The 57,671-nt window shown below is 73.1% G+C and carries 42 protein-coding genes (1 of these 42 running past the window's edge); 11 read left to right on the top strand and 31 right to left on the bottom strand.

The features are described from left to right. The 4 genes from FGW31_RS08820 to FGW31_RS08835 all read left to right on the top strand — a co-directional run. Window positions 1–976, top strand: a 976-nt coding sequence (locus FGW31_RS08820; RefSeq protein WP_142192825.1) for an ABC transporter permease, incomplete at its 5' end; no start/stop codon positions are given. Then, window positions 973–1,902, top strand: a complete 930-nt coding sequence (locus FGW31_RS08825) for an ABC transporter permease (protein WP_142192826.1) — start codon at window positions 973–975, stop codon at window positions 1,900–1,902. The genes FGW31_RS08820 and FGW31_RS08825, both read left to right, overlap by 4 nt. Continuing rightward, on the top strand, window positions 1,899–3,017 hold the full coding sequence (locus FGW31_RS08830; RefSeq protein WP_142192827.1) for an ABC transporter ATP-binding protein: 1,119 nt from the start codon (window positions 1,899–1,901) through the stop codon (window positions 3,015–3,017). The genes FGW31_RS08825 and FGW31_RS08830 overlap by 4 nt, the downstream gene beginning before the upstream one ends. Continuing rightward, window positions 3,014–4,003 carry an ABC transporter ATP-binding protein gene (locus FGW31_RS08835; protein ID WP_142192828.1) on the top strand — a complete coding sequence of 330 codons (990 nt, stop codon included), beginning with the start codon at window positions 3,014–3,016 and terminating at the stop codon, window positions 4,001–4,003. The genes FGW31_RS08830 and FGW31_RS08835 overlap by 4 nt, the downstream gene beginning before the upstream one ends. Before the next feature lie 158 nt (window positions 4,004–4,161). Here FGW31_RS08835 and FGW31_RS08840 read toward each other — a convergent pair whose 3' ends face one another. The 9 genes from FGW31_RS08840 to rimP form a co-directional block, all read right to left on the bottom strand. Then, complete coding sequence (locus tag FGW31_RS08840; RefSeq protein ID WP_142192829.1) at window positions 4,162–5,115, bottom strand: bifunctional riboflavin kinase/FAD synthetase; 954 nt, start codon at window positions 5,113–5,115, stop codon at window positions 4,162–4,164. A gap of 147 nt (window positions 5,116–5,262) precedes the next feature. Then, window positions 5,263–8,730, bottom strand: a complete 3,468-nt coding sequence (locus FGW31_RS08845) for a S1C family serine protease (RefSeq protein ID WP_233452452.1) — start codon at window positions 8,728–8,730, stop codon at window positions 5,263–5,265. 252 nt (window positions 8,731–8,982) lie between these two features. Next, a complete protein-coding gene (gene truB / locus FGW31_RS08850) occupies window positions 8,983–9,888 on the bottom strand; it encodes a tRNA pseudouridine(55) synthase TruB (protein ID WP_142192830.1) in 906 nt (301 codons plus the stop codon). Beyond that, window positions 9,885–10,334: a 30S ribosome-binding factor RbfA gene (gene rbfA / locus FGW31_RS08855; RefSeq protein WP_142192831.1), complete on the bottom strand. Its 450-nt coding sequence runs from the start codon at window positions 10,332–10,334 to the stop codon at window positions 9,885–9,887. Before rbfA ends, truB begins: the two co-directional genes overlap by 4 nt. A gap of 49 nt (window positions 10,335–10,383) precedes the next feature. Continuing rightward, the gene (locus tag FGW31_RS08860; RefSeq protein ID WP_073941243.1) at window positions 10,384–10,677 is read right to left on the bottom strand and encodes a DUF503 domain-containing protein; all 294 of its coding nucleotides are present in this window, start codon (window positions 10,675–10,677) and stop codon (window positions 10,384–10,386) included. Window positions 10,678–10,869: 192 nt separating this feature from the next. Further along, the gene (gene infB / locus FGW31_RS08865) at window positions 10,870–13,908 is read right to left on the bottom strand and encodes a translation initiation factor IF-2 (protein WP_142192832.1); all 3,039 of its coding nucleotides are present in this window, start codon (window positions 13,906–13,908) and stop codon (window positions 10,870–10,872) included. 186 nt (window positions 13,909–14,094) lie between these two features. Beyond that, on the bottom strand, window positions 14,095–14,376 hold the full coding sequence (locus tag FGW31_RS08870; RefSeq protein WP_142192833.1) for a YlxR family protein: 282 nt from the start codon (window positions 14,374–14,376) through the stop codon (window positions 14,095–14,097). 102 nt (window positions 14,377–14,478) lie between these two features. After that, window positions 14,479–15,477 carry a transcription termination factor NusA gene (gene nusA, locus FGW31_RS08875; protein ID WP_142192834.1) on the bottom strand — a complete coding sequence of 333 codons (999 nt, stop codon included), beginning with the start codon at window positions 15,475–15,477 and terminating at the stop codon, window positions 14,479–14,481. A 2-nt stretch (window positions 15,478–15,479) separates the two neighbouring features. Continuing rightward, window positions 15,480–16,001 (bottom strand): ribosome maturation factor RimP, encoded by a 522-nt coding sequence (rimP, locus tag FGW31_RS08880; protein WP_142192835.1) that lies wholly within the window; start codon window positions 15,999–16,001, stop codon window positions 15,480–15,482. A gap of 206 nt (window positions 16,002–16,207) precedes the next feature. Here rimP and FGW31_RS08885 point away from each other — a divergent pair, with 206 nt between their 5' ends. From FGW31_RS08885 to FGW31_RS08895, 3 genes are read left to right on the top strand one after another with little or no spacing between them, the layout of a single operon-like run. Beyond that, the gene (locus FGW31_RS08885) at window positions 16,208–16,762 is read left to right on the top strand and encodes a hypothetical protein (RefSeq protein ID WP_142192836.1); all 555 of its coding nucleotides are present in this window, start codon (window positions 16,208–16,210) and stop codon (window positions 16,760–16,762) included. Further along, window positions 16,759–17,223 carry a ferritin-like domain-containing protein gene (locus FGW31_RS08890; protein WP_142192837.1) on the top strand — a complete coding sequence of 155 codons (465 nt, stop codon included), beginning with the start codon at window positions 16,759–16,761 and terminating at the stop codon, window positions 17,221–17,223. The genes FGW31_RS08885 and FGW31_RS08890 overlap by 4 nt, the downstream gene beginning before the upstream one ends. Window positions 17,224–17,272: 49 nt before the next feature. After that, entirely contained in the window at window positions 17,273–18,178 is a 906-nt protein-coding gene (locus tag FGW31_RS08895) for an aminoglycoside phosphotransferase family protein (RefSeq protein ID WP_142192838.1), read from the top strand. Window positions 18,179–18,371: 193 nt separating this feature from the next. Here FGW31_RS08895 and FGW31_RS08900 read toward each other — a convergent pair whose 3' ends face one another. The 7 genes from FGW31_RS08900 to FGW31_RS08930 form a co-directional block, all read right to left on the bottom strand. Beyond that, window positions 18,372–20,072, bottom strand: a complete 1,701-nt coding sequence (locus FGW31_RS08900; RefSeq protein WP_142192839.1) for a proline--tRNA ligase — start codon at window positions 20,070–20,072, stop codon at window positions 18,372–18,374. 82 nt (window positions 20,073–20,154) lie between these two features. Beyond that, a complete protein-coding gene (locus tag FGW31_RS08905) occupies window positions 20,155–20,721 on the bottom strand; it encodes a GNAT family N-acetyltransferase (RefSeq protein WP_142192840.1) in 567 nt (188 codons plus the stop codon). A 27-nt stretch (window positions 20,722–20,748) separates the two neighbouring features. Further along, window positions 20,749–21,597 (bottom strand): GNAT family N-acetyltransferase, encoded by an 849-nt coding sequence (locus tag FGW31_RS08910; RefSeq protein ID WP_142192841.1) that lies wholly within the window; start codon window positions 21,595–21,597, stop codon window positions 20,749–20,751. A 197-nt stretch (window positions 21,598–21,794) separates the two neighbouring features. Beyond that, a complete protein-coding gene (gene ispG / locus FGW31_RS08915; protein WP_142192842.1) occupies window positions 21,795–22,952 on the bottom strand; it encodes a flavodoxin-dependent (E)-4-hydroxy-3-methylbut-2-enyl-diphosphate synthase in 1,158 nt (385 codons plus the stop codon). A gap of 183 nt (window positions 22,953–23,135) precedes the next feature. Beyond that, complete coding sequence (locus FGW31_RS08920; protein WP_182674871.1) at window positions 23,136–24,428, bottom strand: M50 family metallopeptidase; 1,293 nt, start codon at window positions 24,426–24,428, stop codon at window positions 23,136–23,138. An 8-nt stretch (window positions 24,429–24,436) separates the two neighbouring features. Further along, on the bottom strand, window positions 24,437–25,699 hold the full coding sequence (gene dxr / locus FGW31_RS08925; RefSeq protein WP_142192844.1) for a 1-deoxy-D-xylulose-5-phosphate reductoisomerase: 1,263 nt from the start codon (window positions 25,697–25,699) through the stop codon (window positions 24,437–24,439). A gap of 182 nt (window positions 25,700–25,881) precedes the next feature. After that, window positions 25,882–27,831: an acyl-CoA dehydrogenase family protein gene (locus FGW31_RS08930; protein WP_142192845.1), complete on the bottom strand. Its 1,950-nt coding sequence runs from the start codon at window positions 27,829–27,831 to the stop codon at window positions 25,882–25,884. 439 nt (window positions 27,832–28,270) lie between these two features. On the opposite strand from FGW31_RS08930, the gene FGW31_RS08935 reads away from it, so the two are divergent. Continuing rightward, window positions 28,271–29,320: a LacI family DNA-binding transcriptional regulator gene (locus FGW31_RS08935; protein WP_142192846.1), complete on the top strand. Its 1,050-nt coding sequence runs from the start codon at window positions 28,271–28,273 to the stop codon at window positions 29,318–29,320. 114 nt (window positions 29,321–29,434) lie between these two features. Here the strand turns inward: FGW31_RS08935 and FGW31_RS08940 are convergent, their stop codons facing one another. From FGW31_RS08940 to FGW31_RS08970, 7 genes are all read right to left on the bottom strand, one after another. Beyond that, window positions 29,435–30,148, bottom strand: coding sequence for a glycoside hydrolase family 12 protein (locus FGW31_RS08940; protein ID WP_142192847.1), 714 nt, complete (start codon window positions 30,146–30,148; stop codon window positions 29,435–29,437). A gap of 35 nt (window positions 30,149–30,183) precedes the next feature. Continuing rightward, window positions 30,184–32,460 carry a glycosyl hydrolase family 95 catalytic domain-containing protein gene (locus FGW31_RS08945; RefSeq protein ID WP_142192848.1) on the bottom strand — a complete coding sequence of 759 codons (2,277 nt, stop codon included), beginning with the start codon at window positions 32,458–32,460 and terminating at the stop codon, window positions 30,184–30,186. Further along, on the bottom strand, window positions 32,457–34,442 hold the full coding sequence (locus tag FGW31_RS08950) for a beta-galactosidase (protein WP_142192849.1): 1,986 nt from the start codon (window positions 34,440–34,442) through the stop codon (window positions 32,457–32,459). Before FGW31_RS08950 ends, FGW31_RS08945 begins: the two co-directional genes overlap by 4 nt. Next, window positions 34,442–36,643 carry a sialidase family protein gene (locus FGW31_RS08955; RefSeq protein ID WP_142192850.1) on the bottom strand — a complete coding sequence of 734 codons (2,202 nt, stop codon included), beginning with the start codon at window positions 36,641–36,643 and terminating at the stop codon, window positions 34,442–34,444. Before FGW31_RS08955 ends, FGW31_RS08950 begins: the two co-directional genes overlap by 1 nt. Before the next feature lie 370 nt (window positions 36,644–37,013). Further along, on the bottom strand, window positions 37,014–37,949 hold the full coding sequence (locus tag FGW31_RS08960; RefSeq protein WP_142192851.1) for a carbohydrate ABC transporter permease: 936 nt from the start codon (window positions 37,947–37,949) through the stop codon (window positions 37,014–37,016). Beyond that, a complete protein-coding gene (locus FGW31_RS08965; protein ID WP_142192852.1) occupies window positions 37,946–38,977 on the bottom strand; it encodes an ABC transporter permease in 1,032 nt (343 codons plus the stop codon). Before FGW31_RS08965 ends, FGW31_RS08960 begins: the two co-directional genes overlap by 4 nt. 27 nt (window positions 38,978–39,004) lie before the next feature. Then, window positions 39,005–40,699: an extracellular solute-binding protein gene (locus FGW31_RS08970; RefSeq protein ID WP_142192853.1), complete on the bottom strand. Its 1,695-nt coding sequence runs from the start codon at window positions 40,697–40,699 to the stop codon at window positions 39,005–39,007. A gap of 358 nt (window positions 40,700–41,057) precedes the next feature. On the opposite strand from FGW31_RS08970, the gene FGW31_RS08980 reads away from it, so the two are divergent. Continuing rightward, window positions 41,058–43,901, top strand: coding sequence for a glycoside hydrolase family 3 C-terminal domain-containing protein (locus FGW31_RS08980; RefSeq protein ID WP_142192854.1), 2,844 nt, complete (start codon window positions 41,058–41,060; stop codon window positions 43,899–43,901). A 93-nt stretch (window positions 43,902–43,994) separates the two neighbouring features. Here the strand turns inward: FGW31_RS08980 and FGW31_RS08985 are convergent, their stop codons facing one another. The 3 genes from FGW31_RS08985 to FGW31_RS09000 all read right to left on the bottom strand — a co-directional run bounded on the left by FGW31_RS08985 (window position 43,995) and on the right by FGW31_RS09000 (window position 49,884). Then, window positions 43,995–45,440, bottom strand: coding sequence for an aldehyde dehydrogenase family protein (locus FGW31_RS08985; RefSeq protein WP_142192855.1), 1,446 nt, complete (start codon window positions 45,438–45,440; stop codon window positions 43,995–43,997). A gap of 313 nt (window positions 45,441–45,753) precedes the next feature. After that, window positions 45,754–47,340: a PucR family transcriptional regulator gene (locus FGW31_RS08995; RefSeq protein WP_142192857.1), complete on the bottom strand. Its 1,587-nt coding sequence runs from the start codon at window positions 47,338–47,340 to the stop codon at window positions 45,754–45,756. 132 nt (window positions 47,341–47,472) lie between these two features. Further along, window positions 47,473–49,884, bottom strand: a complete 2,412-nt coding sequence (locus FGW31_RS09000) for an ATP/GTP-binding protein (protein WP_142192858.1) — start codon at window positions 49,882–49,884, stop codon at window positions 47,473–47,475. 262 nt (window positions 49,885–50,146) lie between these two features. Between FGW31_RS09000 and gabT the strand changes: the two genes are divergently transcribed. Then, window positions 50,147–51,481: a 4-aminobutyrate--2-oxoglutarate transaminase gene (gabT, locus tag FGW31_RS09005; protein ID WP_142192859.1), complete on the top strand. Its 1,335-nt coding sequence runs from the start codon at window positions 50,147–50,149 to the stop codon at window positions 51,479–51,481. Between the two features lie 461 nt (window positions 51,482–51,942). Beyond that, a complete protein-coding gene (locus tag FGW31_RS09010; protein WP_142192860.1) occupies window positions 51,943–52,581 on the top strand; it encodes a phosphatase PAP2 family protein in 639 nt (212 codons plus the stop codon). Here FGW31_RS09010 and FGW31_RS09015 read toward each other — a convergent pair. From FGW31_RS09015 to FGW31_RS09035, 5 genes are all read right to left on the bottom strand, one after another. Next, a complete protein-coding gene (locus FGW31_RS09015) occupies window positions 52,520–54,331 on the bottom strand; it encodes a chitinase (RefSeq protein WP_142192861.1) in 1,812 nt (603 codons plus the stop codon). The two genes, FGW31_RS09010 and FGW31_RS09015, sit on opposite strands and share 62 nt — an antisense overlap. A gap of 85 nt (window positions 54,332–54,416) precedes the next feature. Continuing rightward, window positions 54,417–55,835, bottom strand: coding sequence for an NAD(P)/FAD-dependent oxidoreductase (locus tag FGW31_RS09020; RefSeq protein ID WP_142192862.1), 1,419 nt, complete (start codon window positions 55,833–55,835; stop codon window positions 54,417–54,419). A 99-nt stretch (window positions 55,836–55,934) separates the two neighbouring features. Beyond that, complete coding sequence (locus tag FGW31_RS09025) at window positions 55,935–56,735, bottom strand: ABC transporter permease (RefSeq protein WP_142192863.1); 801 nt, start codon at window positions 56,733–56,735, stop codon at window positions 55,935–55,937. Then, on the bottom strand, window positions 56,736–57,662 hold the full coding sequence (locus FGW31_RS09030; RefSeq protein WP_142192864.1) for an ABC transporter permease: 927 nt from the start codon (window positions 57,660–57,662) through the stop codon (window positions 56,736–56,738). Next, window positions 57,659–57,671, bottom strand: the final stretch of a protein-coding gene (locus tag FGW31_RS09035) for an ABC transporter ATP-binding protein (RefSeq protein ID WP_142192865.1). Its footprint extends 1,181 nt past the window's final position; 13 of the gene's 1,194 nt are visible here — the last part of the coding sequence; its start codon lies off the right edge, out of view; the stop codon is at window positions 57,659–57,661. The genes FGW31_RS09030 and FGW31_RS09035 overlap by 4 nt, the downstream gene beginning before the upstream one ends.

Below are 57,671 nucleotides of genomic sequence, written 5' to 3' on the forward strand. Positions count from 1 at the left end.
CGCCGCGTATCCGCGGTACGTGGCGGGCAAGGCGGCCGGCGCGGCCGTGTCCCTGCTCGCCGTGCTCGTCACCGGTTTCTTCCTCTTCCGGCTGATCCCCGGCGACCCGGTGAAGTTCATGACCGGGGGACGGCAGGTGTCGGCCGCGCAACTCGCCGCCTACCGTGAGGAGTTCGGCCTCGACCTGCCGTTGTGGCGGCAGTTCACCGACTACTGCGGCAAGGCGCTCACCGGTGATCTGGGCACCTCGTACCAGTTCCGGACACCCGTGGTCGACAAGATCACCGAGGCGTTGCCGAACACGCTGCTGCTCACCGGCACCGCCTTCGTCCTCTACACGGCGCTCGGCATCGTCCTCGGCACCCGGTCCGCCTGGCGGCACGGCCGGCTCGGCGACCGGATCAACACCGGGCTCGCGCTGACGCTGCACTCGCTGCCGTCGTTCTGGCTGGGGCTGCTGCTGATCATCACGCTGTCGGTGGGCATCGGGCCGCTTCCGGGGCTGTTCCCGACCGGAGGCATGGAGTCGGGCGGCGAGGAGGGCTTCGCGTACGCCGTGGACGTGGCGCACCACCTCGTGCTGCCGGTGGTGACGCTGGTGGCGGTCGAGTACGGGCAGACGCTGCTGGTGACACGGTCGGCACTGCTGGACGAGATGGGCAGCGACTATCTGACCACCGCGCGGGCCAAGGGCCTGCGCGACGACCTGGTACGGCGCCGTCACGCCGTGCCGAACGCGCTGCTGCCGACCGTGACGCTGATCTTCATCCACCTCGGGCGGACGGTCGCCGGGGTGATCCTCGTGGAGACGGTGTTCTCCTGGCCGGGTCTGGGCGGGCTGTTCTACCAGGCGTTGAGCGTGCCCGATCTGCCGCTGGTGCAAGGGCTGTTCCTCGTGTTCGCGGCCGCCGTGATCGTGACGAACACGCTGGCCGACCTGATCTATCCGCTGTTCGATCCCCGGGTGGGCCGATGACGACGCAGAAGACGCCGGCCGCGGAGCCGGCGGCCGTACGGGCGCGCACGTCGGCGTGGCGGCGGCGCCGGGCCTCGGCCGCGCGTTTCTGGCGGCAGTACCGCACGCACCGGGCCGGTGTCGCCGCGCTGGCCGTGCTCGCGCTGTTCGCGCTGCTCGCCGTGTCGGCGCCGCTGCTGGTCGGCTCCGGCGTGGCCGACGTGACGGACGCGCCGGGCAGCCCCCTGGAGCGGCCCGGCGCCGAACTGCCGCTCGGTGCGGACCGGTTCGGGCGTGACCTGCTCGGTCTGGTGGTCTGGGGCGCGCGGGTGTCGCTGCTGGTGGGGCTGCTGGCCGCCGCGCTGTCGGTGGCGATCGGCACGGTGATCGGGGTGACGGCCGGGCACTTCCGCGGCTGGTACGCGACGGTGCTGATGCGCATCACCGACTGGTTCCTGGTGATGCCGACGCTGGTGCTGGCGATCGCGCTGGCCACGGTGATGTCGCGGTCGCTGCTCACGACCGTGGTGGCGATCGGGGTGACGACCTGGCCGACGACGGCCCGGCTGGTGCGGGCGCAGACCCTGGCCGTGGAGACCCGGCCGTACATCGAGCGCGCCCGGGCCCTCGGCGGCGGCCACTGTCACGTCATGACCCGGCACGTGCTGCCGAACGTGATGCCGCTGGTGCTGGCCCAGACGACGCTCATCATCTCCTCGGCGATCCTCGCGGAGGCGACGCTGGCCTTCCTGGGGCTGGGTGATCCGACGGTGGTGTCGTGGGGCGGACTGCTGCAGGACGCCCGGGATGCGGGTGCGGTGAGTGCCGGGCACTGGTGGTACCTGGTGCCGCCGGGCGTCGCCGTCGCGGTGGTGGCGCTGGCGTTCACCGTGTGCGGGCGGGCCGTGGAGTCGGTCCTCGACCCGCGGCTGGGGGTGGGGCGTTGACTCTGCTCGACGTCAGGGGCCTGACGGTGACGTACGCGGACGGTGCGGCCGCCGTGCGCGGAGTGGACCTGTCGCTGGAGGCGGGCGGCACGCTGGGGATCGCCGGGGAGTCGGGGTGCGGCAAGTCCACGCTGGCGCTGGCGCTGCTGCGGCTGCTGCCGCCGGGGACCCGGGTCGGCGGTGCGGTCCTGCTGGACGGTGAGGACGTGCTGTCCATGAAGTGGGGCCGGGTACGGGCGGTCCGCTGGGCCGGGGCGTCCATCGTGTTCCAGGGCGCGATGCACTCCCTCAACCCGGTGCGGCGCGTCGGCGACCAGATCGCCGAGCCGATCCTGCTGCACCGCAGGGCGGGTCCGGCCGGGGCACGCAGGCGGACCGGGGAGCTGCTGGAGCAGGTCGGTCTGCCGGCGGCCCGGGCGGCGGCCTATCCGCACGAGCTGTCCGGCGGGCAGCGCCAGCGCGTCATGATCGCCATGGCTCTGGCCTGCGACCCGCGGCTGATCGTCGCCGACGAGCCGACGACCGCGCTGGACGTGATGATCCAGGCGCAGATCCTACGGCTGATCGGGCAGTTGGTCGCGGACCAGGACGTCGGCCTCGTCATGATCAGCCACGATCTGGCGGTCCTCGCCGACACCTGCGACCGGCTCGCGGTGATGTACGCGGGCCGGGTCGTCGAGGAGGGCCCGGCCGGCCAGGTGTACGCGGCCGCCCGGCATCCCTACGCGCAGGCGCTGTCGGCGGCGTTCCCGCGGATCGGCGACCCGGCGTCGCGCTTCGCGCCGCGCGGGCTGCCGGGCGATCCGCCGGACCCGGCGGCGCTGCCGCCGGGCTGCGTCTTCCGCCCGCGGTGCCCGGTGGCGCTGGACATCTGCGCCGTTCAGGACCCGCCGTTGCGCGACACGGGAGACGACCGGAGCGCGGCCTGCGTGCGGATCACCACGCGGGTCACCACGCCGACCGCGGCCACGGACAGCGACACGGCCCGGGACACGGACCGCGAGACGGACCGCGAGACGGCCGCGGACACGACCACGGACACGCCCGGGGACGAGGCACCTGCCCCGGCGCCCGCACCGGGCCCTGCGGAGGAAGCGAGGCGTGACACCCCATGAACACCCCCTCCCCCCTCCTCAGCGCCCAGGGCGTGCACGTCACCTTCCCCGGCCGGCACGGCGCACCGGACGTCCGGGCGGTGGACGGCGTCGACCTGGACGTCCGTCCCGGCGAGATCGTCGCCCTGGTCGGCGAGTCGGGCTGCGGCAAGACGACGCTGGCCCGTGCCCTGGTCGGCCTGGTCGAGCCGACCGCCGGGCGGATCGCCTTCGACGGGCGGCCGCTGGAGTACTCCGGCCGCTCCCTGAAGGCGTACCGCAGGCGGGTGCAACTGGTGCTGCAGGATCCGACCGGTTCGCTCAACCCTCGTCACACGGTGTACGACGCGGTCGCCGAGGGCCTGCGGATCCACGGTCACGCCGGTGACGAGCGGGCCGCGGTCGCCGGGGCGCTGGCCCGGGCCGGACTGCGGCCCGCTGAGCGTTTCTTCTTGCGCCGTCCGCACGAGTTGTCCGGCGGGCAGCGGCAGCGCGTGGTGATCGCCGGTGCGCTGGTGCTGGAGCCCGAACTGCTCGTCGCCGACGAGCCGGTGGCCTCGCTGGACGCGTCGGTGCGCGGCGAGATCCTGGCCCTGCTGCTGCGACTGCGCGCCGAACTCGGGCTGTCCGCACTGGTGGTGACGCACGACCTCGGACTGGCCTGGAACATCGCCGACCGGGTGGCGGTGATGTACCTGGGCCGGATCGTGGAGACCGGCGAGGTCGAGCGGGTCCTGACGGCGCCGCGGCATCCGTACACCCGGGCCCTGCTGTCGGTGCTCCCCGAGGCTCCCGGCGATCCGGTGATCCTCGCGGGTGAGCCGCCGGACCCGTCGCGGATCCCGTCCGGCTGCCGGTTCCACGCCCGCTGCCAGATCCTGGCGGGCGGTGAGGCGGAGCGCGCGGGCGTCGCGGAGGCGTGCCGGGGCCGCGATCCGGGGATCCTCGACGGGAGCGGCACGGCGCAGGTGGCCTGCCACTGGGCGTCGCACTCGGGCGCGGACTGAACCGGGAGACCGAGGCCGGTCGGGCCACAGCCGCACGGACCGGTCGAGGCCCACAGACGGACCCGTCGAGGCCCGCAGACGGACCGGTCGGAGCCCACGAAGGAACCGGCCGGAGCCCGCCGGCCCCGCCGGCGGTCACCGCTGCACGAACGACCCGGCTACGGCTTCCCGGCCGCGGCCACCAGTTCCCTGCACCGCTCCACGTCCGCGGCCATCTGCTCCAGCAGCGCCTCGAGCGTGTCGTACCTGGCCTGGCCGCGTACGAAGGCGAGGAAGTCGACGGCGACGTGGAGGCCGTACAGGTCGAGGCCGACGCGGTCGATGGCGTACGCCTCGACCGTGCGCTCGGTGCCGTCGAACTGCGGGTTGGTGCCGACGGAGATCGCGGCGGGCATCGCCTCGCCCTGGGCGTGCAGCCAGCCGGCGTAGACGCCGTCGGCGGGGATCGCGGTGTGCGGGAGCGTCTCGACGTTGGCGGTGGGGAAGCCCAGGTCGCGGCCGCGCTGCGCGCCGCGGACGACGATGCCCTCGACGCGGTGCGGGCGGCCGAGGATCTCGGCGGCGCCCTCGACCTCGCCCTCGGCGACCAGCCGGCGGGTCAGCGTGGAGGAGAACGGCTCGCCGCCGCCGGCCTCGCCGGTCACGTACAGGTCGACGACCTCGACCTCGAAGTCGTAGACGCGGCCCTGCTCGGTGAGGAACTCGACGTTGCCCGCGGCCCGGTGTCCGAAGCGGAAGTTGGGGCCCTCGACGACCGCCTTGGCGTGCAGTTTGTCGACCAGGACCTTCACCACGAAGTCGGCGGCCGACAGCTTCGAGAACTCGGTGGTGAACGGCAGGATCAGCACCGCGTCGACGCCCAGCTCGGCCATCAGCTCGGCGCGCCGGTGGTGCGGGGCGAGCAGCGGCGGGTGGCTGCCGGGGCGGACGACCTCGCTGGGGTGCGGGTCGAAGGTGACGACGACGGCGGGGACGCCGAGGGCCCGGGCGCGGTCCACGGCATGCCGGATGATCAGCTGGTGCCCGCGGTGGACTCCGTCGTAGGAACCGATGGTGACGACGCTGCGCCCCCAGTCCTGGGGGATGTCCTCCAAGCCACGCCAGCGCTGCACTGTGCCTGCTCCTTGTCGAAACCTCGTCGTACCCGAGTCCGTGGACGTCCGTGTACTTCTCTGCGCAGCTCTAAGGGTGCCATGCCGTCCGGGGCCGGCCCGCATCGGCATGGGTGCTGCGGGCCGGTGCGCACCGGCCGGGCGGTGTCAGGCGGGGACGGTCGCGCCGGCGAGCCTCTCGATCGTCCGGCGGGTGTCCGGGCCGAGGAGCGGGCCCCAGGCGCGCGGTGCGTCGGCCAGCCAGCCGGCGAGGGCGGCGGCGAAGCCCGGAATGTGGCGGCCCAGGTCGGCCAGGCAGTGGTCGAGGCGGGCGGCGCCGTCCGGGGCGCGGGCGAGCAGCAGGCCGGTGCTGTGGACGAGGACGCGCAGTTCGGGGCCGGTGGTGCGGGCGGCGGCGCGCAGCACGGCGTCCAGCACGCCGGGGTCGGTCTCGCGGATGAGCAGCACGTCGAGCAGTTCGCGGCGCAGCGGACGGGAGGCGGGTGTGCCGGGGGCGGCGAGGACGCCGGCGAGGGCCAGCCGCAGCGGCTGCGGGCCGCCGTCCAGCAGGCCGGTGATCAGGCCCCGGAGTGCGGCGCGGGCGGCGGGACCCGCCTCGAGCCGCCGGTCGGCGTGGGCGGCCAGGTGCCCGGACAGTTCGGGGCGCCGCTCCACGGCGTCCCGCAGGAGCGCGGCGACACAACGGGCCAGGGCGGGCGTGGTGGCGTCGGCGAGCGTGCGCAGCGTCTCGACGGCGTCGTCCCGGGTCAGCCGGGTGCGGAACGCGTCGAGGACGGGCTCGGTGTGTGTGTCCAGGGCGGCGGTCAGCGCGCTCGGCGGGAGGAGCGGGTCACCCGCCGTGAAGCGCTCCAGGGCCCGCGCCAGGTGCCGGTCCCTGCTGTTCGGGTCGCGGACCAGGAGGGCGAGCGCGCCGCCGTGCAGGTCCCGGTCGGCGCTGCGGACGAGGACGGCGAGCGCCGCGTACCTGAGCAGGGTGCGGTCGGTGTCGTCGCGGGCGTACGGCGCGACCCGCAGGCCGTGGGTGATCGCGGCGGCCCGGCGGGCGGGGCGTACGTCCTGCGCCCACCGGTCGACGGCCCGGCTGAGGGCCGCGGGTTCCTCTTCGGCCAGCACGGTGAGCAGCTGGTCGGCCCGCCGGTGCGCGCTGTCGGCGAGCGCCTCCGTCAGCGCGTCCAGGGCGTGGTGGCGGTGGGTGTGCAGCAGTGCCTGCGCGGCGGTCGCCACGGTCGCGTGCGGTGTGGCGGGCAGCGGCCGTTCGTCCTCGAACCAGCGGACCAGGTACGGCAGTACGGCGGCGGGGTCGGCGGCGAGCAGACCGGCGGCGGCGTCGAGGAAGCGGGGCCCGCTCTCGCAGGGCGGGCCGTCGGCGTGGACCAGCCGGCGCAGCAGCGCGCACCGGGCCTCCAGCGGCAGCCGCAGCGCGGTCCAGAAGGCAGGCCCCAGTTCGGGCCGCACGGGCCGCCGCTGCTCCCGCCAGGCCACGACGCGGTCGGCCAGTAGGCGCAGCACGTCCGTGTACGGGGCGGCGTCGGGTACCCGGGTGAGGGTTGTGGTGAGCAGGCGGGCGGCCCACCAGGCGTCGGGGTCGGCGTCCAGGGCGTGCGTCAGGTCGGCCAGCCGGGAGGCGAGCCGGCCGGTGCCGTGCTGGCGGGCGAGGTGCAGCAGGGCCTGCACGACGGGGCCGGCGCGGTGGTGCGGCACGGGGTCGGTGTGCCGCGGGGCGCGGTGGTCGTGGACCAGTGCGCGCAGGGCGCCGTCGAGGTCGAGGTGGATGCCCTGGAGCCAGTCGGCGAGTTCCTCGTGCGCGAACCGGTAGCCGGTGCCGGCGGGGACGAAGAGGCCCTCGGCGAGCACGGCCGGGGCCCAGCCGGGGCCGCCGCCGAGCCGGTCCGGCGCGGTCTGCCACCCGAACACCTCGGCGAAGGCCTCCGCGTCGAGTCCGCCCTGTCCGGTGCCGATGCTGCGCCGGGCGGTCTCGTGGACCTGCCCGGCGACCCTGGCGGCGAGCCGGCGCACGGCGCTGCCGCGCAGTCCGTTCCGTTCGGCGAGGCGGGTGGCGATCCTCAGGCACGTCAGGTCTAGGTGGGCGGTGAGGACCTGGTCGCGGTCGACGGGGACGTCGGGGTCGGGGCTGCCGGGCGCGGTGGTGTCGGAGACGGTGTCGTGCGGCGGGCCGGTGAGGGCGGCCCGGACCTCGGCGTACAGGCGGAGGGTGAGCGGGTGCCGGGCGTCGGCGTCGGCCAGGGCGCCCTCCGGGATGCCGTGGCGGGCGCGGGCCTGGCGGGCCTCCTCGGCGGTGAGGTCGCCGAGCGGCACGCAGGCGGGCAGCCCGTCGGGGCGGGGTGCGCCGGTGTGCAGCGACTCCTCGGGGAAGCGCGCCTCCTCCCAGTGCTCCGGGCGGCACGCCACCACCAGCCGTGCCCCCGCACTGCGCAGCCACCGCGTGGTCGCGGCGGCCCACTCGGCGCGGCGGCCGGCCGGGACGGGCGGCATCTCCTCGGGGCCGTCGAGGACCAGCAGCAGAGGGCGGCCGGTGGTGCCGGCGAGGCGGGCGAGGCGGTCCGGGCCCAGGTCGCCGAGGGTCGCCGGGGTGCAGGGGTGCGGCGGGAGCGCCGCGGTCACGTCGGCGGCGGCGCGGTCCAGGGCGCGGCGGGCCGCGTCGGCGACCGAGTGGTCGTCCTCGCGCAGGTCGGCGCCGCGCAGCCACAGCGTGGGCCGGCCGGCGCGGTGGCGGCGGGCGGCGAGCGCCGCGAGTTCCGTGGTGCGGCCGGTGCCGGGCGGTCCGACGAGGCCGAGTACGGCGGCGCCGCCCCGCTCGAACGCGGTGAGCTCGGCGAGGACGGCGGGCCGCTCGACGGGCTCGGCCGCCGCGGCCGGGCTGTCCCGCCGGACCGTGGCGGCCGTGAGCGCGACCAGCCCGGCGGGGTTGAGGTCGGCGCCGTAGGCGGGGACGGTCGCCGCGTTCTTGGCGAGCAGCCGGTCCAGCGGTCCGCCGGCCGCGGCGCCCGGGAACAGCGGTACGGCGAAGCCCACGTCCCGGTCGTCCGAGCGCAGCGCGGTGCCGAGGACGCCGAGGACGGTGCCGGTGGCGGCGTCGAGCACCGGGCCGCCGGCCGCGTGCCCGCCGAGGCGCAGCGCGTCCCGTCCCGCGGTGCCGACCGCCAGTTCCAGGGCGCCGTGCAGGAGGTACGGGCGGTCGGTGGCCGTGTAGGTGACGGTGGCCGTGCCCAGCACGCGCGCCTCGCGCCAGCCTCCGGCGGCGATCCGCACATAGGTGCCGGTCCCGACGCTCCTGCGGGCGGCGACCGGCAGCGGGGCGGTGCCGAGCCCTTGGGTGCGGACCAGGGCCAGGCCGAGTTCGGGCAGCCCGGTCACCGCGTCGGCGTCCACCACGCAGCGGCGGTCTCCGGGGGCGTGCAGCACGAGCCGGGGCAGCCCGTCGACGGCCTCGTGGCTGGTGACGAGGGTGCCGTGGTGGTCGGCGAGGAAACCGGTGCCGCGCGGCCGGCCGGCCAGGTCGTGCACCCGGACCAGGACGTCGTCGGCGGGACGGGCCCGCACGGCCACCTCGCGGCCGCCCGGTGCGGTGTCCCGGGGTTCGTTTCGCGACGGCATCGTCGAGCCTCCCGCCGTACATCCGTGCCCTTGGCTGCGACAGTAGGGGCGGGATGATCAGCGGGACAGATCGCGCGGCGAACGCGCCCCCTTCCGCTCCCCCGCTTCACTCCGAGCGCCCGCACATACGGGTGAACGGAACGGGCCGAATGGATACACCCTAGGGGTGGGGGAACCGAGGGGGGACCGTGGAGCGGCGGCATGTGCATCCCCGTGGCGCCGCTCCACGGACGGATCCCCTGCCGGCCCCCGTCAGGCGAAGACGGCCAGGCTCTTGGCCTTGCCGCGGTGTTCCTCGACGAGCGCCAGGAACCGCCCCTCGGGCCCGAACACGGCGACGGCCCCGGCCCCGGCGTACTGCTCGGGCATCTCCAGCCGCACGCCGTTGGTGAGCAGCCGGGCCCGCCGCTCGTCGACGTCCCAGCGCGGGAAGGCGGCCGCGGCGGCCTCGGCGATCGGCATCACGGTCAGCTCCTCCTGGAGCCGGTCCAGGGTGCGGGCCGCGTCCAGGCCGTAGGGGCCCACGCGGGTGCGGCGCAGCGCGGTCAGGTGCCCGCCGACGCCCAGGTCGGCGCCCAGGTCGCGGGCGAGGGCGCGGATGTAGGTGCCGGAGGAGCAGACGACGGAGACCACCAGGTCGAGCACGGCGGTGCCGTCCTCGGCGACGGCCTCCCGGACGTCGTACACGGAGAAGGAGGAGACGGTGACCGGCCGGGCCGGGATGTCGAACTCCTCGCCCTCCCGGGCGCGCTTGTAGGAGCGCACGCCGTCGATCTTGATGGCGCTGACCTTGGACGGCACCTGCATGATGTCGCCGGTCAGCTTGGCGACGCCGGCGTCGACGGCCTCGCGGGTGACCGCGGAGGCGTCCGCGGAGGAGGTGATCTCCCCCTCGGCGTCGTCGGTGACCGTGTTCTGCCCGAGCCGGATGGTGCCCAGGTACTCCTTCTCGGTCAGCGCCAGGTGACCGAGGAGCTTGGTCGCCCGCTCCACGCCGAGGACGAGGACGCCCGTCGCCATGGGGTCGAGGGTGCCGGCGTGGCCGACGCGCCGGGTGCGGGCGATGCCGCGCATCTTGGCGACCACGTCGTGCGAAGTGAAGCCCGACGGCTTGTCGACGATGACAAGGCCGTCGGGCACGGTGTGCTTCTGGGTCATTCGGCGGTGTCGTCCGTCTCGTCGTCGCCCGGCTTGCGGTACGGGTCGGGCTCGCCGGCGTACGCGGCGCCCGCGGACGCCTCGCGCACCTTCGCGTCGGACTGGCGGGCCTTGTCGAGGAGGTCCTCGATGGTGCGCGCGGTGTCCGGCAGGGCGTCCATGACGAAGGTCAGCGTCGGTGTGAACTTCACGCCCGCCGCGCGGCCCACCTCGGAGCGCAGGATGCCCTTGGCGCTCTCCAGTCCGGCCGCCGCGGCCGCGCGCTCCTCGTCGTCCCCGTACACGGTGTAGAAGACGGTCGCCTCCCTGAGGTCACCCGTGACCCGGGTGTCCGTGATGGTGACGTGCGAGCCGAGCCGCGGGTCCTTGATGCCGCGCTGCAGCTTCTGGGCCACCACCTCTCGGATGAGGTCCGCGAGCCTTTTCGCCCGAGCGTTGTCGGCCACTGGTCCGTCTCCCGTTCTTTCCTGTCTGCGTATCTCTGGGCTGTGTTCGTCAGTCGTCTTCGCCGTGGAAGCGCCGCCTGACGGACAGCAGTTCCACCTCGGGGCGCCCGGCGACCAGCCGCTCGCACCGGTCCAGTACGTCGGTCAGATGCCCCGCGTCGCCGGACACCATGGCCAGGCCGATGACGGCCCTGCGATGGAGGTCCATGTGATCCACCTCGGCCGCGCTCACCGCGTACTTCCGCTGGAGCTCGGCGACGATCGGGCGGACGACGGAGCGCTTCTCCTTCAGCGACCGTACGTCGCCGAGGAGGAGGTCGAAGGACAGCGTCCCCACATACATGTGCAACCGGTTCACCCGCCGGTACGGGATCGATGGCCCCGCCATCCGTGGTGGGCAGGGACATCAGAACCGTACAACGAAGCGGGCGGGCCGATCGACGGATATTGCGCCCGGCGGAGGGCGCCGGGCCCGCACACGCGCCGGCCGGCGGGACCCGGGTGGGTCCCGCCGGCCGGCACACGCCGTGGGGTGTTACACCCGCGGCTTCTCGCGCATCTCGTACGTCGCGATGACGTCGTCGACCTTGATGTCGTTGAAGTTTCCGAGGTTGATACCGCCCTCGAAGCCTTCGCGGATCTCGGTGACGTCGTCCTTGAAGCGACGCAGACCCTCGATGTTGAGGTTCTCCGCGACCACCTTGCCGTCGCGGATGAGGCGGGCCTTGGTGTTCCGCCTGACCTCGCCGGAGCGGATGATGACACCCGCGATGTTGCCCAGCTTGGACGACTTGAAGACCTCGCGGATCTCCGCCGTACCGAGCTCGACCTCCTCGAACTCCGGCTTGAGCATGCCCTTGAGGGCCGCCTCGATCTCCTCGATCGCCTGGTAGATGACCGAGTAGTAGCGGACGTCCACGCCTTCGCGCTCGGCCATCTGCGCGGCACGCCCGGCGGCGCGCACGTTGAAGCCGATCACGATGGCGTCCGAGCCCATCGCCAGGTCGATGTCGGACTCCGTGACCGCACCGACGCCGCGGTGCAGGACGCGGATGTCGACCTCTTCGCCGACGTCGAGCTGGAGCAGGGAGGACTCCAGGGCCTCGACGGAACCGGAAGCGTCACCCTTGATGATGAGGTTGAGCTGCTGGACCTCGCCGGCCTTGAGCACCTTGTCCAGGTCCTCGAGCGAGACGCGGCGCGTGCGCTTGGCGAACGCGGCGTTGCGCTCACGGGCGGCGCGCTTCTCGGCGATCTGACGGGCCGTACGGTCCTCGTCGACGACGATGAAGTTGTCGCCCGCACCCGGGACGTTGGTCAGGCCCAGGACCTGGACCGGCGTCGACGGGCCGGCCTCGGCGACGTTGTTGCCGTTGTCGTCGAGCATGGCGCGCACGCGGCCGTAGGCGTCGCCCACCACCATCGTGTCGCCGACCCGCAGCGTGCCTCGCTGGACGAGGACGGTGGCCACGGCACCGCGGCCGCGGTCGAGCCGGGACTCGATCGAGATGCCCTGCGCGTCCTGCGTGGGGTTGGCCCGCAGGTCGAGCGAGGCGTCCGCGGTGAGGATGACGGCCTCGAGGAGGCTGTCGATGTGCAGACCCTGCTTGGCGGAGATGTCGACGAACATGGTGTCGCCGCCGTACTCCTCGGCCACCAGGCCGTACTCGGTCAGCTGACCGCGCACCTTGGTCGGGTCCGCGCCCTCGACGTCGATCTTGTTGACCGCGACGACGATCGGGACCTCGGCCGCCTTGGCGTGGTTGAGCGCCTCGACCGTCTGCGGCATGACGCCGTCGTTGGCCGCGACGACCAGGATCGCGATGTCGGTCGACCGGGCACCGCGGGCACGCATGGCGGTGAACGCCTCGTGACCCGGGGTGTCGATGAAGGTGATCTTGCGCTCTTCGTCGTTGACCTCGGTGGCGACCTGGTAGGCACCGATGTGCTGGGTGATGCCGCCGGCCTCGCCCGCGATGACGTTGGTCTTGCGGATGGCGTCGAGCAGACGGGTCTTTCCGTGGTCGACGTGACCCATGACGGTGACGACCGGCGGGCGGACCACCAGGTCCTCCTCGTCGCCCTCGTCCTCGCCGAACTCCAGGTCGAAGGACTCGAGCAGCTCGCGGTCCTCCTCCTCGGGGCTGACGATCTGAACCGTGTAGTTCATCTCGCCGGCCAGGAGCTCCAGCGTCTCGTCGGAGACGGACTGGGTCGCGGTGACCATCTCGCCGAGGTTCATCATGACCGCGACGAGCGACGCCGGGTTGGCGTTGATCTTCTCCGCGAAGTCGGTGAGCGACGCACCGCGCGACAGGCGAATGGTCTCGCCGTTGCCGCGGGGCAGCATCACGCCGCCGACCGACGGGGCCTGCATGGCCTCGTACTCCTGGCGCCTCTGCCGCTTCGACTTGCGGCCGCGACGCGCGGGACCGCCGGGACGGCCGAAGGCGCCCTGCGTGCCACCGCGGCCACCGGGACCGCCGGGACGGCCACCGAAGCCGGGACGGCCACCGCCGCCGCCGAAGCCGCCACCGCCGCCGCCACCCGGACGGCCGGCGAAACCGCCGCCGCCACCGGGACGACCGGCACCGCCGCCGCCACCCGGACGGCCTGCGAAGCCGCCGCCGGGACGACCGGCGCCGCCGCCGGGACGACCCGCACCGCCCGGACCGCGGCCGCCGGGGCCGGGACGCGGGCCGGCAGCGGGACGCTGCGGCATCATGCCGGGGTTGGGACGCGGGCCGCCGGGGCCGCCGCCGGGACGGGGACCGCCCTGCGGACGCGGCATCGAGCCCGGAGTCGGACGGGCACCGCCCGGAGCCTGCGGACGCGGACCGCCGCCGCCCTGGCCACCGGGGGCCTGCGGACGGGGACCGGCACCGCCGGGACCGCCCGGACCGGGACGCGCGCCCTGCGGACGCGGCGCCTGCGGACGGGCCATGCCGGTGGAGCCGCCGGAGGTGAAGGGGTTGTTGCCGGGACGGGGACCGGCCGGGCGGGCGCCCGGACGCGGAGCACCGCCACCGGGGCGCTGACCCTGACCGGACGGACGGCCCTGACCGCCGCCCTGGCCCTGACCGGGACCGGCGGGACGACCGCCGGGCTTGGGAGCACCGGGGCGGGCGCCGCCGGGCTTGGGACCGGACGGAGCCGGGGCCGCCGCCGCGGGCGGGGCCTGGAACTCCGGGGCCGCCGGGGCCGGACGCGGCGCGGGGCGCGGGCCCGGCGTCGGACGCGGACCGGGGGCCGGCGCGGGCGCCGAAGGAGCCGCCGGCGGCTGCGCCGCGGCGGGCTTGGGTGCGGCCGGCGGCTTCGGGGCAGCCGGACGTGCCGCCTGCGCCGGGGAGGGCGCGGCGGGCTTGGGTGCCGACTTCCGGGGGGCGCCGGGCTTCGCGGCGGACTTGCCGTTGCCCCCGCCCTGGAATGCGTCGGTCAGCTTGCGTACAACGGGCGCTTCGATGGTCGAAGACGCCGAACGGACGAATTCACCGAGTTCCTGGAGCTTGGCCATGACGACCTTGCTCTCCACACCGAACTCCTTGGCGAGTTCGTAGACCCGGACCTTAGCCACTTCGCTCCTTTGAGGTCCGGGTTGCGTCCGGACCGTCGCTAGTTCATGGGCGTACTCATCGCGTACTCATCGAGTGCTCATCGCAATCTCGACCTGCTTTCGACTCGCGAGGTACCAGACCGCGCGGGGGGTTCCGCGCGGCACGTTCTTACCGTGTTGCCTGTTCAGCCGGCCGGGGGCCGCTGCTCAGCAACCTTGTGCCTGCTCGACGTAGTGGCGCAACGCCTTTACGTCGAGCGGTCCCGGGACGCGAAGCGCCCTCGGAAACGCCCTGCGGCGCACCGCCTGGTCGAGACAGACCGGGACGGGGTGCACATACGCACCCCGGCCGGGCAGCGTACCGCGAGGATCCGGGACGCATGCGTCCTCGATCGCCACGATCCGCAGCAGCTCGTTCTTGACCGCTCGCTCCCGGCACCCCACGCATGTGCGCTCAGGGCATACGCCAGCTCGTGTCCGGCCAGACACTCCTCAGTCTACCTCCCCGGACCGACCTCACCCCTTTGGGGCAAGAATCGAACCCCTGCCGTGAGCAAAGCTGTCGTGATCTCAGCCACCCACGGCTTGGATCTATTCCCCGGACCGGTCCGCGGGCTGCTCCGTGTCCGGCCGGATGTCGATCCGCCAGCCGGTCAGACGGGCGGCGAGACGGGCGTTCTGCCCTTCCTTGCCGATCGCCAGGGACAGCTGGTAGTCCGGCACGGTGACCCGGGCGGAGCGGGCCGCCATGTCGACGACCTCCACCTTGGAGACCCGGGCCGGCGACAGGGCGTTCGCGACCATCTCGGCCGGGTCGTCGGACCAGTCGACGATGTCGATCTTCTCGCCGTTCAGCTCGCCCATGACGTTGCGCACCCGGCCACCCATGGGCCCGATGCAGGCGCCCTTGGCGTTCAGGCCCGAGCGGGTGGAGCGGACGGCGATCTTCGTGCGGTGACCTGCCTCACGGGCGATGGCGGCGATCTCCACGGAGCCGTCGGCGATCTCCGGCACTTCCAGGGCGAACAGCTTCTTCACCAGATTGGGGTGGGTGCGCGAAAGGGTGACGGACGGACCGCGCACGCCCTTGGCCACCCGTACGACGTACGAGCGCAGCCGCATGCCGTGCGGGTAGGTCTCGCCGGGCACCTGTTCCTGCACCGGCAGGATGGCCTCCAGCTTGCCGATGTCGACCAGCACGTTCTTCGGGTCGCGGCCCTGCTGGACCACTCCGGTGACGATGTCGCCCTCGCGGCCGGCGTACTCGCCGAGCGTCGCGTCGTCCTCGGCGTCGCGCAGGCGCTGCAGGATGACCTGCTTGGCCGTGGTGGCGGCGATACGGCCGAAGCCGGACGGAGTGTCGTCGAACTCGCGGGGCTCCTGGCCCTCGTCGAGGTCCTCGGGGTCCTCCTTCGCCCACACGGTCACATGCCCGGTCTCCCGGTTGAGCTCCACGCGCGCGTGCCGGCGGCTTCCCTCGGTGCGGTGGTAGGCGATGAGGAGGGCCGACTCGATCGCCTCGACCAGCAGGTCGAAGGAGATCTCCTTCTCCCGTACCAAGCCCCGCAGGGCGCTCATGTCGATGTCCACGGCTACGCCTCCTCTTCCTTCTTGTCGTTCTTCTTGTCGGACGCGTCGTCCTTGCGGTTGAACTCGACCTGGACGCGCGCCCTGGTGATGCCGTCGAAGGCGAGCCTGCGCGCGGTGGCCTTGCGGCCCTTCACTCCGGGTACTTCGACGTCGAGACCGTCGTCGTCGACGCCGAGGATCCTGGCGACCAGTTCGCCGCCCTCGGCCAGCTGGAACCGCACCAGGCGGCCGGTGGCGCGCACGTAGTGCCGGTGCTCGGTGAGGAGGCGTTCCGCGCCCGGCGTTCCCACCTCGAGGGTGTACTCACCGCCGCCCATGGCGTCCGTCTCGTCGAGCTTCGCCGAGAGCGCGCGGCTCACATCGGCGATCCGGTCCAGGTCGGCACCGGTGTCGGAGTCGACGACGACGCGCAGCACGCGCTTGCGGCCGACCGCGTCCACGGCGATCTCCTCGAGATCGAGGCCCTGTGAGCTGACGAGCGGTTCCAGAAGTTCTCGAAGCCTCTCGCTCTGGGTGGTGCTCATCCGGGTGACTCCTCGGCCGCGTGTGCTGTTGTGGGACGGTGCGCGTGTCTGCACAAAGGGTATCCGGTCGTGGAGGGTGTTGCCGTCCACCCGGTCACGCAGGGTGCCGCTGGCCGCCGCCGGGCGGGGGCCCGGGTACCGTGATCACGGGCCAGCGGCCCTTCTTCACGTAGCCCCGTCCGTACGAGCCCCCGAGGACGTCTGCCGTGCCGTTCCCCTCGTCTTTGCGCGCCCGGTCGGGGCCGCGCAGAAGGAGTCTGCTCGCCGTCGCCCCGGCGGCCCTGCTGGTGGCGGGCTGTTCCGCCGACTCCGAGAACTCCGCCTCCGGGGGCAGCCGTCCGTCGGCCGCCGACCGGGTCCGCGCGCGGGCGGCCCGGGACAGCAGGGCGCTGGCCGAGCGGTACGACGCGGTCGTCGCCGCGCACCCGGCGCTGGCGGAGCGGCTGCGTCCGCTGCGCGCGGAGGTCGCGCGGCACGAACGGGCGTTCGCGGGAACGCCGTCGCCGTCGCCGTCCGTGTCCGCCTCGCCGTCCGTGTCCGCCTCGCCCTCCGGGCCGGCCGCGCCGTCCGCCTCCGCGTCGGCCGCCGTGCCCGCGAAGGAGAAGGACGCGCTCGCCGAACTGGCTGCCGCCGAACGGGAGATCGTCGACCGGCGCACCGAGGCGCTGCTGACCGCGCCGGGTGAGCTGGCCCGGCTGCTGGCCTCGGTGGCGGCCGCCGGCGCGGCCCATGTCTATCTGCTGACGGAGGCGGGACGGTGAGCAAGGCGGAGGACCGAGGGCTGCGGGCCCTTCAGGCGGCGCTGGCGGCGGAGCACGCGGCGGTGTACGGCTACGGCGTGGTCGGCGGGCGCATCGGCGAGAAGCGGCGCGCTGAAGCGCGTACGGCGTACGACGCGCACCGGGCGCGCAGGGACGCGTTGGTGCGCGCCGTGCGGGACGCGGGCGGTGAGCCGGTCGCCGCCGCGGCCGGGTACGCGCTGCCGTTCCCGGTGCCGGACGCGGCCGCGGCGGTGCGGCTGGCGGCGGAGCTGGAGGGCCGGCTGGCGGGGGTGTACGCCGATCTGGTGCGGGAGAGTTCGGGCGAGCGGCGCCGGGTCGCGGCCGAGGCGCTGCGGGAGGCGGCGGTGCGGTCGGTGCGCTGGAGCGGCGGGAGCGTAGCCTTCCCTGGGCTCGCCGAGCGGAGCGGTACGGAGTCGGGGAGCCCGGCACCGACGGTGTGACGGGGGCGTCGGCACCGCGTACAGCAGCAGGAAGGGAACGGACTCGCGCATGGCTTTCGAACCGCCGCAGCGTCTGGTGAGGGCGCTCGGTGAGACGGCGCCCGAGGGCGACGACTGGCTGGAGAGGCTGCCGGAGGCGGCGCGCGGGGCCGTCGCGGAGCGCGAGTTGACGGTGGAGCGGGTGCAGGTGCCCGGTGGGCGCAGCAGCCTGGTGGTGCTGGTGCGTACGGCCGGCGGGACGCCCGCCGTCCTGAAGCTGGCGCCGCACCGGGCGCGCCCGGAGAGCGAACGGGCGGCGCTGGCCCACTGGGACGGCCGGGGCGCGGTGCAGCTGCTGGAGCCGCCGTCGGCCGGGTCCGAGGGGGTGCTGCTGCTGGAGCGGCTGCATCCGGACGTGTCGGTGCGGTCGTTGCCGGAGGCGAAGGCGTTGCTGGAGGCGGCGGGGACGCTGCGCCGGCTGTGGGTGGAGCCGCCCGGCGGGCACGACTTCGAGACGGTGGCGGAGCGGACCGGGCGTCAGGCGCGCGCGATGCGGGCGGGCGCTCAGGCCGACCCGGAGGTCGCGGCGCTGGTGGCGGCGGCGCTGGAGGCGCGCGAGGATCTGCTGGCCGCGCCGCCGGAACACCGGCTGCTGCACGGCACGTTCCGGCAGAGCAAGGTGCTCGCCGGGGACCGGATGCCGTGGCTGGCGGTGGGACCCGATCCGGTGGTCGGCGAGTGTGCCTTCGACCTGGCGCGGCTGGTCCGCGACCGGGTGGAGGACCTGATCGCCCAGCCGTCGGGCGCGACGACGACGCGCCGGAGGGTGAAGCGGCTCGCGGAGTCCCTGGAGGTCGACCGCGAACGCCTGGCCGGCTGGACGTTGTTCCGGGCGGTGGAGTCCGGCGTCCGCGCCCGCCGCGTCGGCCGCGAACGCGACGCGGAACTCCTCCTGGAGTTCGCGACCTGGCTGTGACGCCGGCCCGGCGGCCGGCCGCACAGGGGGGGGGCGCGTCCGGCAGCGGTCCCGCGCACGACGGCACTTAGGAGGCACCCACGGCCCCCTACCAAGTGGTGGGCCCGTGCACGGCGGCACTTGCGCGGCCTGCAGCCCCGTACCGAGTGGTGGGCCCGTGCGGGCGACGGAGTCCGCACGGGCCCGGGGGCCGTCAGGCCGTGAGGCGGGCGATGGCCTCGTCGACGGTGAGTTCCTCGCGCTCGCCGGTGCGGCGGTCCTTGAGTTCCAGGACGCCCTCGCCCGCGCGGCGGCCGGCGACCAGGATGCGCGGGACGCCGATCAGCTCCGAGTCGGTGAACTTCACGCCCGGCGAGACGCCGGCGCGGTCGTCGACCAGGACGCGGAGCCCGGCGGCGGACAGCTTCTCGGAGACGTCGAGCGCCAGTTCCGTCTGGAGGGCCTTGCCGGCGGCGACCACGTGGACGTCGGCCGGGGCGACCTCCTGGGGCCAGCACAGGCCCTTGTCGTCGGCGGTCTGCTCGGCGAGCGCGGCCACCGCACGGGAGACGCCGATGCCGTAGGAGCCCATGGTGACGCGGACCGGCTTGCCGTTCTGGCCGAGGACGTCCAGCTTGAGGGCGTCGGCGTACTTGCGGCCCAGCTGGAAGATGTGGCCGATCTCGATGGCGCGGTCCAGCTTCAGGCCGGTGCCGCACTTGGGGCACGGGTCGCCCTCCTGCACCACCACGACGTCCACGTGGGCGTCGACCTCGAAGTCGCGTCCGGCGACGACGTTCTTCGCGTGCGTGTCGGCCTTGTTGGCGCCCGTGATCCAGGCGGTGCCGGGCGCCACGCGCGGGTCTGCGATGTAGGTGACCTTGTCCAGGCCCTGCGGGCCGACGTAGCCGCGCACCAGGTCGGGGCGGGCCGCGAAGTCGGCCTCGGTGACCATCTCGACCGTGGCCGGGGCGAAGTGCGCCTCGACCTTGTCCATGTCGACCTCGCGGTCGCCGGGCACGCCCACGGCGACGATCTCGCCGTCGACCTTCACCAGCAGGTTCTTCAGCGTCGCCGAGGCGGGGACGCCGAGCTGGGCGGCGAGGGTCTCGATGGTCGGGGTGTCCGGGGTGGGGATGTCCTCGGCGGCCGGGACGCCGGAGGCGTCGACCGGCTTCAGCTCGTAGGAGACCGCCTCGGTGTTCGCGGCGAAGTCGCAGTTCGGGCAGTCCGCGAAGGTGTCCTCGCCGGCGTCGGCGGGCGCGAGGAACTCCTCGGACTTGGAGCCGCCCATCGCGCCGGCGGTCGCGGCGCAGATGCGGTAGTCGAGACCGAGGCGCTCGAAGATCCGCTGGTAGGCCTTGCGGTGCAGGGCGTAGGACCGGGCGAGGCCCTCGTCGTCCAGGTCGAAGGAGTAGGAGTCCTTCATCAGGAACTCGCGGCCGCGCAGGACGCCGGCCCGGGGGCGGGCCTCGTCGCGGTACTTGCTCTGGATCTGGTAGAGGATGACCGGCAGGTCCTTGTAGGAGGTCGCCTGGTCCTTCACCATCAGGGTGAAGATCTCCTCGTGGGTGGGCCCGAGCAGGTAGTCGCCGCCCTTGCGGTCCTGGAGGCGGAACAGCTCGGGGCCGTACTCGTCCCAGCGGCCGGTCGCGTCGTAGGGCTCACGCGGCAGGAGCGCGGGGAGCAGCACCTCCTGGCCGCCGATGGCCTCCATCTCCTCCCGCACGATGCGCTCGACGTTGCCCAGGACCTTCTTGCCGAGGGGCAGCCAGGTCCAGATGCCGGCGGCCGTGCGGCGTACGTATCCGGCGCGGACGAGCAGCTTGTGGCTGATGACCTCGGCGTCCGCCGGGTCGTCGCGCAGCGTCTTCGCCATCAACTGGGACATGCGCTGGACCGGTGCGTTCGCCATGGTTCTCGTACTCCTGCTGCGTCTGGGTGATGGAAGGAGGTTAGCCGGGCGGGACGGGGCGGCGGAAATCGATTGTCCGCCGTCAGCGGAGCAGCGGCAGCGGTGCGCCCATGACGGCGTACGGCCTCGGGGCGCTCGGGAAGTGGACCTGGCGGGCGAGGTCGCGGTAGCCGAGCGAGCGGTACAGACGGCGGGCGGGGCTCTCGATGTCGATGGCGGACAGGATGGAGCGGGGCTGGTCGGCGCCGTCGGTGATCGTGGTGATCAGGGCGCGGCCGATGCCGTGCTTCTGGTGCCGCGGGTGGACGTGCAGTTCGGTGATGACGAAGGAGTCGTCGAGCCAGTCGTCGTGGCCCTGGGCGCGCAGGTAGGGCTCGACGACGGTGGACCACCAGTGGCCGCGGTCGTTGGGCATGCCGTAGACGAAGCCGACGAGCCGGCCGCGGGTGGTGGCGCCGAAGGCGCGGGCGCCCGGGAGGGTCATGTGGCGCAGCACGATCTGCCGGCGTACGGCCACCTCGTCGGGACCGAGTCCGAAGGCCACCGCCTGAACCGCCAGCGCCTCGTCGACATGTCCGGGGAGGTCGAGTGGGCCGATCAGGACGTCGTCGTCGGGCTGGTGACGGCCGTGGCCCGGAAAACGCAGCATGCCCGGGAGACTACAGGGGCGTGCCCGTCAGAACAGCACGCTCATGAAGGCGCCGACCTCCTGGAAGCCGACCCTCTCGTAGGTGCGGCGGGCGGGGGTGTTGAAGTCGTTGACGTAGAGGCTCGCCACGGGGGCGAAGTCGGTGAGGGCGTGGCGCAGGACGGCCGCCATGCCGGGTGCGGCGACGCCCCTGCCCCGGTGTTCGGGGGCGACCCAGACGCCCTGGATCTGGCAGGCGCGGTCGGTGGCGGCGCCGATCTCGGCCTTGAAGACGACCTTGCCGTCGGCGTCGAAGCGGGCGAACGAGCGGCCGGATCCGACGAGTTCGGCGACCCTCGCCTGGTAGAGCAGGCCGCCGTCGCCGGCCAGCGGGGAGACGCCGACCTCCTCGGTGAACATCGCCACGCACGCCGGCATGATCGTCTCCAGTTCGTCCTTGCGGACGCGGCGCACGTACGGGTCCGGGGCGACGCCGGCGGGCATGCGGTCGGTGACCATGAGCGGCTGGTGGGCGCGGACGTCGCGGGCCGGGCCCCACTGGGGTTCCAGCAGCCGCCAGAGTTCGGCGGTGGGACCGGCGGGGCCGACGATGGAGGAGCAGCGGCGGCTGGCGCGGCGGGCGCGGTCGGCGAAGGCGCGTACGGCGCGGGGGGTGGCGCAGAGGGGGACGAGGTTGGCGCCGGCGTAGCACAGGGAGGTCAGGACGCCGCCTTCGTACCAGCCCCACATCTCGCCGCCGAGCCGCCACGGGTCCAGGCCGGCGATCCGGACCCGGGCCGTGACGAAGGCGTTCGCGACCGGCTCGCGGTCGAGCACGGCGAGTGCGGCGTCCAGGTCACTCGGTTCGAGGACCCGGGATGTGGTCTGCGTCAACACGTGCGGGGCCTCACACACTGGGGTCTGCTGATTTCCGCACTGTACCCGCGGAAGCCGTGCCGTGCCGCCCCGTGTGGGTGCCGCCCGCTTCGAGGTGGCCGCCGGCCGCCGCACCGCCTCCGGGGGCCCACGCCCCCGGAGGCCCGCTGCGGCCCTGCGCGCCCCTCGTCCTCGAACGCCGGACGGGCCGATGTCACCTATCCCGCCACGGAAACGGACGGCTCCCCGCTCGCCACGCCGTCCTTCTCCATCTCCTCGGCGATCTTCATCGCCTCTTCGATGAGCGTCTCCACGATCTTCGACTCGGGCACGGTCTTGATGACTTCGCCCTTGACGAAGATCTGCCCCTTGCCGTTGCCGGAGGCGACACCGAGGTCGGCCTCGCGGGCCTCGCCGGGGCCGTTGACGACGCAGCCCATGACGGCGACGCGGAGCGGCACCTCCATGCCGGTGAGGCCGGCGGTGACCTCCTCGGCGAGCTTGTACACGTCGACCTGGGCGCGGCCGCAGGACGGGCAGGAGACGATCTCCAGGCCGCGCTGCTTGAGGTTCAGGGACTCCAGGATCTGGTTGCCGACCTTGACCTCCTCGACGGGCGGGGCCGACAGGGAGACGCGGATGGTGTCGCCGATGCCCTGGGAGAGCAGCGCGCCGAAGGCGACGGCCGACTTGATGGTGCCCTGGAAGGCCGGCCCGGCCTCGGTGACGCCGAGGTGGAGCGGGTAGTCGCACTGCTCGGCGAGCTGGCGGTACGCCTCGATCATCACGACCGGGTCGTTGTGCTTGACGGAGATCTTGATGTCGTGGAAGCCGTGCTCCTCGAAGAGGGACGCCTCCCACAGCGCGGACTCGACGAGAGCCTCGGGCGTGGCCTTGCCGTACTTCTGGAGCAGCCGGCGGTCCAGGGAGCCGGCGTTCACGCCGATGCGGATCGGGGTGCCGTGGTCGCCCGCCGCCTTGGCGATCTCCTTGACCTGGTCGTCGAACTTCTTGATGTTGCCGGGGTTCACGCGGACCGCGGCGCAGCCGGCCTCGATGGCCGCGAAGACGTACTTCGGCTGGAAGTGGATGTCGGCGATCACCGGGATCTGCGACTTGCGGGCGATCGTCGCCAGCGCGTCGGCGTCGTCCTGCGTGGGGCAGGCCACGCGGACGATCTGGCAGCCGGAGGCGGTGAGTTCGGCGATCTGCTGGAGGGTCGCGCCGATGTCGGAGGTGCGCGTGGTCGTCATGGACTGCACGGACACGGGGGCGTCGCCGCCCACCGCCACGGAGCCGACCTGGATCTGCCGGCTCTTCCGGCGCTCGGCGAGCTTGGTCGGAACGGACGGCATGCCGAGAGAAATCGCAGTCATCTGCTGTGCAACCCCAAGTCGTGGATCAAGGTCCGGCTCCCCGTGAGCAGCGGGCTCCGGGCTCCGAGATTACGGCACGGGCCGAGGCCCGGGCACATCGCGCAGGTAAACCCGCCCAAAGGACGACGGCCCGGAACGAAAGGGTTCCAGGCCGTCGTGAACGGAAGGTGTCGGCGTCGGGGCCTACGAGATCCGTACCGGGTTCACCACGTCGGCGATGAGGACGAGGATGGTGAAGCAGACGAAGATCCCGGCCACGACATAGGCCACCGGCATCAGTTTCGCCACGTCGAACGGGCCCGGGTCGGGCCGGCGCAGCACCTTGGCGGTGTTGCGGCGCAGCGACTCCCACAGGGCGCCCGCGATGTGGCCGCCGTCGAGCGGCAGCAGCGGGAGCATGTTGAACAGGAACAGGGAGAGGTTGAATCCGGCGAGCAGCATCACGAACATGGCCAGCTGCTGGGACGCCGGGATGTCGAGGGTGGCGATCTCGCCGCCGACCCGGGCGGCGCCGACGACGCCCATCGGGGAGTCGGGTTCCCGGGGGCCGTCGCCGAAGGCGGCGTCCCACAGGGCGGGGATCTTGGACGGGAGGGCGGCGAGGGAGTCGACGGCGTCGCCGACCCGGTCGGTCATCCAGACCACGGAGTCGCCGAAGTCCTGTTTGACGACGCCGGTGGCGGCGCTGAAGCCGAGGAAGCCGGCCTTGACGTACTCGCCCTCGACGTAGGCGCCGCTCGCGTCCTTCTTGGCGACCTGGTTGGTGGCGATCTGCGCCTGGAGGGTCAGCTCGCGGCCGTCCCGCTCGACGACGATCGGCACGGCCCGGCCGGCGCTGTCCCGGATGAGGTCGGAGAGGGTGTCCCAGTCGTCGGTGCGGACGCCGTCGAAGGCGACGATCCTGTCACCGGCCTTCATGCCGGCGGCCGCGGCCGGGGACTCGGGGTCGGACTTCTTGCACTCGTCGCGGTTCTCGCTCTGCGAGATGACGCAGGGCGAGACGGAGCTGACGGTGGTGGTCTGCTGCTGGATGCCGAAGCCCATCAGCACGGTGAGGAACAGCGCGACCGCGAGGATCAGGTTCATGAACGGGCCCGCGAACATCACGACGACCCGTTTCCACGGCTTGCGCGTGTAGAACAGGCGGTTCTCGTCGCCGGGCTTGAGCTCCTCGAACGCGGCGGAGCGGGCGTCCTCGATCATGCCGCGCCACGGTGAGGTGGAGCGGGCCTCCAGCCGGCCGTCGGGGCCCGGCGGGAACATGCCGATCATGCGGATGTAGCCGCCGAACGGGATGGCCTTGACGCCGTACTCGGTCTCGCCCTTGTGCCGTGACCACAGGGTCGGGCCGAAGCCGACCATGTACTGCGGCACCCGGATGCCGAACATCTTGGCGGTGGACAGGTGGCCCAGCTCGTGCCAGGCGATGGAGAACAGCAGGCCGACCGCGAAGACGACTATGCCGAGGATGAACATCAGGGTCGTCATGCACGCGCCTCCGCGCTCGCCGTCCGGACAGTCAGTTCCCGGGCCCGCTCGCGGGCCCAGGCTTCCGCTTCGAGGACGTCCGACACGGTCAGCGAGGTTCCCGTCGCCGGGGTGCCGTGCTCCTCGACGACCCGGGTGACGGTCTCCATGATGCCGTTGAAGGGCAGCGCGCCGGCGCGGAACGCCTCCACGCACTCCTCGTTCGCGGCATTGAACACCGCCGGGGCGGTGCCCGCGAGCTCACCGACGTGCCGGGCGAGGTCGACCGAGGGGAACGCCTCGTTGTCCAGGGGGAAGAACTCCCAGGTGGACGCCTTGCTCCAGTCGAAGACCGGGGCGGCGTCGGGGACCCTCTCGGGCCAGCCGAGGCCGATGGCGATGGGCCCGCGCATGTCGGGGGGCGTCGCCTGGGCCAGTGTCGATCCGTCCGTGAACTCCACCATCGAGTGGACGTACGACTGCGGGTGCACGACGACCTCGATGCGGTCGAAGGGAATGTCGTACAGCAGGTGCGCCTCGATGACCTCCAGGCCCTTGTTGACGAGGGTCGCGGAGTTGATCGTGATGACCGGTCCCATGGCCCAGGTGGGGTGGGCGAGGGCGTCCTCGACGGTGACGTCGGCCAGCTGCTCCTTGGTGCGGCCGCGGAAGGGGCCGCCGGAGGCGGTGACGACGAGGCGCCGCACATCGGCGCGGGTGCCCGCGGCCAGCGCCTGGAAGAGCGCGGCGTGCTCGGAGTCGACCGGGATGATCTGCCCGGGCTTGGCGAGCGCCTTGACCAGCGGGCCGCCGACGATGAGCGACTCCTTGTTGGCGAGCGCGAGGGTGCGGCCCGCCTCCAGGGCGGCGAGGGTCGGCGCGAGGCCGATGGAGCCGGTGATGCCGTTGAGGACGGTGTGGCAGGCGGAGGCGGCGAGCTGGGTGGCCGCGTCCTTCCCGGCCAGGATCTCGGGCAGCGGCTCCCCCGCCCCGTACTGCGCGGACAGCGCCTCGCGCAGCGCGGGTACGACGTCCTCGCGGGCGACGGCGACCGTGCGCACCCGCAGCCGGCGGGCCTGCTCGGCGAGGAGGGCGACCCGGCCGCCGTTGGCGGACAGGCCGGTGACCCGGAAGCGGTCGGGGTTGCGCAGCACGAGGTCGATGGCCTGGGTGCCGATCGACCCGGTGGAGCCGAGGATCACCACGTCCTTCGGGCCGTCTCCCGCCACGGGGTCGTACACCAGGTGCGGGTCGGCGAGGGGAGCTGGAGCGTCGGTCATGGACCCATTGTGTCGGGTCGTGACCGCCGCCGTGGCCCCGCCCCGGCGGCCCGCCCGCGCGTCCTGCCGCGCAAAGGGAGGGGAAGCCCGGATTCCGGAACCGGTGTCCCCTCCCCCGTGTCCCCGGCCGTCCCGGCCGGCCGCGTCGGGCGCGGCCGGCGTCGGCTGCGGCGGCCGCGCGGTCAGCGGATCGGGCGGTGGACGTTGTCGCGGGCGCTCGGGCCCGGGGTGGCGTCCGCGATCCAGGGGCCGTCGCCGGAAGGGTCGACGATGCCCTGTTCCAGCCACGCGTAGTCGCCGGCGAGCACGTTCCGCACGACCTTGCGGTCGAGGTCGTCGGTGTTGGTCCACAGCCGGGCGAAGAGTTCGTCGACCCGGATGCGGGCCTGGCGGCAGAAGGCGTCGGCGAGCTGGTAGGCCTCGCGGCCGTGCTCGCCGCGGCCGCGCAGGAGTTCCGCGCGGACGCAGGCGGCGCTCATCGCGAACAGTTCGGCGCCGATGTCGACGATCCGGCCGAGGAAGCCCTGCTTGGTCTCCATCCGGCCCTGCCAGCGGGACATGGCGTAGAAGGTGGAGCGGGCCAGCTTGCGGGCGGCGCGCTCGACGTACCGCAGGTGCGGTGACAGGTCGATGCCGTGCCGGAACCCGCCGTACGAGCCGGGGAGCTGGCCCGGGCCGGCGACGAGCCGCGGCAGCCACCTGGCGTAGAACACGCCCGCGTTGGCGCCCGCCCGCGCCTTGTCGGAGAGCGACTTGTCCGGGTCGATGAGGTCGCCGGCGACCGAGAGGTGGGCGTCGACGGCCTCGCGGGCGATCAGCAGGTGCATGATCTCGGTGGAGCCCTCGAAGATGCGGTTGATGCGCAGGTCGCGCAGCATCTGCTCGGCGGGGACCGCGCGTTCGCCGCGGGCGCGGAGGGAGTCGGCGGTCTCGAAGCCGCGTCCGCCGCGGATCTGGACCAGTTCGTCGGCCATCCGCCAGGCCGCCTCGGAGCCGTACAGCTTGGCGAGCGCGGCCTCGATGCGGATGTCGTTGCGGTCCTCGTCGGCCATCTGGGAGGACAGGTCGAGGACGGCCTCCAGGGCGAAGGTGGTCGCCGCGATGTACGCGATCTTGGAGCCGACGGCCTCGTGCAGCGCCACCGGCTTGCCCCACTGCTCGCGCGCCGCCGACCACTCGCGGGCGATCTTCAGGCACCACTTGCCGGCGCCGACGCACATCGCGGGCAGGGACAGCCGCCCGGTGTTGAGCGTGGTGAGGGCGATCTTCAGGCCCTGGCCCTCCTCGCCGATGCGGTGGGCGGCGGGGACGCGGACGCGGTGGAAGCGGGTGACGCCGTTCTCCAGGCCGCGCAGGCCCATGAAGGCGTTGCGGTTCTCGACGGTGACGCCCTCGGCGGCCGCCTCGACCACGAACGCGGTGATGCCGCCGCGGTGGCCCTCGGACCGCGGCACCCGGGCCATGACCACGAGCAGGTCGGCGACCACGCCGTTGGTCGTCCACAGCTTCACGCCGTCCAGGACGTAGTCGTCGCCGTCGGGGACGGCGGTGGTGGCGAGCCGGGCCGGGTCGGAGCCGACGTCGGGCTCGGTGAGCAGGAAGGCGGAGATGTCGGTGCGGGCGCAGCGCGGCAGGAAGGTGTCCTTCTGCTCCTGGGTGCCGAAGAGCTTCAGCGGCTGCGGGACGCCGATCGACTGGTGTGCGGACAGCAGCGCGCCGAGGGCCGGGTTGGCGGAGCCGACCAGCGCGAGCGCCTTGTTGTAGTACACCTGTGTGAGGCCGAGGCCGCCGTACTTGGTGTCGATCTTCATGCCGAAGGCGCCGAGTTCCTTGAGCCCGGTGATCACCTCGTCGGGGATGCGCGCCTCGCGTTCGATGAGCGCTCCGTCGATCTTCGTCTCGCAGAAGTCGCGGAGCTTGGCGAGGAACTCCTCGCCCCGCTCGGTGTCCTCGTCGGCGGGGAGCGGGTGGGGGTGGATGAGGTCGAGCCGGAAGCGGCCGAGGAACAGTTCCTTGGCGAAGCTGGGCTTGCGCCAGTCCTGTTCCCGGGCGGCCTCCGCGACCTGGCGGGCCTCGCGCTCCGTGACGGTGGGACGGGACGGGGACGGGGGTGACTCGGATACTGCGGACATGAGGCTCACCTCGCCGCGTTTCGGGATGGAGGGGCGGTATGGCGGTTGTACCGGTCCCGCGTGATCGTTTCGGGCGATCGCGGGTGTTTCTTCGCTGACGGGTGCTACTCGATCGTATGTACCTGATACGGGACGGTCCCACCCCCCTTCCTGCGGCCGTTCGGCCCATGCCGGGGCCGGGCGGGGTGCCGCCTTCGTCGCGGACCCCGGGCGGCGGTCGCGCACCGCGGGTGCCGCCGGGGTCCGCGACGCGGGCGACCACTACCCTGGTCGCGGACGGACCGCCCTGTCCGACCGGAGAAGCGTCGAAGCGCTTCGACACCCGCCTGACCACCTATGGACACCCGTCTCCGCTAGGGACTACTGTCGATTCCACCCTCATCCACCCTGGTAAGTCCGCGCGCATTGTCGAAGCGCTTCACACCCTTTGGAGAGCTGGATGGTCACCCTCGCCGAGGTCGCCCAGCACGCCGGAGTCTCCGCGAGCACGGTGAGCTATGTCCTCAGCGGCAAGCGGTCGATCTCCGCGAACACCCGGCAGCGGGTCGAGCGGAGCATCCGCGAACTCGGGTACCACCCGAACGCCGGGGCCCGCGCCCTGGCCAGCAGCAGGTCCAACGTCATCGCGCTGATGATCCCCCTGCGCACCGACATGTACGTGCCGGTGATGATGGAGATCGCCATCGCGGTCGCCACGACGGCCCGCACGCACGGCTACGACGTGCTCCTGCTCACCGGCGAGGAGGGCCCCGACGCGGTGCGCCGCGTCGCCGGCAGCGGACTCGCCGACGGCATGATCCTGATGGACGTCGAACTCGACGACGAGCGGCTGCCGTTGCTGCGGGGTGGGGGTCCCGCCGCTCGAGCGGAGTCGAGAGTGGGGGACGACCAGCCCGCGGTACTGATCGGGCTGCCCGCCGACACCACCGGACTCACCTGCGTCGACCTCGACTTCAAGGCCACCGGCGCGCTGTGCGTGGAACATCTCGCCGAGCACGGGCACCGCGACATCGCCGTCATCGGTGAGGCGCCCGCCGTCTACGAACGGCACACCGGCTTCGCCGAGCGCACCCTCGACGGACTGCGCGGCCGGGCGCGGGAGCTGGGGCTGCGCCTGCTGCACCGCCCCTGCGAGGGCGGATACGACGCGATGGCCGTGACACTGGCCCGGATCCTCGACGAACGCCCGGGCACCACGGGCTTCGTGGTGCAGAACGAGTCGGCGGTCGAGCCGCTGCTCGCCCTGCTGCGGCAGCAGGGCCGGGCCGTGCCGGAGGACGTGTCGGTGGTCGCGATCTGCCCGGAGCAGGTCGCCGTGCAGGCGTCGGTGCGGCTGACCTCGGTCGCCATCCCGGCGCAGGAGATGGGCCGGCGGGCCGTGGAGCAGCTGGTCGCGAAGTTCGAGGGGCGGGGCGGGGACGAGGTGGTGCTGCTCGCGCCGGAGCTGACGGTGCGCGCGAGCTCGGGCCCGGCACCCGGCCGGCCGTAGCGCCGACGCCCCTCCCGACGGCCGGTGTCGCCCGCACCGGCCCGTGACCTCCTCCTGCCGGCTGCCGCCCGCACCGGCCCCGGTGAGCGGGACCGGCGCGGGTGGTGTCCTGGCCTAGCCGCCGGAGACGGTCAGGTTGTTGGTGCGGAAGTCCAGGCCGCCGGACGACGAGGTGATCTCGTAGCCGAACTGCACGTCGCCGATGGTCTCGTTGCCCATCCAGCCCTTGGTGTCCTTGATCCACTTCAGGACCGGGAGGATGTCGACGGTGCCGGCGTTCGAGTCCGAGGTGCGCAGGAACGAGAAGACCTCGTTGGCGCCGTTGTTGCCCTTGTACACGTCCCAGGTGTGGCCGCCGAGGCTCACCCTGCCCTGCGCGGTGCCGAGCGGACCCACGGCGCCGTTGTGGTTGACCCACAGCATGATCTCGTAGTCGTAGTCCGTGTCCCAGATGTCGTACGAGGTGTTGTACGCGCCGGAGGACGGGACGGTGACGTTGTAGCTGCTGGTGAGCGAGCCGATGGAGGTGATCGGCTTGTTGATCACCTTCTTGGCGTTCGGGTAGGACTTGATGCCGCCGGTGTTGGGGTGGTCGGCCCACACGCCCCAATTGGTCCCGGAGTTGGCCCAGACGCACTGGGCTCCGGCGCCGGAGCCCCAGATGTTGTTGTAGAGCGTGTAGCCGTTGAGGCTGGTGTTGCCCCACTGGTCGCAGGAGTTCCAGACGGCGGCGTGGGCGGGGGCGGAGGCGAGGCCGACCGTCGCGCCGAGCGCGAGGGCCGGCGCCAGCAGGGCCTTGGTGATCCTGCTCAGGGTGCTGGGTGCCATGGTTGTCCTTCCATGGGTGGGGGGGATGGTTGCGGTCACCGCGTCCTCACGGGGAGGACGCGGTCTTCTCCGGCGACCAGGTCGAGCGGCTCGGCGCCGGCGGAAGTCCACAGGTCGATGCGGCAGGTGCGGGTCGGGTGGAGGACGGCGGTGGCACCGTCCGGGGACCAGGTGAGGTCGAGTACGGCGCCGAAGCGGGTGCGCACCCCGCGCAGCCGCCCGCGGGCGCACGCCGCCGGCGGCGCGGGCAGCAGGACCAGCCGGTCGGGGGTGGACTGCACCAGCGCCTCGATCAGCACGGCGGGCAGGGTGTGGGCGGCGTCGGCGTTGTAGACGTCGCGGCGCGGATAGTGCGCGCTCATCAGGGAGTCGTGGAAGAAGTCGCCGTCGAGGACCCGGCCGAGTGCCCGGGCGACCCGCTCGCCGTCCCGGAGGCGGGCCGCGATCAGCGCGTGGTGCAGGTGCCCGTGCGCGGAGTCGTTCTCGGCGCCGCGCAGTTCCAGGGCGCGGTGCGCGGCGGCGGCCAGGTCGGGGGTGTCGTACGGGGTGATCTCGTCCAGCGGCCACACGCCGTGGAGATGGCTGAGGTGGCGGTGGTCGTAGGAGTCCTCCAGGTCCGGCCAGGCCCATTCGGCGAGCGCGCCGTCGGCGTTGATGCGGTGCGGCGGCAGCCGGTGGGCGAGCGTCCGCCACCGGTCGGCGTGCTGCGGGTGGTACGCGGCCGCGGTCAGCAGGGCGTGGCGGGCCGCGGAGAGGTCCATGGCCGCGTTGATCGCGCCCCAGCTGCCGTTGGCGGGCCGGTTCTCGGGTGAGTAGGAGGGCACGACGACGAGGCGGCCGGCGCTGTCGGTGCGGGTGAGGAAGTCCTCGTAGAACAGGGCGACTTCGGCGAGCGCGGCGGCGGTGTCCGGGTCCCGTTCGCCGTAGGTCTCGTCGTGGTCGACGAGGGGCTTGAGCAGCCAGTCGGCACCGGCGGTCCACAGGTGCAGGGGGTACTCGCGGCTGAAGTGGTGGCTGTGGCCGCACTCGCCGTCGGTGTGCGCGGGCGCGACCACGCCCCGCGTGCCGAAGACGGCGCGGGCGTTGTCCCGCCAGTCGGGGAGTTGACGGTGGATCAGGTAAGCCAGTGCCCGGGTGACTTCGGGGAGGGCCGCGGCGGTGGCGGACGCGGTCTGGAGGTTGAGGTTGGCGTCGGTGGTGAAGGCGCCGGACCAGGCGGTGTCCCAGTCGCCGGTCCACAGTCCGGTGAGCCGGGGCGGGAGCAGACCGGCGGACGACAGCAGGTGGTAGCGGCCGGCCGCGAAGAGCCGTTCGAGCAGGGCGGCGCTGCCCGGCCGGGTCAGCAAGGCGGAGCCGGGCAGGGCGCGTTCGTCCGGGTCGGCGGCCAGGTCGAGCGTGACCCGCTCGTAGGCGGCGCGGTGCGGGCGCACGTGCCGGGCGAGGAGATCGCCGTACGCGGCGTCACCGCACACGTCCGCACCGGGCGAGGTGCGGTCGTACGCGGGTCTTCCCCCGGTGAGCAGGGCGCGCAGGGCGCTGCCCTCGGCGGTGACGTCCGCCTCCCCGGTGTGCCGGTGCACGCGGGTGAGCAGCAGCACCGACCGGGCTCCGTCGACGCGCAGGCCGGGCGGGGCCAGGGCGGTCCGGCCGCCGCCGACGGCGACGAGGGTGACACCGGTGTAGCCGAGGTCGCTGCGCGGGTAGCGCACGCGCAGGCTGAGCAGCGCGCCTTCCGCGGTGAGGACGGCACCGTGGCCGACGCCCAGTGCGGCGGGGGCGCCGGGCAGGCGGTGGTCCAGGGAGACGTCGACGGTGAGTGCCGGTCCGGTGACGTACTGGACGATCACGTCGTCGGCGCGGGAGACGAAGACCCGGCTGGTCCAGCCGGTGCCGGCCGCCTCGGCGACGCCGGTGGTGAAGTCGAGCGTGCGCCGGTACCCGCCCGGGCCCCGGTCGCCGTCCGGGCGGCGCAGACGGATCTGGAAGGCCGGGTGGAAGGGCCGCACCCACTGCAGCGGGCGGCCGTCGGTGAAGCCCTCGGCGGCGGTCAGGTCGCCGGCCAGCAGCCGGTCCTGGAGGTCGGTCAGGCCCTCGGCCAGCCGGGGCGGCATCCGGTACCGGTCGTCGCCGTCGCCACCGTCGCCGTCGCTGTCGCCGGGGCGGACGAGCGTGTGGTGGGTGACGACGGTCCGGTCGTCGTTCGGATCGCCGAACGTGAGGGTGCCGTGGTGGCCGTTGCCGCTCAGGAAGGCGTCCTCCCAGCGGCCGGCCGGCCGGGGCTCCCAGGTGCCGTGGACGGGTGCGGACGTCATGGGGCCAGCACCGCCGCTCCGTAGCGGCCGAGGGTGACCCGGCCGGTCACGGTGGTGTCCGTGAGCAGGTCGCGGTGGGTGCCCGCCACGTCCACGGTGACGGGCTCGCGGCCGTGGTTGAGCAGGAACAGCAGCCCGCCGCGGCGCACCGCCTCCACGCCGTCCGGCAGCCCGTCGAGCACCGGCCGCACGCCCGCGCCGTCGGCGGCGCGGGTCAGCAGCGCGCGCAGCGCCTCCGGCTCCGGGAGCGTCGAGACGTACCAGGCCCGGCCCTTGCGCAGGACGGCGGGCAGGCCGTCGAGTTCGCCGCCCCGGTAGCGGGTCGTCGTGTCGGCCGTGCCGTCGGGTTCGAGCTCCTCCGACCACAGCGTGCCGCGCAGTCCGCCCTCGCACTCGACGGTCTCGCCCGCCTCCAGCGGCCACCACTCGTGCAGGGTGCGGATGCCGAACAGGTCGCGCAGCCGGGCGTCCATGCCGCCGGGCCGCACCCGGTCGTCCCGGTCGGCGATCCCGGTCAGGAACCCGCAGACGAGTGTGCCGCCGCCGCGCACGTACGCGAGGAGGTTGTCGACGGCGGTGTCGGTGAGCAGGTACAGCCGCGGCACGACGACCATCCGGTAGCCGGACAGGTCGTGTTCGGGGTGGGCGAAGTCGGTGGCGAGGTGGGCCTGCCACAGGGCGCGGTGCCAGGCCGCGAGGACGTCCGGGTACGCGACCTCGCGCGAGGGGCGGGCCTCCTGGTCGCCGGCCCACCAGGAGTGCCAGTCGTGCAGCACCGCGACCTCGGCGGTCAGGTGCGTGCCGGCGACGTGCGGGCCGATCCGCCGCAGGTCCGCGCCGAGCTGCCGGACCTCCTGGTACGTGCGGCCCTGCTCACCGGCGTGCCCGACCATCCCGGAGTGGAACTTCTCCGCGCCCTGCCGGGACTGCCGCCACTGGAAGCAGCAGACGGCGTCCGCGCCGCGGGCCACGGCCTGGAGGGACCACAGGCGGTTGAGGCCGCGCGGCTTGGGGTGGTTCACGGCGCGCCAGTTGACGGCGCCGGCCGCCTGCTCCATCAGCATCCACGGGCCGCGCGCCTGGGAGCGGGTCATGTCCTGCACGAGCGCGCCGTGCTGGGCGGCGAGGGGGTCGCGCGGGTCGGGATAGAGGTCGACGGAGACGACGTCCTCCTCCTCGGCCCAGCGCCAGGCGTCCTGGCCGGCCCACAGCGGCATGAAGTTGGTGGTGACCGGCAGGTGCGGGGTGTGCCGGCGGACGATGTCGCGTTCGGCGGTGTAACACTCCAGGAGCATGTCGGAGGTGAAGCGCTTGAAGTCCAGCACCTGCGTGGGGTTCTTCAGGTAGTGGGCGCGGCGGGGCGGCAGCACCTCGGCCCAGTCGCCGTAGCCTTGGCTCCAGAAGGCGGTGCCCCAGGCCTCGTTGAGAGCGTCGAGGGTCCCGTACCTGTTCCGCAGCCAGTGACGGAAGCGGGCGGCGGCCTCGTCGCCCCAGTCGTAGGTGCAGTACTCGTTGTTGATGTGCCACATCGTCAGGGCCGGGTGGCCGCCGTAGCGGGCGGCCAGGTCCTCGGTGACGGCGGCGGCGCAGCGGCGGTAGGTGGCGCTGGAGTGGGAGAAGTGCTGCCGGCCGCCCCACCACTCGGTGCGGCCGTCCGCGTCGCGGGGCAGGGTGTCCGGGTGGAGGTGGCCCATCCAGGGCGGCGGAGAGGCGGTCGGGGTGGCGAGGACGACTCCGATGCCGTTGCCGTGCATCAGGTCCATCAGCCGGTCCAGCCAGCCGAAGTTCCGCTCTCCCGGGCGTGGTTCGAGCTTCGACCAGGAGAAGACGCCGAGGGTGACGGAGGTGACCCCGGCCTGTTTCATCAGGCGGACGTCCTCGTGCCAGGTCTCCTCGGGCCACTGCTCGGGGTTGTAGTCGCCGCCGAAGAGGACGCGGCCGCGGGTGGCGTCGTCGAGCGCGGGTCTTTTTCCGGTGGGCATCAGACGGGCTCCCCGTACTGGATGCCGCGCCCGTTGGTGGCGAGGTAGACCCGGCCGTACACGCGCGGGTCGCCGGTGATCGTCTCGCCGGTCCAGCCCCACTGGTGGGCGTCGTCGTTGATCCGGACCCAGGTCTTCGCCTCGTCGTCGGAGCGGTACACGGCGGTGACGGCCTCGGTGGCTCCGACCAGGTAGATCGCCGGGTAGGCGGCGCCGTCGGCGGCCTTGCCGAAGCCGAGGGTGTACGAGGCCCAGGGGCCGGCGGTCTTCGAGAAGCCCGCGCCGCCGTCCGTGGACCGGTAGAGCCCGTTCCACTTGGTGCTGAGCCACAGGTCACCGGACCGCCCGGGCGCCGCGACCAGCTCGAACTGGCTGTCGCCGGACGGCAGCCCGGTCGCCCGCGCGGTGAAGGTCCGGCCGCTGTCGGTGCTGGCGAACAGCGTCCCGGTGCCGGTGTCGTACGCGTAGAAGCGCGTCGGGTCGGCCGGGTCGGCGACCGGCGTGGCGCCCTTCGGGAAGGAGGGGACCTCGGACCAGGTGGCGCCGTTGTCGGTGGAGCGGTGGGCCGGGTACCCGGTGCCGTCCCCGTGCACGAAGACCCACAGCAGCACGCTGCCGTCGGTGTTGGTGGCGATCGGCCCCGGTGCGTCCTTGCCGAGGGCGGGCTGGGCCGCGAAGGGCGCCCAGGTCCTCCCGCCGTCGTCGGAGTACGCGCCGTTGCCGTGGTCGCCCCAGCCGGTGCGCACGACGTACGACGGCCTGGCCGCGGCCAGGGCCAGTCCCGTCGCCGTGCCGAACACGGGGTTCGTGGCCATGCCGCGGGACGGGGACGCGGTGAGCCGCTCGTGGTACAGCACGCCGATGTCCCCGCATCCGCTGATCAGGTGCGCCTGCCCGGTCGGCGGCGAGAGCAACTGGCGCACGGACGTCTCCTCCAGGCCGCGGATCTGCGGCGCCCAGTGCCGCAGGTCCCGGGTGCCGTAGAGGGTGGCGCCGGTGCCGTACACGATGTGCTCGGAGTCGTACGGGTCGACGGCGAGCGCCTGGATCCACCAGCCGAACTTGGGCGCGGCCTCGCCCCAGGCGAGGTACGGCGTCTCGGAGACGTCGAGGACGGCGGTGTCCTTCAGCGAGCGCCAGCGGCGTCCGCCGTCGGTCGAGCGGTACAGGGTGTCGACGGCCGCCCAGCGGTTGTTGGTGGAGACGACGACGGTGCCGGGACGGCGGGCGTCGACGGCGACGCCGCCGTAGCCGAAGGTGTCGCCCGCGCCGTCCGGCCGCGCCGGGGTGACGTCGGTCCACTCGCCGGTGGCGGTGCGCAGTCTGTGCACGCTGCCGTCCACCTGCCCGTTGGGCCCGGGCGCGTCGGCGTAGGTGACGTACAGCTCGCGGGTGTGCCGGTCGTACGCGGCGCGGATCGGTACGCGCGCGGAGGGGCCGGACGGCTGCCCGGGGACCGCCTCCCAGGTGGTGCCGTCGACGGTGCGGAACAGGTTCGCGTCGCCGCCGTCGCCCCAGCCGGCGTAGACGGTGCGCCCGGCGGCCACGAGGAGCGTGACGCCCTGGCCGGTGGCGGACGGCGTGGCCGGGAAGCCGGTCGCGGGCGTCCAGGTGGCGCCCCGGTCGGCCGAGGTGAGCAGCCCGTCGTGCCGGGTGCCGAGCCACAGGGTGTCGCTGTCGCGCGGGTCGACGAGCAGCCGCTCGCCGGCGCCCCGACCGTCCTCGTTGGCGCCGAGCTTCACGGTGAGGTCGGTGCGCCGCCAGGTGGTGCCGCGGTCGTCGGAGCGCAGCACCGCGCCGTCGCCGGCCCACGCCTGGGCGTAGGTGCCGCAGGCCAGGTAGAGGCGGTCGGGGTGGGCGGGGTCGACGGCGATCGCCTCGACGCCGAGCAGGTTCCAGTCGTCCCAGCCGAGGTGGTCCAGGAGCGGGATCCACCGTTCCCTCCGGTCGTCCCAGCGGTAGGCGCCGCCGATGTCGGTGCGGGCGTAGGCGAGGCCGCGTACGGCGGGGTGGAAGAGGACGCCGGTGATGAAGCCGGTGCCGCCGATGACGACGTTGCGCCAGCGGTAGGCGGCGTGCGCGGGCCCGGCGTGCGCGGGCCCGGCGTGCGCGGGCCCGGCGAGGGCGGGGGCACCGGCGACGGCGGCGACGGCCGCCGCTCCGGCGAGAACGGCACGCCGACCGGGAGAGGACGCGAACATGACAGAGGACCTCGTATCGGGGGTGAGTGGAGACACCTGGAGGGGCGCGGGGCTGTGTCCGATATGCGGCTCCGCCGCGTGGGCGCGATCGGCCACAACCGGCCCGCGGCCGGAACGACCGCGCAGGCCCCGAAGCATCAGCGGGTGCTGGGGTCTGTCGTTCGGATCAGCGCGGCTGTGAGGTGCGGTGCCCTTTCGACCGGCCCGAGCGGGGTCCGGTGCGTGCAGCTGCACGGCGGAGGAGGGCGACAACGCGGTGGGGGTGCCCCCGCGCGAGCGGAGCCGAGCGTGGGGGAGTCGGCAACCGACGACAACGCCGCAGATGCGCGTGCCGGACCCCGCGACCCCGGGATGATCCGAACGACAGGCCCTAACCCTTGACCGCACCCGTGAGCATCCCCTTCTTGAAGTGCTTCTGGACGAACGGCGACAGGACGGCGACCGGCAGCAGCGCCATCACCATGACGGCCATCTGCACGGCCAGCCCGGACAGTTGCCCCGTCTTGATGGCCTGGCCGAGCCCGACCGGGGCCTCCTGCTTCTGCACCAGCTGGATCATGACGTTCTGCAGCGGCAGCATGTCCTGGTCGTTCAGGTACAGGGACGCGTTGAACCAGGCGCTCCAGTACCCGACGGCGTAGAACAGCGTGATCACCGCGATCACCGCCCGGGACAGCGGCATGACGATCTGCCACAGGATCCGGATGTCGCCGGCCCCGTCGATGCGGGCGCTGTCGATCAGTTCCTGCGAGATGTTCATGAAGAAGCCGCGCAGGACCAGGATGTTGAAGACGCTGACCGCGCTCGGCAGGACCAGCGCGAGGTAGCTGTCCGTCAGGCCGAGCGACTGCACCAGCAGGTAGGTGGGGATGAGCCCGGCGCTGAAGAACATGGTGGCCAGCAGCAGCATCAGGATCCAGCGGTGGCCTAGGGAACCGCTGCGGGACAGGCCGTAGGCGCACAGCACCGACACCGCCATGGAGAACAGCGTGCCGACGGCGGTGACGACGACGCTGATGACGGCGGCGCGGGTGACCTGGCCGCCGCTGAGCAGCTCCTGGTAGGCGACGAAGGTGATGTCCTTCGGGATCATCACCAGCCCGCCGGCCTCGTCGATCGTGCGGCGCGAGGACAGGCTGGTCACGACGACGATCCACAGCGGGAAGAGGATGCCCAGGCAGGCCAGCCCGAGCACCAGCGCCTTGCCGGCGAGCCCCGCCCGGCTCGGCGGTTCCTCCCACACCGGCCGGGGCGGGGCCGCCCACCGGCCGGAGGAGCGCGCGGATTCGTCGATCACGGCGGTCACTTCTTGTACACCCCCTGCTCGCCCATCAGGTGGGCCACCTTGTTCGCCGCCAGGACCAGGCCGAGGCTGATCACGCCCTTGACGAGTCCCGCGGCGGCGGCATAGCCGAAGTCCTGGTTGCGTACGCCGTTCCACCACACGAAGGTGTCCAGCACCTCGGCGGCGCCCGGCCCCACCGCGTCGCGTTGCAGCAGGATCTGTTCGAAGCCGACGGTCAGCGCGTCACCGACCCGCAGCACCAGCAGCAGCGCGATCACGGGGCGCAGTGCGGGCAGCGTGACGTGCCACATCCGGCGCCAGCGCCCGGCGCCGTCCATCGCGGCGGCCTCGTACAGGTCGGGGCTGACCGAGGCCAGCGCGGCGAGGAAGACGATGATGCCCCAGCCCGCGTCCTTCCACACGCTCTCCGCGGTGACCAGGAACTTGAACGTGCCGGGGTCGGTCATGATGTCGAGCCCGTCGTACCCGTGCGCGCGCAGCAGCTGCGACAGGATCCCGGCGCCGCCGAAGATCTGCTGGAAGACGGCGATGACCAGCACCCACGAGAAGAAGTGCGGCAGGTACAGGATGGCCTGCGAGATCGCCCGCACGCGGGGCCTGACCACGCTGTTGATGAGCAGCGCGAGCAGGATGGGGATCGGGAAGTACAGCACCAGCTGGAGGATGAACAGCACCAGCGTGTTGCGCACCGCGTTCCAGAACGCGGAGTCCTCGAGGATCCGCTGGAAGTTCTCCAGTCCGACCCAGGGGCTGTTCAGGATGGAGACGACGCCGTTGTCGCTGATGTACGGGTCGTACTCCTGGAACGCGACGATGTTGCCGAGGATCGGCACGTAGTTGAAGAGCAGGACCAGCAGCACGGCCGGCAGGGTCATCAGCAGCAGCACGCGGTCGCGCTTCAGCCTCAGCCGCAGGCTCTGCCCGGCGGCGGGCGGCTGCTTCGCGGACCCGGCGCCGCCGCGCGCCGCCGGGCGGTTGTTTTTCGCTTCGGCCTCGGTGTCGGTCCGAGGCACCGTGCTGTGGGACACGGCGGTTCTCCTTGCCTCGGTACCCGGTCAGCCGGCCGCCGGACCGTTCTCGTCGAGGATCTTCCGGTACCAGTCGCGCAGTTCGTCCCCGCCCTTGCTCTTCCAGTCGGAGACGGCCTGCTGCATGTCGGCGATCTTCTTGCGGCCGCGGACGACGTCGTCCTCCAGCTGCTCGAAGTCGTTGGAGAGGTTGGTGTAGCGGGCCGGCTCGGTGATCTGCATGCCGTAGAAGGACGGCTTCCTGGTGAAGGCGCCCATCCGCTGCTGCCACTCCACCTGGCCCTTGGCGACCTCGGGGAAGTCGGGGTGGGCGATGGTCGCGGCGGGGCTCGCGATCATCACGTAGGCGTTCATCACGTCGATGTTGCCCTGGTCGGTCTTGGTGGGCACGCCGTCCTTGACGGTGTAGTGGGTGCCCTCGACGCCGTAGTTGGTGGCCATGTACTCCTTGGTGCCGTACGGCGCGGCGGTGACGTTGGCGACGGCCAGCACGTCGCGGATCACGGCCTCGGACGCCTTCTTGTTGACGAAGGCGAAGATGCTCGCCGGGTTCTGCGCCCACAGCGCGGGGTCGCCGCCGTCGTGCCCGAAGAAGTCCATGCCCCAGATCTTGAACTCGGGGTTCTGGGTGGCCTGCTCGGCGGTGCGGCTCCACCACTGGGAGATGTCCTGGTTGTAGATGAGGAACTCACCGGCGGCGAACTTGGGGCCGGGATCGGCGGCGTTGCTCTTGCCCAGCTCGGCGTCGGGGTGCACGACGCCGGCGGCGAACAGCTTGCGCGTCCACTCCAGGGCCTCGAGGTACTCGTCGGTCTCGATGCGGTGGATCAGCTTGCCGTCGACCTCGTTCCAGCCGAGGGACTTCTCGTTGCCGGAGAGCACACCGAAGGCGTTGAAGGCGGTCCACTTCATGTCCAGGCAGGCCCAGCGCTTGGCCCTGGCGTTGGTGGCGTCCTTGGCCAGTGCCATGAACTCGTCGCACGAGCGCGGGACTTCGTAGCCCTCCTTCTCGAAGACGTCCTGGCGGTACAGCGGCACGATGCCGGACACGTACGAGGACGGCATCGGCAGGCCGCGCAGCTTGCCACCGAAGATGGACCGCTGCCAGGCGTCGGTGGGGATCGCCGCGAGGTTCGGGTAGTCCTTGACGGCGTCGCCGGACAGGTACGGGCCGAGGTCGGCGAACTTGCCGATGACGGCGCTGGGGATCCTGCCCGTCATGTTCCAGCCGGGCACGACCACCACGTCGGGCACCTCGCTGGAGGCGAGGACCGCGCCGAGCTTCTGGTCGTAGGTGTTGCCGTCCTGGTTCTGCCAGACCACGTCGACGCCGATGAGATCGTTCATCGCCTTGTAGTAGGCGTTGCCGTCCTTGGGCGGGGAGCCCCAGAACGGCGACATGACGGTGACCTTGTTCCCCTTGCCGAGCTTCTTCGGCACCGACGTCTTCAGGTCCGCCAGGTCGAGCTTGCCGGTGAAGCCGACCGCGGAGCCGTTCCTGCTGGGGATGTCGGGCGTGACCACGTTGCTCGCCACGTACGCCGGGAGGATCTTCTCGGCGTCCTTGCCCGAGGTGGTGCCGTCCCGCGAACCTCCGTCGGATCCCCCGCACGCGGCGAGCAGCGGCATCCCTCCGGCCACCGCTGCGGTGGCGACCGCCGAGGAGGCGAGGAAGCTTCTCCGGCTCGGTCCGGAGGAGGCGGGGGCGGCGTTCGGCGTCATTGCGTCAACCCTTCATGGCGCACCGGGACACCCGGCGGTGGCCGTCGGCTGCGGTGTCTTCAGTGGAACTGGCTGAGCCGAAGCGGGGGTTCGGCGGAGGATGCGCCGCTGGGGCGGACCTCGCAGTCGAAGCGCTTCGAAGTTGCTGCGAGGTTAAGTGAACGCCCAGGGGCACACAAGGGTCGCACCCAAGATTCCTCGGATGTATGCGCGCTTTCCCCGCCCCACCGGCACCCGGCCCCGGCAGCGGAGACGTCCGATCCGATGCCCACACGTCCCTTGACACCCGACCCCGCTCCAGCCGAGCATCGAAGCGCTTCGAAAGCGCGTCGCCGCTCCATCCCGAGGGGATCCCCACGTGACCGCACACCCGCCGCCACCGCCGCCTTTCCGCGACCCGGACCTGCCGTTCGCGAAGCGCGTCGACGACCTTCTGTCGCGGCTCACCCTCGACGAGAAGATCGGATTTCTGCACCAGTTCGCGCCGGCCGTCGAGCGGCTCGGCGTGGCCGCCTTCCGCACCGGCCAGGAGGCGCTGCACGGTGTCGCCTGGATGGGCCCGGCGACGGTGTTCCCGCAGGCCGTCGGCCTGGGCGCGACCTGGAACGAGGAACTGGTGCGCCGGGTCGGCGAGGCGGTGTCCCGGGAGGCCCGCGCGATGCGCGCCCGGGACGAGCGCGTCGGCCTCAACGTCTGGTCGCCGACGGTGAACCTGCTGCGCCACCCACTGTGGGGCCGCAACGAGGAGGGCTACTCGGAGGACCCGCGGCTCACCTCCGCGATCGCCACCGCCTACACGCGCGGGCTGCGCGGCGACCATCCGGTGTACTGGCGCACCGCGCCCGTCCTCAAGCACTGGCTGGCGCACAACAACGAGACGGACCGCGACACCACCTCCAGCTCGGTCCGCCCGCGCGTGCTGCACGAGTACGACCTGCGCGCCTTCCACGCCACCGTCGAGGCGGGCGCGACGGCCGGGGTGATGCCGGCGTACAACCTGGTCAACGGCCGCCCGAACCACGTCTCGCCGTATCTGGCCGAGCAGTTGCGGACCTGGACCGAAGAGGACCTGCTGGTCTGCTCGGACGCGGGCGCGCCGTCCAACCTGGTCGACTCCGAGCACTACTTCGACACGCACGAGGAGGCCGTCGCGGCGGCCCTGCGGGCCGGCGTCGACAGCTTCACCGACCACGGCACCGACAGCTCGAAGACCACCACACGGCTCGCGGGCGCCCTGGCGCGGGGCCTGCTGACCGAGGCCGACATCGACACGGCCGTCCGCCGCCAGCTCTCGGTGCGCTTCCGGCTCGGGGAGTTCGACCCGGACGCCGACCCGCACGCCGGTGAGCGGGCCTTCGACACCCCGGAGCACCGGGCGCTCGCGCGGGAGGCGGCCGAGCAGGCGATCGTCCTGCTCGAGAACGACGGCCTGCTGCCGCTGGCCCCGGACACCCGGATCGCGGTGGTCGGGCTGCTCGCCGACGAGTGCAAGCTCGACTGGTACAGCGGCACCCTCATCCACCGCACCACCCCGCTGGAGGGCATCCGCGAGCGGTTCGGCGCCGAGCGCGTGGAGTTCGCCGAGGGCGTGGACCGCGTGCTGCTGAAGACGTCCGCCGGTACGTTCCTGCGCGTGCCGCCCGCGCCCGCGGCGGCCGAGCCGGCGCGCGGCGCCGAGGCCGCCCTCGACCCGGCGCTGCTGGCGGGCCGCACCGACCTGCCGCCGCTCACCACCGGGGCGGAGGGCACCGAACTGGCCCTGGCCGACTGGGGCGAGGGCCTGCTCACGCTGCGCGCACCCGACGGCCGCTACCTGTCGGTCGCCGAGGACGGCCGTGTCCGCGCCTCCGCCGACCAGCCGGGCGGCTGGATCGTGCAGGAGACGTTCCGGCTGGAACCGCACGGGGACGGCCACCTCCTCCGGCACGTGGGAACGGGACGCCATGTGCAGGTCGCCGCCGACGGGGTGAAGGTTGCCGAGGAGGACCCCGAGGTCTTCGAGCTGGTCGTCGTCGAGCGCGGGGAGGAGGCGGTGGCGCGGGCCGCCGCCCGGGCCGACGTCGTCGTGGTCGTGGCGGGCAACGACCCGCACATCAACGGGCGCGAGACCGAGGACCGCACCACGCTGCGGCTGCCCGCCCAGCAGGAACTGCTGCTGCGCGCCGCCCGCGCCGCCAACCCCGGCACGGTGCTGGCGCTGGTCTCCGCCTACCCGTACGCGGTCGACCCGGCGGACCTGCCGGCCGTGCTGTGGACGGCGCACGGCGGCCAGGCCGCGGGCACCGCGCTGGCCCGGGTGCTCGCGGGCGACGTCTCACCCGCCGGCCGGCTGCCGCAGACCTGGTACGCCGACGACGCCGACCTGCCCGACCTGCTGGACTACGACGTGATCGGCAGCCGTCAGACGTACCTGTACTTCGAGGGCACACCGCTGTACCCGTTCGGGCACGGCAGGTCCTACGCGTCCTTCGCCTACGGCGACCTGACCGCCCGGGTGTCCGGCGCGGCGGTGCTGGTCCGGTTCACCGTCACCAACACCGGTGAGGTCACGGCGGACGAGGTGCCGCAGCTCTACGTCCGGGCCGTCGACCCGTCGGTCCCGCGGCCGCGCCGCGAGCTGGTGGCGCACCGGCGGGTGCCGCTGGCGCCCGGACGGACGGCGGAGCTGTCGTTCGAACTGCCGCTGTCCGCGTTCGCGTTCTGGGACGTGGCGCTCGGCCGGTGGCGGGTGGAGCCGGGCCCGTACGAACTGCTGGCCGGCGCCTCCAGCGAGGACGTGCGGCTGCGGGCCACCGTGACGCTGGACGGCGAGCCGGCCGCGGCCCGTCCGCTGCGGGAACGCGGCCTGGACACCGCCGACTACGACGAGCAGAGCGGCACCGGGATCGTCGACCGGGACAGGACGTCCGGCGACGCGGTCACCGCGGTGTCCGGCGGGGACGGCGAACTGCTCTTCCGCCGCTGCGACTTCGGCGACGGCGTGCGGGAGGTGAGCGTGGAGGTGTCCGGCGAGGGGTCGGTGGAGCTGTCCCTGGACGGCGGCCCGGCACTCGCCTCGCTGTCGCCGCGGACGCCCACCGCGGGCCCGTACGACTACGTGACGCTCACCGCGCCCGTCACCGCCGCCGTGGACGGCGTGCACGACGTGCGCCTGCGGCTGCGCGGCCCGCTGCGGGTCGCGCGGGTCGGCTTCTCCGGTTGAGGGTCCGGACGCGGCCGGCACGGCAAGGGGCCCGGCACCGGAAGGCATCGGTGCCGGGCCCCTTCGAGCCTAGATGAAAACGGTTCTCATCAGCTAGAGGGCGAGGCCGGTGAGGACCATCACACGCTCGTAGGTGTAGTCGTCCATCGCGAACCGGACGCCCTCGCGGCCCACACCGGACTGCTTGGCACCGCCGTACGGCATCTGGTCGGCCCGGTAGGAGGGCACGTCTCCGATGACCACGCCGCCGACCTCCAGGGCGCGGTGGGCCCGGAAGGCGGTCTGCAGGTCGTGCGTGAAGACGCCTGCCTGGAGGCCGTACTTGGAGTCGTTGACGGCGGCGAAGGCCTCGGCCTCGCCGTCCACCTTCTGCACGGTGAGCACCGGCCCGAAGACCTCCTCGCAGGAGATCGTCACCCCGGCCGGCACGTCGGTGAGCACGGTCGGCGCGTAGGAGGCGCCGTCGCGCTTGCCGCCGGTGAGGAGGGTGGCGCCGGCGTCGACGGCCTCCTGCACCCACGCCTCGACGCGCTGCGCGGCGGCCTCGCTCACCAGCGGGCCGACGTCGGTCGCGTCGTCGGCCGGGTCGCCGGTGACCTGCGCCTCGACGGCGGCGACGATGCGCGGCAGCAGCCGGTCGTACACGGAGGCGTCGGCGATCACGCGCTGCACGGAGATGCAGGACTGGCCGCCCTGGTAGTTGGAGAAGGTCGCGATGCGCTGCGCGGCCCGGTCCAGGTCCTCCTCGCTCGCCCAGTCGGCGAGGACGACGGCCGCGCCGTTGCCGCCGAGTTCCAGGGTGCAGTGCTTGCGCGGCACCGAGTCCATGATCGCGTAGCCGACCTGCTCCGAGCCGGTGAAGGAGATCACCGGCAGCCGCTCGTCCTGGACGAGGGCGGGCATGCGGTCGTTGGGGACCGGGAGGATGCTCCAGGAGCCGGCGGGCAGGTCCGTCCCGGCGAGCAGCTCACCGAGGAGCAGCCCGGAGAGCGGGGTGGCGGGCGCCGGCTTCAGGATGATCGGGACACCGGCGGCGATCGCCGGGGCGATCTTGTGGGCGCACAGGTTCAGCGGGAAGTTGAACGGCGCGATGCCGAGCACGACGCCCTTGGGGAAGCGGCGGGTCACGGCGAGCCGGCCCTGGCCGCCCGCGTCGGTGTCGAGCCGCTGGGCCTCGCCGCCGTTGAAGCGGCGGGCCTCCTCGGACGCGAAGCGGAACACGGAGACGGCACGGCCGACCTCGCCGCGGGCCCACTTCATCGGCTTGCCGTTCTCGGCGGAGATCAGGCGGGCGATCTCCTCCGTGCGCTCGGCGAGCTGCCGGCTGACGTGGTCCAGGGCGGCGGCGCGGACGTGGGCGGGGGTGGCGGCGAAGTCCTCGCGGACGGCGTGGGCGGCGGAGACGGCCTCTTCGATCTGGGCGTCGGTCGGGACGCTCACGGTGCCGACGGTGCGGCCGTCCCAGGGCGAGGTGACGTCGAAGGCCGTCTCGCCGGTGGCCTGGCGGCCGGCGAGCCAGAAGGCGTGGGTGGAAGTCATGTGGAGTCCCGGCCCTTCCGCGTTGGGATGTGTACGTGTGGGGTGCTGGGTCCACGGTAGGGCGGGGGCCGCGGGGTGGAGTTTGGCCGAGTTGTAGTGGCGGGGGTGCGGGGTTCGACGGATTGGCGGGGTGGGAGCGCGGGCGGGCCGAAGCCTCCTCGCGCCCCCCGGCCTCCTGCCCCGCTTCGGTGCGATACGGGCCTCGTCCGCGACCGCCGGGCGGCCGGAGCATCCTCCCGGTCCCCCAGGCCCCCCGGCCCTCCCGCTTCGGCCTGTACGGCCTCGCCGTCGCACGCCGGACGGGCCGACGGCGTCACTCGGACGACGTCGCCTTGAGGGCCAGCCACAGTTCCATGCGGACGTCCGGGTCGTCCAGGGAGCGGCCGAGGATCTCCTCGACCCGGCGCATGCGGTAGCGCAGGGTGTGGCGGTGGACGCCCAGGTCGGCCGCGGCGGCGTCCCACTGGCCGTGCCGGGAGAGCCAGGCGCGCAGGGACGCGACCAGGTCGCCGCGCCCGGTCGCGTCGTGGTCGTGCAGGGCACGCAGCAGCCCGTCGGCGAACGCCCGGACCGCGTCGTCGGCGAGCAGCGGCAGGACGGAACCGGCGGCCATCCGCTCGTGCTCCACCAGCACCCTGCCGCGCCGCCAGGCCACCGAGAGCGCCTGTTCGGCCTGCTTGTAGGCGGCGGACGCGGCGATCGGCCCGGCCGGCGCGGACAGTCCGGCGACGAGTTCGTCCTCGTCGTTCCTGCGGCCCGCCGCCTCCCGGGCGGCGGCGTGGTCGCAGCAGGCGGCCACGGCGGCTCCGGAGTCGGCGGCCAGTACGACCAGCCGGTCGCCCTCCGGCACCACCAGCACCGCTTCGCCGGAGCGGGCGGCGGCGGATTCCACGGCCTCGGCGAGGGCGCCCAGCGCGTCGCCGTTGCGCTCGGCGCGGTCCCGGCCGGCGGAGGCCGCCGTGGTCTCGGCGACGACGACGCGGAAAGGAGCGTCGAGGAGTTCCCCGTAGAGGTCTCCGGCGACCGCGCGGGCGTGGTCCGGCTCCCCGGCGAGCAGCATGCGCAGCACGGCCGCGCCGATGCGCTGCTCGGCGGCGTGCAGGGAGCGGGAGCGTTCGGTGGTCAGGGTGAGCAGGGCGACGGCGGAGTGCACGGCGTAGCGCTCGGCGGTGCCGAGGGCCGCGGCCGTGCCGACGGCGAGCGCCGCGCGGGGCCGGCGGCCGGTGCCCAGGGAGTGCAGCTCGACCCGGTCCTCGTCCTCGGGCCCGGCCACGACCGAGGAGGCGGGCGCGGGCCGCTCGCGCAGCCGCTGCACGTCCGGGACGATCCGCGCGGCGCGCCGGCCCGCCCACTCCGGCGCGGCGGCGACGACGGCGCCCGAGGCGTCGTACAGCGCGGCCCACCCGTCGACCTGCGAGGCGAGCGCGCCGAGCAGCCCGTCGGGCCCTTCGGTCAGCGCCTGCTTGGTGAGTTCCCGCTGCGCGGCGAAGCCCGCGGTCACCGCCCGGTACTGGTCGGCGGCGATGGCCGCGGACACGGCCTTGCTGATCGCCAGGAACGGGGTGCGGCGCGGCACCTCCAGCAGCGGCAGCCCTTCCTCGCGCGCCGCGTCGACGAGCGCGTCGGGGATGTCGTCGTAGTGGACGCCCACGGCGAAGCCGAGCCCGACGACTCCCGCGCCCGCCAGCCGCTTCACGTAGCGGCGCATCGCCTCCCGGTCCTCCGCGTCCAGCTTGAGCGCGGTGATCAGCAGCAGCTCGCCGCCCTCCATGTAGGGCACGGGGTCGGCGAGCTCGCTGGCGTGCGCCCAGCGGACGGGCACGTCGAGGTGGTCCTCGCCCGCGCGCACGGTCAGCTTGAGCGCGGAGTGGTGGACGAGCGAGGCGAGCGTCGGGGGCATAGGGGCCTGGACCCTCCGGGTCTGCGGGAGGTGCGTGAGGAGGCTGTGATCCTTTGGCCGGAGCGTATGAACGGCCTGTGTCGATTCTGCCTCACTGTACGGTCCCCCGGTGCCCGGCCGGCCGGCTCGGGCTCAGCCCCGCAGGTCCACCAGCAGCGGCGGCGCGTGCTCGCCCTCGACGGTCGTCAGCGACAGCACCGCGTGCCCCGGCGGCACCGCGTGCGCCAGCTCGGAGGCGGACCACCGCTCCCGTTCGACCTGCCGCACGGTGACCGCGTCCGTCGTCACCGCCCTGCCCGTCACCAGCTTCCGCAGGGCGTGAAAGGCCCTGGTCATCGGCTGGTCGGCGAAGACGGTGTGCTTGGCGACCTCCGTGGTGTCCACCCATTCGGTGCCCCAGGTCTGCGCGAACCGGCTGCCGTCCCAGGTGGTGACGCCGCTGAAGGCCATGCGGCAGCCCACGGCCCCATAGAGCGGGCCGTGCAGCGTCTCGGGGACGTCGCCGATGGTGCGCAGGGCGAGCAGCACGCCCGCGTTCTGCGAGCGCAGCCGCTGGATGCGGCGCACCGACTCGGCGGTGACCGCGCCCGTCGCGTCGTCCAGGACCAGGCAGGCGAAGTGCGTGCGCCGGCCTTCGCGGACGACGGCGTGGAACTGCGCGAGCACCAGCCGGGTGATCATCCGGCCGGCCTCCTCGTGCCCGTGCTCGGGCAGCTCGATGCGCACCCGCAGGGGGTGCTGGGCGACCGCGCGCAGGGAGAACGGCCGGCTCGGGCCGCCTCCGCCGAAGAAGTCCGCGAACACCGGCCGGTTCAGCAGGGCCAGCCGGTCGGCCAGGGCACGGCCGGCGTCGCCCGGGGTGCCGGTCTGCCGCAGGCGGGCGTCGAGTTCGCGCCGCATGACGTCGTTCCCGCTCGCGGCGAGCGCCTCCCGCAGCGGGACCAGGGCGCTCTCCTCGCCCTCCAGCAGCTCGCGCAGCTCCGGCAGGGCCGGGAAGCGGCCGTGCACCGCACGGAAGGGGCCGAGCAGCTGCGCCAGCGCGGTGGCGGCGCCCTGCGCGCCGACCGTGTCGAGGTCGCCCACGAGCGCCTCGGCGAGGATCGCGGCCGCCTCGTCCGGGTCGGTGGACTCGGCGTACGGGTCCAGGTCGTGCACCGAGGACGGATCGCCGATCCGCACGTTCACGTCGAAGGTGTCGTCCGGGCCGAGCGGCGTTCCGGCGGAGCAGACGGCGACGACGGCGCAGCGGCCGGTGAGCGCCTGCAGCGCGAGGGCCTCGGTCACCGGCCGGACGAGGGTGCGGGTCTTGCCGGATCCGGAGGGGCCGACGGCGAGCAGCGAGGTGCCGAGCACGTCGAGGCCGAGGGCCGCCCCGGCCTCCTGGTACGGCTGCGGGGTGCGCTCGGCGGCCACCCAGCGGCCGATGCGCACCTGGCCGGTGAGCAGGTCGTGGCGGGCGGTGCGGTGCGACAGGTCCCGGACGCCGGACGGGTGCGTCCAGGCGGCGCCGCCGCGGCGCAGCACGGTGTCGCGGAAGGCGTCCAGGCTGCCGCCGCTGCGGGCGGCGGTGAAGGCGTGCTCGACCCGGGCGCAGTCGACGTCGTTCATGCGGCCGCCGGTGACCTCGGCGGTGAGCAGGTCGGCGGCCTCCTGCTGGCCGGCGTCGCGCAGCTCGGGCCACTGGGAGCGGGGGCGGTCGGGCGCGGCGGCGGACGCGGCGGCCGTCCGTCGGGCGAGCAGGTGCCGGGCGTACGGCAGCCAGCCACCGAGGCGGGCGAACGGCCACAGCACGAGCAGCGTGATGACCGTGTACAGCGTGTTGGTGAAGAGCTGCGAGGTCATCGGCTCGTAGCTGTCGGCGATCAGCGCGGTCAGGGACAGCAGCGGGTCGACGACGGGCGCCGGGGACCAGCCGACCCCGGGGAAGGCTTCCGGGAAGACGAGGCTGAGCACGAGGAGGGCGAGGCCGGCGGCGATCAGGGCGCGGGCCGGCTGCGGCCTGTGGCTCACGTAGTGGCGGACGACGGCGCGCCAGCTGCCGAGCACGGCCACCGCGGCCACCAGCGCGAGGAAGCAGACGCCTTCGTAGACCACCAGGGCCTCGGCACCCGGGGCCGGCACCGCCCGGTCCTCGAACACCTTCGGCGAGGCCACCGTGCCGCCCCACCACCAGTCGTCCGGTGTGAACGTCCGCAGCGGCACGAGCTGGTACGAGGTGACGCCGCGCTGCCACAGCGACCACACCAGCGCCGCCAGGGCGAGCGGGACCAGCATGCCGGCGACCGTCACCGGAGCGATTCGTTCCGCGTCGGGTTTCGCCGGCCGGTGGCCGTACCGCCAGATTCCCGGTCGTGCGGACGGGCGGGCCCGGTCCAGCCAGGCGGCGACGGCGGACGCGGAGCCGGGGGGCCGCTCCGGCATCGGTGGTGCGCCCGGTGAGCGGGCCGGCCGCGGCGGCGCCGCCGGCACGTCCGGTGGCCCCGCCGGGCGCGGCACGGGGTCCGCCTGCGTGCCCTGCGTCTCCCGGGTCCCGTCGCTGTCCATCGCCCCTGCCCCCTGACCAGCCGCTGCGTCTGCCATCAGCGAGTCAATCTAACGCCCCGGCAGGGCGAGTTCACCGATTGCGCGGCCGGGTCCGGCCACCGCGGCCATTCCGCCCCCGCGTCGAGGCCGCGCCCGCGCTATGTCCACCGCGGACAACCCGGCCCTCCGGACAACGCCCACATGGAGCATGCCCAGCCTCCGCTCGCCGCCCTAGCCTGCGAGAAAAGAACGCACGTGTCCGGAACACCCCCAGGAGCCCCGCATGACCGCACTTCCGCAGGAGCGCCGCGTCGTCACCGCCATTCCCGGCCCCAAGTCGCAGGAGCTGCAGGCCCGCCGCACCGCCGTGGTCGCGCAGGGCGTGGGCTCCGTACTGCCGGTGTTCACCACCCGCGCGGGCGGCGGCATCATCGAGGACGTCGACGGCAACCGGCTGATCGACTTCGGCTCGGGCATCGCCGTGACCTCCGTCGGCGCCTCGGCCGAGGCCGTCGTCCGCCGCGCCTCCGCCCAGCTCGCCGACTTCACCCACACCTGCTTCATGGTCACGCCCTACGAGGGTTACGTCGCCGTCGCCGAGGCGCTGGCCGAGCTGACCCCGGGCGACCACGCGAAGAAGTCCGCGCTGTTCAACAGCGGCGCCGAGGCCGTCGAGAACGCCGTCAAGATCGCCCGCGCGTACACCAAGCGGCAGGCGGTCGTCGTCTTCGACCACGGCTACCACGGCCGGACCAACCTGACGATGGCGCTGACCGCGAAGAACATGCCGTACAAGCACGGCTTCGGACCGTTCGCGCCCGAGGTGTACCGCGTGCCGGTCGCCTACGGCTACCGCTGGCCCACCGGCCCGGAGAACGCCGGTCCTGAGGCCGCCGCGCAGGCCATCGACCAGATCTCCAAGCAGGTCGGCGCCGACAACGTGGCCGCGATCATCATCGAGCCGGTGCTCGGCGAGGGCGGCTTCATCGAGCCGGCCAAGGGCTTCCTGCCCGCGATCAGCAAGTTCGCCTCGGACAACGGCATCGTCTTCGTCGCCGACGAGATCCAGTCGGGCTTCTGCCGCACCGGCCAGTGGTTCGCCTGCGAGGACGAGGGCATCGTCCCGGACCTGATCACCACCGCCAAGGGCATCGCGGGCGGTCTGCCGCTGGCCGCCGTCACCGGCCGCGCGGAGATCATGGACGCCGCGCACGCGGGCGGCCTCGGCGGCACCTACGGCGGCAACCCGGTGGCCTGTGCCGGTGCGCTCGGCGCGATCGAGACGATGAAGGAGCTGGACCTCAACGCCCGGGCGAAGAACATCGAGGCGGTCATGAAGTCCCGCCTGGCCGCCATGGCCGAGAAGTTCGACGTCATCGGCGACGTCCGCGGCCGCGGCGCCATGATCGCCATCGAGCTGGTCAAGGACCGCGCCACCAAGGAGCCGAACCCGGAGGCGACCGCCGCGCTCGCCAAGGCCTGCCACGCCGAGGGCCTGCTGGTGCTGACCTGTGGCACCTACGGCAACGTGCTGCGTTTCCTGCCGCCGCTGGTGATCGGCGAGGACCTGCTGAACGAGGGCCTGGACATCATCGAGCAGGCGTTCGCGCGCATCTGAGCCCGCATCGATGCAGGTGAGCCGCTCGCCGGGGCCGTCCGGTCCCGGCGAGCGGCAGAGCGTGTGAAGAAGGTGTGCGAGGTGGATGTCAGGACTCCGTTGGCCCTGTCGCGGGACCGGACCCTGCCGTAACTTTCTACCCGGATGAGAGATACACCCCGCCCGCAGGTGACTGCGGGTGGTTCAGGCCGGGGCCTCCCCAGCTTCGACCTGGTCGTGCCCTCGCGCACACAAACCGGGGCCTGCAGGCTTCGGGTCTCCTCACGATCGGACGGTCGCCCGCCCCAAACCCCCCGGGGCGCGCGACGTTCCGGTCAGGACGGCCGCCCAGGCACCTCCACGGCAAGCCGTTCACCGAAGGGCCAGTGCACACCCCCCCTTGCACTGGCCCTTCGGCGTGTCACCGCTGCGGTTCCTCCGCGGCGCGGCGGGGTGGTCGCCGACCTGCCAAGCTGGGCGGCATGCTGCTGCTCGGACCGCCCGTCCTCCTCTTCGCGCTGATCACCTGGCAGGTCGTCGTCGACGGACCGCTGGTGGACCTCGACGAGCGGCTGAGCCGGGACCTCGTCCATCCGGACCGGGCCTCCGAACTGCTCGCCGACCTCGGCAACATCCAGGTGGCGGTGCCGGTCCTGGTGGCGGCGCTGGCGTACGTCGCGTGGCACGGACGTGCGCGGGATCGTGACCGCTGGTGGCTGCCGCCGCTCGCCGGGGCCGCGGCGATGGCGCTGGTGCCGGCGCTGGTCGCCCCTTTGAAGGAGTGGACCGACCGTCCCGGCACGCCGGCCGTGCCCCCGGCGGACGGCTACTACCCCTCCGGCCACACCGCCACCGCCGTGGTGGCGTACGGCGCGGCGACGCTGCTGCTCCTTCCGCTGCTGCGGTCGCCGGCCGTACGCCGCGGACTGGTCGTGCTCTGTGGCGGCCTGGTCCTGGGCGCCTCCTACGGGCTGGTGCGGCGGGGCTACCACTGGCCGCTGGACGTGGCGGCCAGTTGGTGCCTCGGCGCGGTGCTGCTGACCGGCCTGTGGCTGCTGGTCAGCCGAAGTAGCCGTCGAAGGTCCGCTGGAACTCCCAGCCGCCGAACCGGTCCCAGTTGATCGACCAGGTCATCAGCCCGCGCAGCCCGGGCCAGGTCCCGTGGGGCGTGTACGAACCGCAGTTGGTGCGCTTCGTCAGGCAGTCGAGGGTCTTGGTGACCTCGGCCGGGGACACGTACCCGTTGCCGGCGTTGGTCGTGGCCGGCATGCCGATGGCGACCTGGTCGGCGCGCAGCGGCGGGAAGACGTTGTTCGCGTCGCCCGCGACCGGGAAGCCGGTGAGCAGCATGTCCGTCATGGCGATGTGGAAGTCGGCGCCGCCCATCGAGTGGTACTGGTTGTCCAGGCCCAGGATCGGGCCGGAGTTGTAGTCCTGGACGTGCAGCAGCGTCAGGTCGTCGCGCAGGGCGTGGATGACCGGGAGGTACGCGCCCGCCCTCGGGTCCTGGCCGCCCCACTTGCCGGTGCCGTAGTACTGGTGGCCGAGCTGGACGAAGAAGGTCTCCGGGGCCATGGTCAGCACGAAGTCGTCGCCGTAGCGGGCCTTGAGGGTCTTCAGCGCGGAGATCAGGTTGACGATCACCGGAGTCCTCGGGTTCCGGAAGTCGGTGTCGTCGGCGTTGAGGGAGAGCGAGTGGCCCTCGAAGTCGATGTCCAGGCCGTCGAGTCCGTACTCGTCGATGATCTTCGAGACGGAGGAGACGAAGGTGTCCCGGGCCGCCGTGGTGGTCAGCTGGACCTGGCCGTTGGCGCCGCCGATGGAGATCAGCACCTTCTTCCCTGCCGCCTGCTTGTCCTTGATCGCCGCCTTGAACTCGGCGTCGCTCTCCACGCCCGGGCATTCGGACGCCGGGCAGCGGTCGAAGCGGATGTCACCGGAGGTGACCGAGGTGGGCTCGCCGAAGGCCAGGTCGATGACGTCCCAGCTGTCCGGGACGTCGGCCAGGCGCGTGTAGCCGGAGCCGTTGGCGAAGCTCGCGTGGAGGTAGCCGACCAGGGCGTGGGGCGGCAGGCCGGAGTCGCCGCCGGAGTCGGGGGCGGTGGTCGTCGCGGTCACGGTGGCCGAGCGGGCCGACTCGCCCGCGTCGTTCACGGCGGCGACCTGGAAGGCGTACGCCGTCGCGGGCGACAGTCCGGTGACGGTGGCCGACGTGCCGCTCACCGTCCGGATCCTGGTGCCGTCGCGGTAGACGGCGTAGCCGGTGGCGCCCGTGACCGGTGACCAGGACAGGGCCACGCTCGTGGAGGTGACGGTGCCGGTCCTGAGGCCGGTGGGCGGGGCGGGCGGCTGCTCCGTACCGCCGCCGGGGCCGGTGAGGGTGATGTCGTCGGCGTGGTAGGCGCCGGTGCCGTACCAGTCGTGGAGGTGGATGGTGACGCGGGTGGTGGCCGGTCCGGTGCGGAAGGTGGTGGTGAGCTGCTGCCAGTCGGGCGCGGACTGCGTCCAGGTGGAGACGTCGGTGGTGCCGGTGCCGCTCGCGCCCAGGTGGACGTAGCTGCCGCGGACGTGCCCGGCCAGCGTGTACTGCGCGTCCGGTTCCACGGTGACGGTCTGCGAGCAGCGGGCGTTGTCGGCTCCGGACGGAGTGGCCTTCAGTGCCGACGTCCCGCTGTGGACGGGCGCGTTCACGGTCGTGCCGGCGGTGCAGGTCCAGCCGTCGAGGCCGCTTTCGAAGCCGCCGTTCCTGGCGAGGTCCGCGTCGGCCGCGCGGGCGGCCGACGACAGCGCCGTCATCGAGGTCGCGGCCAGGGCGGCGGCGGTGAGCAGCGCGACGAGGGGCCGACGGGTGAGAGGTCTGGAGCGGTCCACAAGGGCCTCCGGGCATGGGGGAGTTGGAGGGTGGAGCGCGCTCAATTTGGTCCAGACCAATTCGGTTGTCAAGCCCTCGCGCGGCTCAGCTGTCGAAGCCCAGGCCCAGCCTGTCCATCGTCCGCAGCCACAGGTTGCGCCGCCCGCCGTGCGCGTCCGCCCTGGCCAGCGACCACTTGGTGAGGGCGATGCCGGTCCAGGCGAACGGCTCCGGCGGGAACGGCAGCGGCTTCCTGCGCACCATCTCCAGCTCCGTGCGCTCGGTCCGCTCCCCCGCCAGCAGGTCCAGCATCACCTCGGCGCCGAAGCGGGTGGCGCCGACGCCGAGGCCCGTGTAACCGGCGGCGTACGCCACCCGGCCCGCGTGGGCCGTGCCGAAGAACGCCGAGAAGCGGGAGCAGGTGTCGATCGCGCCGCCCCAGGCGTGGGTGAAGCGCACGCCCTCCAGCTGCGGGAAGCAGGTGAAGAAGTGCCCGGCGAGCTTGGCGTACGTCTCCGGCCGGTCGTCGTACTCGGCCCGCACCCGGCCGCCGTACGGATAGACCGCGTCGTAGCCGCCCCACAGGATGCGGTTGTCGGCGGAGAGCCGGAAGTAGTGGAACTGGTTGGCGCTGTCGCCGAGGCCCTGGCGGTTGGCCCAGCCGACGGACGCCAGTCGGCCGGGGGTGAGCGGCTCGGTCATCAGGGCGTAGTCGTACACCGGGACGGTGTACGGGCGGACCCGTCGGACCAGGCTGGGGAAGACGTTGGTGCCGAGGGCCACCTGGCGGGCGCGGATCCGCCCGTAGGGCGTGCGCACGTCCATGCCGGCGCCGTACTGCTTCAGGGTGAGGGCCGGGGTGTGCTCGTGGACGCGGACGCCGAGTTCGCGGCAGGCCCGCTTCAGCCCCCACGCCAGCCGGGCCGGATGCAGCATCGCCACGCCCCGGCGGTCGTACAGGCCCGCCCGGAACGTCGGGGAGTCCACCTGCGCCCGTACGGCCTCGGTGTCCAGGTACTCGATGCCCCCGGCCAGGCCCGCGCGCTCGATCCGCCGGTGCCAGTCGCGCAGTTCGCTCTCCTGGTGGGGCTCGGTGGCGACGTCGATCTCACCGGTGCGTTCGAAGTCGCAGTCGATGGAGTACCGGGCGACCGTCTCCTCGATGGCGTCGAGGTTGCGGGCGCCCAGCCGCTCCAGGGTGTGGATCTCGTCCGGCCAGCGGGTGAGTCCGTTGGGCAGGCCGTGGGTGAGGGAGGCGGCGCAGAACCCGCCGTTGCGGCCCGAGGCGGCCCAGCCCACCTCGCGGCCCTCCACCAGCACCACGTCCCGGGACGGGTCGCGCTCCTTGGCGATCAGCGCGGTCCACAGTCCGCTGTAGCCGCCGCCGACGACCAGCAGGTCGCACGTCTCGGTGCCGGTGAGGGCGGGTTCGGGGCCGGGCCTGCCGGGGTCGTCCAGCCAGTAGCAGAGCGGCCGGGCCTCGGAAAGGGAACGCGTCCAGCGACTCATGGCGCTCGGGGCCATGATTTCAACTCCCTACAGGGGACAGCGGTGTGTGTTTTCTCCGGGCGGTGTGCTGTTTCTCTTCGGGTGTGCGTGTTCTCCGGCGGCGGGTGTTCTTCCCTATGCCTTTCGCCGGTTGCGGCGGTTGCCGACGGCCATGGAGACCAGCACCAGAGCGACGGCGACGACGAACATGGCCGTACCGATGACATTGATCTGCACGGGAGTTCCGCGCTGGGCGGAGCCCCAGACGAACATCGGGAAGGTGACGGTCGAGCCGGCGTTGAAATTGGTGATGATGAAGTCGTCGAAGGACAGCGCGAAGGCGAGCAGCGCGCCCGCCGCGATGCCGGGGGCCGCGATCGGCAGGGTGACCCGCAGGAACGTCTGGACCGGACCGGCGTACAGGTCCTGCGCGGCCTGCTCCAGCCGCGGGTCCATCGACATCACGCGCGCCTTCACCGCGACCACCACGAAGCTGAGGCAGAACATGATGTGGGCGATGAGGATCGTCCAGAAGCCCAGCCGAGCACCCATGTTGAGGAACAGGGTGAGCAGCGAGGCGGCCATGACCACCTCCGGCATCGCCATCGGCAGGAAGATCAGCGAGTTCACGGCGCCGCGCGCACGGAAGCGGTAGCGGACCAGCGCGAAGGCGATCAACGTGCCGAGCAGGGTGGCGCCGAGCGTCGCCCACAGCGCGATCTGCAGGCTGAGCGTCAGCGAGCCGCACAGCCCGGACACGCCGCAGGGGTCCCGCCACGCCTCGGTGGAGAACTCCTGCCACTCGTAGTTGAAGCGCCCCTTCGGGTCGTTGAAGGAGAACACGGTGACGATCACGTTCGGCAGCAGCAGGTACGCGAGCGTGAACAGTCCCGCGACCACGACGAGACGGCGCTTGAGCCAATTGACGAAGGTCATTTAAACCAGATCCTCCGTGCCCGACTTGCGGATGTAGAGCGTGACCATGATGAGGATCGCGGCCATCAGGATGAACGAGAGCGCCGCCGCCGTCGGATAGTCGAGGACCCGCAGGAACTGCGACTGGATGACGTTGCCGACCATGCGGGTGTCGGTGGAGCCGAGCAGGTCCGCGTTGACGTAGTCGCCGGTGGCCGGGATGAAGGTGAGCAGCGTTCCGGAGACCACGCCCGGCATCGACAGCGGGAAGGTGACCTTGCGGAAGGTGGTCGACGGCCTGGCGTACAGGTCGTTCGCCGCCTCGTGCAGCCGCGGGTCGATGCGCTCCAGCGAGGTGTAGAGCGGCAGGATCATGAACGGCAGGAAGTTGTACGTCAGACCGCAGACCACCGCGAGCGGCGTGGCGAGCACCCGGTCGCCGGCGGTCCAGCCGAGCCAGGCGGTGACGTCCAGGACGTGCAGCGCGTCCAGGGCGCCGACCACCGGCCCGCCGTCGGCGAGGATCGTCTTCCAGGCGAGGGTGCGGATGAGGAAACTGGTGAAGAACGGCGCGATCACCAGGATCATGATCAGGTTCCGCCAGCGTCCCGCGCGGAAGGCGATCAGATAGGCCAGCGGGTAGCCGAGCAGCAGGCACAGCACGGTCGCGGAGGCCGCGTAGAGCACCGAGCGCACGAACTGCGGCCAGTACTCGGACAGCGCCTCCCAGTACGTCGCGACGTGCCAGGTGACCTGGTAGCCCTCCTCCAGGGAGCCCGTCTGCACGGACGTGGACGCCTGGTAGACCACCGGCAGCGCGAAGAAGACCAGCAGCCACAGCAGGCCGGGCAGCAGGAGCAGGTACGGCGTCCAGCGGCCGCGCCTGCGCGGCGGTTCCGGCTCGGGCGGGGCGGGCGCCAGGGGTGGCGCCTCGGTGACCGTCGTCATCGGGCGACC

The sequence above is a fragment of the Streptomyces calvus genome (assembly GCF_006782915.1).
In the GTDB taxonomy this organism is placed as follows: domain Bacteria; phylum Actinomycetota; class Actinomycetes; order Streptomycetales; family Streptomycetaceae; genus Streptomyces; species Streptomyces calvus.

Excerpts from the sequence above, each read along its gene's own strand:
- FGW31_RS08905 (WP_142192840.1), bottom strand. The coding sequence starts at position 20,721 with ATGCTGCGTTTTCCGGGCCACGGCCGTCACCAGCCCGACGACGACGTC.
- FGW31_RS08900 (WP_142192839.1), bottom strand. The coding sequence starts at position 20,072 with ATGGCGAACGCACCGGTCCAGCGCATGTCCCAGTTGATGGCGAAGACG.
- FGW31_RS09025 (WP_142192863.1), bottom strand. The coding sequence starts at position 56,735 with ATGACCTTCGTCAATTGGCTCAAGCGCCGTCTCGTCGTGGTCGCGGGA.
- FGW31_RS08970 (WP_142192853.1), bottom strand. The coding sequence starts at position 40,699 with ATGACGCCGAACGCCGCCCCCGCCTCCTCCGGACCGAGCCGGAGAAGC.
- FGW31_RS08895 (WP_142192838.1), top strand. The coding sequence starts at position 17,273 with ATGGCTTTCGAACCGCCGCAGCGTCTGGTGAGGGCGCTCGGTGAGACG.
- FGW31_RS08845 (WP_233452452.1), bottom strand. The coding sequence starts at position 8,730 with ATGCCGTCGCGAAACGAACCCCGGGACACCGCACCGGGCGGCCGCGAG.
- FGW31_RS08995 (WP_142192857.1), bottom strand. The coding sequence starts at position 47,340 with ATGCCCCCGACGCTCGCCTCGCTCGTCCACCACTCCGCGCTCAAGCTG.
- FGW31_RS09030 (WP_142192864.1), bottom strand. The coding sequence starts at position 57,662 with ATGACGACGGTCACCGAGGCGCCACCCCTGGCGCCCGCCCCGCCCGAG.
- FGW31_RS09000 (WP_142192858.1), bottom strand. The coding sequence starts at position 49,884 with ATGGACAGCGACGGGACCCGGGAGACGCAGGGCACGCAGGCGGACCCC.
- FGW31_RS08930 (WP_142192845.1), bottom strand. The coding sequence starts at position 27,831 with ATGTCCGCAGTATCCGAGTCACCCCCGTCCCCGTCCCGTCCCACCGTC.
- FGW31_RS09010 (WP_142192860.1), top strand. The coding sequence starts at position 51,943 with ATGCTGCTGCTCGGACCGCCCGTCCTCCTCTTCGCGCTGATCACCTGG.
- rimP (WP_142192835.1), bottom strand. The coding sequence starts at position 16,001 with ATGAGCACCACCCAGAGCGAGAGGCTTCGAGAACTTCTGGAACCGCTC.
- FGW31_RS09020 (WP_142192862.1), bottom strand. The coding sequence starts at position 55,835 with ATGGCCCCGAGCGCCATGAGTCGCTGGACGCGTTCCCTTTCCGAGGCC.
- dxr (WP_142192844.1), bottom strand. The coding sequence starts at position 25,699 with ATGACCGACGCTCCAGCTCCCCTCGCCGACCCGCACCTGGTGTACGAC.
- FGW31_RS08920 (WP_182674871.1), bottom strand. The coding sequence starts at position 24,428 with ATGTTCATCCTCGGCATAGTCGTCTTCGCGGTCGGCCTGCTGTTCTCC.
- FGW31_RS08985 (WP_142192855.1), bottom strand. The coding sequence starts at position 45,440 with ATGACTTCCACCCACGCCTTCTGGCTCGCCGGCCGCCAGGCCACCGGC.
- ispG (WP_142192842.1), bottom strand. The coding sequence starts at position 22,952 with ATGACTGCGATTTCTCTCGGCATGCCGTCCGTTCCGACCAAGCTCGCC.
- FGW31_RS08860 (WP_073941243.1), bottom strand. The coding sequence starts at position 10,677 with ATGTATGTGGGGACGCTGTCCTTCGACCTCCTCCTCGGCGACGTACGG.
- gabT (WP_142192859.1), top strand. The coding sequence starts at position 50,147 with ATGACCGCACTTCCGCAGGAGCGCCGCGTCGTCACCGCCATTCCCGGC.
- FGW31_RS08950 (WP_142192849.1), bottom strand. The coding sequence starts at position 34,442 with ATGCCCACCGGAAAAAGACCCGCGCTCGACGACGCCACCCGCGGCCGC.
- FGW31_RS08955 (WP_142192850.1), bottom strand. The coding sequence starts at position 36,643 with ATGTTCGCGTCCTCTCCCGGTCGGCGTGCCGTTCTCGCCGGAGCGGCG.
- FGW31_RS08835 (WP_142192828.1), top strand. The coding sequence starts at position 3,014 with ATGAACACCCCCTCCCCCCTCCTCAGCGCCCAGGGCGTGCACGTCACC.
- FGW31_RS08945 (WP_142192848.1), bottom strand. The coding sequence starts at position 32,460 with ATGACGTCCGCACCCGTCCACGGCACCTGGGAGCCCCGGCCGGCCGGC.
- truB (WP_142192830.1), bottom strand. The coding sequence starts at position 9,888 with ATGACCCAGAAGCACACCGTGCCCGACGGCCTTGTCATCGTCGACAAG.
- FGW31_RS08825 (WP_142192826.1), top strand. The coding sequence starts at position 973 with ATGACGACGCAGAAGACGCCGGCCGCGGAGCCGGCGGCCGTACGGGCG.
- FGW31_RS08940 (WP_142192847.1), bottom strand. The coding sequence starts at position 30,148 with ATGGCACCCAGCACCCTGAGCAGGATCACCAAGGCCCTGCTGGCGCCG.
- FGW31_RS08935 (WP_142192846.1), top strand. The coding sequence starts at position 28,271 with ATGGTCACCCTCGCCGAGGTCGCCCAGCACGCCGGAGTCTCCGCGAGC.